Source organism: Abyssogena phaseoliformis symbiont OG214 (genome assembly GCF_016592595.1).
Classification (GTDB): domain Bacteria; phylum Pseudomonadota; class Gammaproteobacteria; order PS1; family Pseudothioglobaceae; genus Ruthia.
This window is the reverse complement of the sequence record NZ_AP012977.1, coordinates 502,845-558,308: the sequence shown is the minus strand read 5'-3', so window position 1 is coordinate 558,308 and position 55,464 is coordinate 502,845. Positions and strand designations below refer to the sequence as shown.

General features: G+C 34.4%; 81 protein-coding genes and 1 pseudogene (1 of these 82 cut by a window edge). 24 read left to right on the top strand and 58 right to left on the bottom strand.

Translation table 11 applies throughout. The features are described 5' to 3' along the window. The 12 genes in view from pheT to CVPH_RS03630 are tightly spaced (at most 57 nt apart) and all read right to left on the bottom strand, a layout consistent with a single transcriptional unit that may run on beyond the window. Nucleotides 1-2,039, bottom strand: the 5' portion of a protein-coding gene (pheT, locus tag CVPH_RS03685) for a phenylalanine--tRNA ligase subunit beta (protein WP_201342165.1). Its footprint begins 325 nt before the window's first position; only the first 2,039 of its 2,364 coding nucleotides appear in the window; its start codon is at nucleotides 2,037-2,039; its stop codon lies beyond the left edge, outside the window. Continuing rightward, nucleotides 2,036-3,049 (bottom strand): phenylalanine--tRNA ligase subunit alpha, encoded by a 1,014-nt coding sequence (gene pheS, locus CVPH_RS03680; RefSeq protein WP_425353127.1) that lies wholly within the window; start codon nucleotides 3,047-3,049, stop codon nucleotides 2,036-2,038. The genes pheT and pheS overlap by 4 nt, the downstream gene beginning before the upstream one ends. A 7-nt stretch (nucleotides 3,050-3,056) precedes the next feature. After that, nucleotides 3,057-3,533: an outer membrane lipoprotein gene (locus CVPH_RS03675; protein WP_201342163.1), complete on the bottom strand. Its 477-nt coding sequence runs from the start codon at nucleotides 3,531-3,533 to the stop codon at nucleotides 3,057-3,059. Nucleotides 3,534-3,555: 22 nt separating this feature from the next. After that, nucleotides 3,556-3,915: a 50S ribosomal protein L20 gene (rplT, locus tag CVPH_RS03670; RefSeq protein ID WP_201342162.1), complete on the bottom strand. Its 360-nt coding sequence runs from the start codon at nucleotides 3,913-3,915 to the stop codon at nucleotides 3,556-3,558. Between the two features lie 17 nt (nucleotides 3,916-3,932). Further along, complete coding sequence (gene rpmI / locus CVPH_RS03665; RefSeq protein ID WP_201342420.1) at nucleotides 3,933-4,130, bottom strand: 50S ribosomal protein L35; 198 nt, start codon at nucleotides 4,128-4,130, stop codon at nucleotides 3,933-3,935. Nucleotides 4,131-4,187: 57 nt separating this feature from the next. After that, nucleotides 4,188-4,721 (bottom strand): translation initiation factor IF-3, encoded by a 534-nt coding sequence (gene infC / locus CVPH_RS03660; RefSeq protein ID WP_201342419.1) that lies wholly within the window; start codon nucleotides 4,719-4,721, stop codon nucleotides 4,188-4,190. Next, the gene (gene thrS, locus CVPH_RS03655; protein ID WP_201342161.1) at nucleotides 4,697-6,613 is read right to left on the bottom strand and encodes a threonine--tRNA ligase; all 1,917 of its coding nucleotides are present in this window, start codon (nucleotides 6,611-6,613) and stop codon (nucleotides 4,697-4,699) included. The genes infC and thrS overlap by 25 nt, the downstream gene beginning before the upstream one ends. A 54-nt stretch (nucleotides 6,614-6,667) precedes the next feature. Further along, on the bottom strand, nucleotides 6,668-8,359 hold the full coding sequence (recJ, locus tag CVPH_RS03650; protein WP_201342160.1) for a single-stranded-DNA-specific exonuclease RecJ: 1,692 nt from the start codon (nucleotides 8,357-8,359) through the stop codon (nucleotides 6,668-6,670). Next, nucleotides 8,349-8,900, bottom strand: coding sequence for an Lcl C-terminal domain-containing protein (locus CVPH_RS03645; protein WP_201342159.1), 552 nt, complete (start codon nucleotides 8,898-8,900; stop codon nucleotides 8,349-8,351). Before CVPH_RS03645 ends, recJ begins: the two co-directional genes overlap by 11 nt. Further along, a complete protein-coding gene (locus CVPH_RS03640; RefSeq protein ID WP_201342158.1) occupies nucleotides 8,893-9,879 on the bottom strand; it encodes an NAD(P)/FAD-dependent oxidoreductase in 987 nt (328 codons plus the stop codon). Before CVPH_RS03640 ends, CVPH_RS03645 begins: the two co-directional genes overlap by 8 nt. Continuing rightward, nucleotides 9,876-10,334 (bottom strand): signal peptidase II, encoded by a 459-nt coding sequence (gene lspA, locus CVPH_RS03635; RefSeq protein ID WP_201342157.1) that lies wholly within the window; start codon nucleotides 10,332-10,334, stop codon nucleotides 9,876-9,878. Before lspA ends, CVPH_RS03640 begins: the two co-directional genes overlap by 4 nt. Then, nucleotides 10,331-11,752, bottom strand: a complete 1,422-nt coding sequence (locus CVPH_RS03630; RefSeq protein ID WP_225879799.1) for an MFS transporter — start codon at nucleotides 11,750-11,752, stop codon at nucleotides 10,331-10,333. The genes lspA and CVPH_RS03630 overlap by 4 nt, the downstream gene beginning before the upstream one ends. Before the next feature lie 130 nt (nucleotides 11,753-11,882). Between CVPH_RS03630 and CVPH_RS03625 the strand changes: the two genes are divergently transcribed. Then, nucleotides 11,883-12,665, top strand: coding sequence for an enoyl-ACP reductase FabI (locus CVPH_RS03625; RefSeq protein ID WP_201342155.1), 783 nt, complete (start codon nucleotides 11,883-11,885; stop codon nucleotides 12,663-12,665). Nucleotides 12,666-12,789: 124 nt separating this feature from the next. Here the strand turns inward: CVPH_RS03625 and CVPH_RS03620 are convergent, their stop codons facing one another. The 6 genes from CVPH_RS03620 to CVPH_RS03595 all read right to left on the bottom strand — a co-directional run bounded on the left by CVPH_RS03620 (nucleotide 12,790) and on the right by CVPH_RS03595 (nucleotide 16,227). Beyond that, nucleotides 12,790-12,942 (bottom strand): hypothetical protein, encoded by a 153-nt coding sequence (locus CVPH_RS03620; RefSeq protein ID WP_201342154.1) that lies wholly within the window; start codon nucleotides 12,940-12,942, stop codon nucleotides 12,790-12,792. A gap of 11 nt (nucleotides 12,943-12,953) precedes the next feature. Next, entirely contained in the window at nucleotides 12,954-13,247 is a 294-nt protein-coding gene (locus CVPH_RS03615) for a hypothetical protein (RefSeq protein WP_201342153.1), read from the bottom strand. Continuing rightward, on the bottom strand, nucleotides 13,241-13,510 hold the full coding sequence (locus CVPH_RS03610; protein ID WP_201342152.1) for a DUF302 domain-containing protein: 270 nt from the start codon (nucleotides 13,508-13,510) through the stop codon (nucleotides 13,241-13,243). The genes CVPH_RS03615 and CVPH_RS03610 overlap by 7 nt, the downstream gene beginning before the upstream one ends. Before the next feature lie 31 nt (nucleotides 13,511-13,541). Next, entirely contained in the window at nucleotides 13,542-13,790 is a 249-nt protein-coding gene (locus CVPH_RS03605; protein WP_201342151.1) for a hypothetical protein, read from the bottom strand. Next, nucleotides 13,783-14,058, bottom strand: coding sequence for a cytochrome c (locus CVPH_RS03600; protein ID WP_201342150.1), 276 nt, complete (start codon nucleotides 14,056-14,058; stop codon nucleotides 13,783-13,785). The genes CVPH_RS03605 and CVPH_RS03600 overlap by 8 nt, the downstream gene beginning before the upstream one ends. A gap of 321 nt (nucleotides 14,059-14,379) precedes the next feature. Further along, on the bottom strand, nucleotides 14,380-16,227 hold the full coding sequence (locus CVPH_RS03595; RefSeq protein WP_201342149.1) for a SurA N-terminal domain-containing protein: 1,848 nt from the start codon (nucleotides 16,225-16,227) through the stop codon (nucleotides 14,380-14,382). A gap of 344 nt (nucleotides 16,228-16,571) precedes the next feature. Here CVPH_RS03595 and CVPH_RS10110 point away from each other — a divergent pair, with 344 nt between their 5' ends. Further along, entirely contained in the window at nucleotides 16,572-16,736 is a 165-nt protein-coding gene (locus tag CVPH_RS10110) for a hypothetical protein (protein WP_225879798.1), read from the top strand. 88 nt (nucleotides 16,737-16,824) lie between these two features. Here the strand turns inward: CVPH_RS10110 and CVPH_RS03590 are convergent, their stop codons facing one another. The 15 genes and pseudogenes from CVPH_RS03590 to CVPH_RS03535 all read right to left on the bottom strand — a co-directional run bounded on the left by CVPH_RS03590 (nucleotide 16,825) and on the right by CVPH_RS03535 (nucleotide 25,260). Beyond that, a complete protein-coding gene (locus tag CVPH_RS03590; RefSeq protein ID WP_201342148.1) occupies nucleotides 16,825-17,160 on the bottom strand; it encodes a hypothetical protein in 336 nt (111 codons plus the stop codon). Beyond that, on the bottom strand, nucleotides 17,120-17,374 hold the full coding sequence (locus tag CVPH_RS03585; RefSeq protein ID WP_201342147.1) for a hypothetical protein: 255 nt from the start codon (nucleotides 17,372-17,374) through the stop codon (nucleotides 17,120-17,122). Before CVPH_RS03585 ends, CVPH_RS03590 begins: the two co-directional genes overlap by 41 nt. 222 nt (nucleotides 17,375-17,596) lie before the next feature. Continuing rightward, the gene (locus CVPH_RS03580) at nucleotides 17,597-18,091 is read right to left on the bottom strand and encodes a DotI/IcmL family type IV secretion protein (protein ID WP_225879861.1); all 495 of its coding nucleotides are present in this window, start codon (nucleotides 18,089-18,091) and stop codon (nucleotides 17,597-17,599) included. Between the two features lie 487 nt (nucleotides 18,092-18,578). Beyond that, nucleotides 18,579-18,839: a hypothetical protein gene (locus CVPH_RS03575; RefSeq protein ID WP_225879797.1), complete on the bottom strand. Its 261-nt coding sequence runs from the start codon at nucleotides 18,837-18,839 to the stop codon at nucleotides 18,579-18,581. A gap of 1,064 nt (nucleotides 18,840-19,903) precedes the next feature. Continuing rightward, complete coding sequence (locus tag CVPH_RS03570) at nucleotides 19,904-20,278, bottom strand: hypothetical protein (RefSeq protein ID WP_201342144.1); 375 nt, start codon at nucleotides 20,276-20,278, stop codon at nucleotides 19,904-19,906. Then, nucleotides 20,271-20,822: a hypothetical protein gene (locus tag CVPH_RS03565; RefSeq protein WP_225879796.1), complete on the bottom strand. Its 552-nt coding sequence runs from the start codon at nucleotides 20,820-20,822 to the stop codon at nucleotides 20,271-20,273. Before CVPH_RS03565 ends, CVPH_RS03570 begins: the two co-directional genes overlap by 8 nt. Nucleotides 20,823-20,881: 59 nt before the next feature. Continuing rightward, nucleotides 20,882-21,058 (bottom strand): DNA cytosine methyltransferase, encoded by a 177-nt coding sequence (locus tag CVPH_RS10980; RefSeq protein WP_342590483.1) that lies wholly within the window; start codon nucleotides 21,056-21,058, stop codon nucleotides 20,882-20,884. 125 nt (nucleotides 21,059-21,183) lie between these two features. Continuing rightward, on the bottom strand, nucleotides 21,184-21,531 hold the full coding sequence (locus CVPH_RS10975) for a DNA cytosine methyltransferase (RefSeq protein WP_342590462.1): 348 nt from the start codon (nucleotides 21,529-21,531) through the stop codon (nucleotides 21,184-21,186). Then, nucleotides 21,528-21,728 (bottom strand): hypothetical protein, encoded by a 201-nt coding sequence (locus tag CVPH_RS10970; protein WP_342590461.1) that lies wholly within the window; start codon nucleotides 21,726-21,728, stop codon nucleotides 21,528-21,530. Before CVPH_RS10970 ends, CVPH_RS10975 begins: the two co-directional genes overlap by 4 nt. 290 nt (nucleotides 21,729-22,018) lie before the next feature. Further along, a complete protein-coding gene (locus tag CVPH_RS03555) occupies nucleotides 22,019-22,342 on the bottom strand; it encodes a hypothetical protein (RefSeq protein ID WP_201342142.1) in 324 nt (107 codons plus the stop codon). Between the two features lie 187 nt (nucleotides 22,343-22,529). Next, a pseudogene (locus tag CVPH_RS03550) lies at nucleotides 22,530-23,296 on the bottom strand (phage Gp37/Gp68 family protein). A 61-nt stretch (nucleotides 23,297-23,357) separates the two neighbouring features. Further along, a complete protein-coding gene (locus CVPH_RS10105) occupies nucleotides 23,358-23,528 on the bottom strand; it encodes a hypothetical protein (RefSeq protein ID WP_225879795.1) in 171 nt (56 codons plus the stop codon). Next, entirely contained in the window at nucleotides 23,518-23,805 is a 288-nt protein-coding gene (locus CVPH_RS03545; protein ID WP_201342141.1) for a hypothetical protein, read from the bottom strand. The genes CVPH_RS10105 and CVPH_RS03545 overlap by 11 nt, the downstream gene beginning before the upstream one ends. Before the next feature lie 663 nt (nucleotides 23,806-24,468). After that, nucleotides 24,469-24,612, bottom strand: coding sequence for a hypothetical protein (locus CVPH_RS03540; protein ID WP_201342140.1), 144 nt, complete (start codon nucleotides 24,610-24,612; stop codon nucleotides 24,469-24,471). An 87-nt stretch (nucleotides 24,613-24,699) separates the two neighbouring features. Further along, the gene (locus CVPH_RS03535; protein ID WP_201342139.1) at nucleotides 24,700-25,260 is read right to left on the bottom strand and encodes a P-loop NTPase family protein; all 561 of its coding nucleotides are present in this window, start codon (nucleotides 25,258-25,260) and stop codon (nucleotides 24,700-24,702) included. Nucleotides 25,261-25,489: 229 nt separating this feature from the next. Here CVPH_RS03535 and CVPH_RS03530 point away from each other — a divergent pair, with 229 nt between their 5' ends. Beyond that, a complete protein-coding gene (locus CVPH_RS03530) occupies nucleotides 25,490-25,867 on the top strand; it encodes a zeta toxin family protein (protein ID WP_201342138.1) in 378 nt (125 codons plus the stop codon). Between the two features lie 341 nt (nucleotides 25,868-26,208). On the opposite strand, the gene CVPH_RS03525 is transcribed toward CVPH_RS03530, so the two are convergent. The 5 genes from CVPH_RS03525 to CVPH_RS03505 form a co-directional block, all read right to left on the bottom strand. Continuing rightward, nucleotides 26,209-26,370: a hypothetical protein gene (locus tag CVPH_RS03525; RefSeq protein WP_201342137.1), complete on the bottom strand. Its 162-nt coding sequence runs from the start codon at nucleotides 26,368-26,370 to the stop codon at nucleotides 26,209-26,211. Nucleotides 26,371-26,744: 374 nt separating this feature from the next. Further along, nucleotides 26,745-26,945 carry a hypothetical protein gene (locus CVPH_RS10100; protein WP_225879794.1) on the bottom strand — a complete coding sequence of 67 codons (201 nt, stop codon included), beginning with the start codon at nucleotides 26,943-26,945 and terminating at the stop codon, nucleotides 26,745-26,747. Between the two features lie 385 nt (nucleotides 26,946-27,330). After that, nucleotides 27,331-27,627, bottom strand: coding sequence for a helix-turn-helix domain-containing protein (locus CVPH_RS03515; RefSeq protein ID WP_201342133.1), 297 nt, complete (start codon nucleotides 27,625-27,627; stop codon nucleotides 27,331-27,333). Further along, on the bottom strand, nucleotides 27,627-28,943 hold the full coding sequence (locus CVPH_RS03510) for a type II toxin-antitoxin system HipA family toxin (protein ID WP_201342131.1): 1,317 nt from the start codon (nucleotides 28,941-28,943) through the stop codon (nucleotides 27,627-27,629). Before CVPH_RS03510 ends, CVPH_RS03515 begins: the two co-directional genes overlap by 1 nt. Before the next feature lie 173 nt (nucleotides 28,944-29,116). Further along, entirely contained in the window at nucleotides 29,117-29,254 is a 138-nt protein-coding gene (locus CVPH_RS03505; protein ID WP_201342129.1) for a hypothetical protein, read from the bottom strand. 742 nt (nucleotides 29,255-29,996) lie between these two features. Here CVPH_RS03505 and CVPH_RS03500 point away from each other — a divergent pair. From CVPH_RS03500 to CVPH_RS03475, 6 genes are all read left to right on the top strand, one after another. Continuing rightward, entirely contained in the window at nucleotides 29,997-30,473 is a 477-nt protein-coding gene (locus CVPH_RS03500) for a DNA cytosine methyltransferase (protein ID WP_201342127.1), read from the top strand. A gap of 79 nt (nucleotides 30,474-30,552) precedes the next feature. Then, a complete protein-coding gene (locus CVPH_RS03495; RefSeq protein WP_201342125.1) occupies nucleotides 30,553-31,035 on the top strand; it encodes a hypothetical protein in 483 nt (160 codons plus the stop codon). Then, a complete protein-coding gene (locus CVPH_RS03490) occupies nucleotides 31,004-31,411 on the top strand; it encodes a hypothetical protein (RefSeq protein ID WP_201342123.1) in 408 nt (135 codons plus the stop codon). Before CVPH_RS03495 ends, CVPH_RS03490 begins: the two co-directional genes overlap by 32 nt. 3 nt (nucleotides 31,412-31,414) lie before the next feature. Next, entirely contained in the window at nucleotides 31,415-31,555 is a 141-nt protein-coding gene (locus CVPH_RS11200; RefSeq protein WP_201342418.1) for an ATP-binding protein, read from the top strand. Between the two features lie 108 nt (nucleotides 31,556-31,663). Further along, entirely contained in the window at nucleotides 31,664-32,275 is a 612-nt protein-coding gene (locus CVPH_RS03480) for a hypothetical protein (RefSeq protein WP_201342121.1), read from the top strand. Then, nucleotides 32,265-32,654 carry a hypothetical protein gene (locus tag CVPH_RS03475; protein WP_201342119.1) on the top strand — a complete coding sequence of 130 codons (390 nt, stop codon included), beginning with the start codon at nucleotides 32,265-32,267 and terminating at the stop codon, nucleotides 32,652-32,654. Before CVPH_RS03480 ends, CVPH_RS03475 begins: the two co-directional genes overlap by 11 nt. A 286-nt stretch (nucleotides 32,655-32,940) precedes the next feature. On the opposite strand, the gene CVPH_RS03470 is transcribed toward CVPH_RS03475, so the two are convergent. Both CVPH_RS03470 and CVPH_RS03465 read right to left on the bottom strand, forming a co-directional pair. Beyond that, nucleotides 32,941-33,222 carry a CopG family antitoxin gene (locus CVPH_RS03470; protein WP_201342417.1) on the bottom strand — a complete coding sequence of 94 codons (282 nt, stop codon included), beginning with the start codon at nucleotides 33,220-33,222 and terminating at the stop codon, nucleotides 32,941-32,943. Then, nucleotides 33,203-33,451 carry a toxin gene (locus CVPH_RS03465; RefSeq protein ID WP_225879793.1) on the bottom strand — a complete coding sequence of 83 codons (249 nt, stop codon included), beginning with the start codon at nucleotides 33,449-33,451 and terminating at the stop codon, nucleotides 33,203-33,205. The genes CVPH_RS03470 and CVPH_RS03465 overlap by 20 nt, the downstream gene beginning before the upstream one ends. A 178-nt stretch (nucleotides 33,452-33,629) precedes the next feature. Here CVPH_RS03465 and CVPH_RS03460 point away from each other — a divergent pair, with 178 nt between their 5' ends. Further along, nucleotides 33,630-33,977 (top strand): hypothetical protein, encoded by a 348-nt coding sequence (locus CVPH_RS03460; RefSeq protein ID WP_201342116.1) that lies wholly within the window; start codon nucleotides 33,630-33,632, stop codon nucleotides 33,975-33,977. A gap of 499 nt (nucleotides 33,978-34,476) precedes the next feature. After that, complete coding sequence (locus tag CVPH_RS03455; RefSeq protein ID WP_201342114.1) at nucleotides 34,477-35,415, top strand: DUF2726 domain-containing protein; 939 nt, start codon at nucleotides 34,477-34,479, stop codon at nucleotides 35,413-35,415. Nucleotides 35,416-35,705: 290 nt separating this feature from the next. Here the strand turns inward: CVPH_RS03455 and CVPH_RS03450 are convergent, their stop codons facing one another. The 10 genes from CVPH_RS03450 to CVPH_RS10720 all read right to left on the bottom strand — a co-directional run bounded on the left by CVPH_RS03450 (nucleotide 35,706) and on the right by CVPH_RS10720 (nucleotide 40,997). Then, entirely contained in the window at nucleotides 35,706-36,128 is a 423-nt protein-coding gene (locus CVPH_RS03450) for a hypothetical protein (RefSeq protein WP_225879792.1), read from the bottom strand. Between the two features lie 33 nt (nucleotides 36,129-36,161). Continuing rightward, nucleotides 36,162-36,770, bottom strand: coding sequence for a hypothetical protein (locus tag CVPH_RS03445; protein WP_201342110.1), 609 nt, complete (start codon nucleotides 36,768-36,770; stop codon nucleotides 36,162-36,164). Nucleotides 36,771-36,815: 45 nt separating this feature from the next. Beyond that, nucleotides 36,816-37,331, bottom strand: coding sequence for a hypothetical protein (locus CVPH_RS03440; protein WP_201342108.1), 516 nt, complete (start codon nucleotides 37,329-37,331; stop codon nucleotides 36,816-36,818). Between the two features lie 85 nt (nucleotides 37,332-37,416). Next, nucleotides 37,417-37,563 (bottom strand): hypothetical protein, encoded by a 147-nt coding sequence (locus CVPH_RS03435; RefSeq protein WP_201342107.1) that lies wholly within the window; start codon nucleotides 37,561-37,563, stop codon nucleotides 37,417-37,419. 77 nt (nucleotides 37,564-37,640) lie between these two features. Next, a complete protein-coding gene (locus tag CVPH_RS03430) occupies nucleotides 37,641-38,051 on the bottom strand; it encodes a hypothetical protein (RefSeq protein WP_201342105.1) in 411 nt (136 codons plus the stop codon). An 895-nt stretch (nucleotides 38,052-38,946) separates the two neighbouring features. Beyond that, nucleotides 38,947-39,285 (bottom strand): RepB family plasmid replication initiator protein, encoded by a 339-nt coding sequence (locus CVPH_RS11195; RefSeq protein WP_225879860.1) that lies wholly within the window; start codon nucleotides 39,283-39,285, stop codon nucleotides 38,947-38,949. Between the two features lie 290 nt (nucleotides 39,286-39,575). Beyond that, nucleotides 39,576-39,716, bottom strand: coding sequence for a hypothetical protein (locus tag CVPH_RS10090; protein WP_225879787.1), 141 nt, complete (start codon nucleotides 39,714-39,716; stop codon nucleotides 39,576-39,578). Nucleotides 39,717-39,830: 114 nt separating this feature from the next. Continuing rightward, on the bottom strand, nucleotides 39,831-40,082 hold the full coding sequence (locus tag CVPH_RS03425; protein ID WP_201342103.1) for a hypothetical protein: 252 nt from the start codon (nucleotides 40,080-40,082) through the stop codon (nucleotides 39,831-39,833). Between the two features lie 352 nt (nucleotides 40,083-40,434). Next, the gene (locus CVPH_RS03420; RefSeq protein ID WP_201342101.1) at nucleotides 40,435-40,872 is read right to left on the bottom strand and encodes a BRO-N domain-containing protein; all 438 of its coding nucleotides are present in this window, start codon (nucleotides 40,870-40,872) and stop codon (nucleotides 40,435-40,437) included. Continuing rightward, nucleotides 40,869-40,997: a hypothetical protein gene (locus CVPH_RS10720; protein ID WP_281064668.1), complete on the bottom strand. Its 129-nt coding sequence runs from the start codon at nucleotides 40,995-40,997 to the stop codon at nucleotides 40,869-40,871. The genes CVPH_RS03420 and CVPH_RS10720 overlap by 4 nt, the downstream gene beginning before the upstream one ends. A gap of 451 nt (nucleotides 40,998-41,448) precedes the next feature. Here CVPH_RS10720 and CVPH_RS03415 point away from each other — a divergent pair, with 451 nt between their 5' ends. Then, nucleotides 41,449-41,922, top strand: a complete 474-nt coding sequence (locus tag CVPH_RS03415; protein WP_201342099.1) for a hypothetical protein — start codon at nucleotides 41,449-41,451, stop codon at nucleotides 41,920-41,922. Between the two features lie 361 nt (nucleotides 41,923-42,283). Here the strand turns inward: CVPH_RS03415 and purD are convergent, their stop codons facing one another. From purD to CVPH_RS03370, 8 genes are all read right to left on the bottom strand, one after another. Continuing rightward, the gene (purD, locus tag CVPH_RS03410; protein ID WP_225879791.1) at nucleotides 42,284-43,675 is read right to left on the bottom strand and encodes a phosphoribosylamine--glycine ligase; all 1,392 of its coding nucleotides are present in this window, start codon (nucleotides 43,673-43,675) and stop codon (nucleotides 42,284-42,286) included. Nucleotides 43,676-43,769: 94 nt separating this feature from the next. Then, nucleotides 43,770-44,048, bottom strand: a complete 279-nt coding sequence (locus CVPH_RS03405; protein ID WP_225879790.1) for a helix-turn-helix domain-containing protein — start codon at nucleotides 44,046-44,048, stop codon at nucleotides 43,770-43,772. 10 nt (nucleotides 44,049-44,058) lie between these two features. Then, nucleotides 44,059-44,280: a hypothetical protein gene (locus CVPH_RS03400; RefSeq protein ID WP_201342093.1), complete on the bottom strand. Its 222-nt coding sequence runs from the start codon at nucleotides 44,278-44,280 to the stop codon at nucleotides 44,059-44,061. Nucleotides 44,281-44,351: 71 nt separating this feature from the next. Beyond that, nucleotides 44,352-44,954 (bottom strand): HipA domain-containing protein, encoded by a 603-nt coding sequence (locus tag CVPH_RS03395; RefSeq protein ID WP_201342091.1) that lies wholly within the window; start codon nucleotides 44,952-44,954, stop codon nucleotides 44,352-44,354. Nucleotides 44,955-45,501: 547 nt separating this feature from the next. Continuing rightward, entirely contained in the window at nucleotides 45,502-46,068 is a 567-nt protein-coding gene (locus CVPH_RS03385) for an ATP-binding protein (protein ID WP_201342089.1), read from the bottom strand. A gap of 19 nt (nucleotides 46,069-46,087) precedes the next feature. Further along, nucleotides 46,088-46,519, bottom strand: a complete 432-nt coding sequence (locus tag CVPH_RS03380; RefSeq protein WP_201342087.1) for a hypothetical protein — start codon at nucleotides 46,517-46,519, stop codon at nucleotides 46,088-46,090. Nucleotides 46,520-47,595: 1,076 nt separating this feature from the next. Then, complete coding sequence (locus tag CVPH_RS03375; RefSeq protein ID WP_201342085.1) at nucleotides 47,596-48,240, bottom strand: hypothetical protein; 645 nt, start codon at nucleotides 48,238-48,240, stop codon at nucleotides 47,596-47,598. 182 nt (nucleotides 48,241-48,422) lie between these two features. Further along, entirely contained in the window at nucleotides 48,423-48,977 is a 555-nt protein-coding gene (locus CVPH_RS03370) for a hypothetical protein (protein WP_201342083.1), read from the bottom strand. A gap of 627 nt (nucleotides 48,978-49,604) precedes the next feature. Between CVPH_RS03370 and CVPH_RS03365 the strand changes: the two genes are divergently transcribed. The 12 genes from CVPH_RS03365 (at nucleotide 49,605) to CVPH_RS03305 (ending at nucleotide 55,285) form a co-directional block, all read left to right on the top strand. Beyond that, the gene (locus tag CVPH_RS03365) at nucleotides 49,605-50,054 is read left to right on the top strand and encodes a hypothetical protein (protein ID WP_201342082.1); all 450 of its coding nucleotides are present in this window, start codon (nucleotides 49,605-49,607) and stop codon (nucleotides 50,052-50,054) included. Between the two features lie 510 nt (nucleotides 50,055-50,564). Further along, on the top strand, nucleotides 50,565-50,924 hold the full coding sequence (locus CVPH_RS11190) for a type IV secretory system conjugative DNA transfer family protein (RefSeq protein WP_201342414.1): 360 nt from the start codon (nucleotides 50,565-50,567) through the stop codon (nucleotides 50,922-50,924). Next, nucleotides 50,911-51,258 carry a hypothetical protein gene (locus CVPH_RS03350; RefSeq protein ID WP_201342080.1) on the top strand — a complete coding sequence of 116 codons (348 nt, stop codon included), beginning with the start codon at nucleotides 50,911-50,913 and terminating at the stop codon, nucleotides 51,256-51,258. Before CVPH_RS11190 ends, CVPH_RS03350 begins: the two co-directional genes overlap by 14 nt. A gap of 198 nt (nucleotides 51,259-51,456) precedes the next feature. Continuing rightward, nucleotides 51,457-51,633: a P-loop NTPase family protein gene (locus CVPH_RS03345; protein WP_201342078.1), complete on the top strand. Its 177-nt coding sequence runs from the start codon at nucleotides 51,457-51,459 to the stop codon at nucleotides 51,631-51,633. A gap of 151 nt (nucleotides 51,634-51,784) precedes the next feature. Beyond that, complete coding sequence (locus CVPH_RS03340) at nucleotides 51,785-51,988, top strand: hypothetical protein (RefSeq protein WP_225879789.1); 204 nt, start codon at nucleotides 51,785-51,787, stop codon at nucleotides 51,986-51,988. A gap of 272 nt (nucleotides 51,989-52,260) precedes the next feature. Further along, complete coding sequence (locus tag CVPH_RS03335; protein WP_342590482.1) at nucleotides 52,261-52,674, top strand: DotH/IcmK family type IV secretion protein; 414 nt, start codon at nucleotides 52,261-52,263, stop codon at nucleotides 52,672-52,674. 108 nt (nucleotides 52,675-52,782) lie between these two features. Next, entirely contained in the window at nucleotides 52,783-53,055 is a 273-nt protein-coding gene (locus CVPH_RS03330; protein WP_201342072.1) for a hypothetical protein, read from the top strand. Between the two features lie 162 nt (nucleotides 53,056-53,217). Further along, complete coding sequence (locus CVPH_RS03325) at nucleotides 53,218-53,709, top strand: hypothetical protein (protein ID WP_225879788.1); 492 nt, start codon at nucleotides 53,218-53,220, stop codon at nucleotides 53,707-53,709. A gap of 52 nt (nucleotides 53,710-53,761) precedes the next feature. Continuing rightward, nucleotides 53,762-54,037: a hypothetical protein gene (locus tag CVPH_RS03320; RefSeq protein WP_201342068.1), complete on the top strand. Its 276-nt coding sequence runs from the start codon at nucleotides 53,762-53,764 to the stop codon at nucleotides 54,035-54,037. A gap of 36 nt (nucleotides 54,038-54,073) precedes the next feature. Next, nucleotides 54,074-54,373, top strand: a complete 300-nt coding sequence (locus CVPH_RS03315; protein WP_201342066.1) for a TraB/TrbI/VirB10 family type IV secretion system protein — start codon at nucleotides 54,074-54,076, stop codon at nucleotides 54,371-54,373. Nucleotide 54,374: 1 nt separating this feature from the next. Continuing rightward, nucleotides 54,375-54,875 (top strand): hypothetical protein, encoded by a 501-nt coding sequence (locus CVPH_RS03310; RefSeq protein WP_201342064.1) that lies wholly within the window; start codon nucleotides 54,375-54,377, stop codon nucleotides 54,873-54,875. Nucleotides 54,876-54,904: 29 nt separating this feature from the next. Next, on the top strand, nucleotides 54,905-55,285 hold the full coding sequence (locus CVPH_RS03305; protein WP_201342062.1) for a hypothetical protein: 381 nt from the start codon (nucleotides 54,905-54,907) through the stop codon (nucleotides 55,283-55,285). The last annotated feature ends 179 nt before the right edge of the window (nucleotides 55,286-55,464 follow it).

Here is a 55,464-nt window from a genome sequence, read left to right as displayed (position 1 = left end):
GCCAAGTCAATTTCAAACAAATAACATTTAGGCAATGATAATTGTTTTTGCACCATTGGTGATAGTGCACCTATCCAACCTACTTGCTCACCATTTAATATAATTTTGGCTGTTTGCCCTTTTTGTAAAGCTGTATGTTGTGCTGCTTCAAAGGAAAATTCAGCATTTGTTAATGCCAGTAATGATTCCAAATCAGCCTTAATGTCAAAAAAATCTAAGGGCTGCAAATCAGCCGACCACTGTGCATCAAAGCGATTACCGGTCACAATAGCGGCTAGCTTATTAGATTGGTCATCTACCTTAATACCATCAAAACACAGGCCAATTTCAAAGAGCCTAGCATCTGTATGTCCGCGCCTTTGGTTAGATTTTACTGTTTGCAATAAGCCTGATATAAGCGAGGAGCGCATGATTGACATATCAGCTGAAATTGGGTTTGAAAGCCTGATTTTTTTTGCATCTGGGCTGATTAAATTTTGATACTTTTCAGAAATAAAACTATAAGTAATAACCTCTTGATAACCACGATTAACCAAACTTTGCATAATATCATACTGGTCAATATCAGCCTCAGAAGTGGTGCTAATATTGGACTCTAAAGATAATTTCTGTACGGGTAATTTGTCATAACCATACAACCTTGCCAATTCTTCAATCAAATCAACAGGAATGCGAATGTCAAATCTAGCACTTGGTGGAATAATGGTCCATGAATTATTGGTTTGTTGTGATATTTCAAACCCAAGATTAATAAATTTTTGCTCAATCCATTTGGCATCTAACTCAAAGCCTAAAATCTTTTGAATTTTTTCTTGACTAATGGTAATTGGCTTTAATTCTGGCAATGTACTCTTGTCAATACAAGCATTAACTTTACTTGCCTGACCACCACAAATATCAACAATAAGTTGTGTGGCACGATCCATTGCCAACTCAGTCATATTAAAATCCACACCACGCTCAAAACGCAAGGATGACTCGGTATGCAAGCCATAACTTCTGGCCTTTCCTGCAATGGATACTGGCTCAAAAAAAGCACTTTCTAATAAAATATTGCTAGAATTATTTTGAGTAGAACTGGCCATACCGCCCATAACACCAGCAATAGCAAGCACTGAGTTACTATCAGCAATGACCAAGGTATCTGCTTTTAACTTTAGCATGGTTTCGTTCAACAGCTCAAGTTGTTCACCAGATTTTGCCATTCTAACTTTAACATCACCTGTTAACTTTGACAAATCAAACGCATGCATTGGCTGACCCAATTCTAATAAAACAAAATTGGTAATATCGACCACAGGAGAATGAAGTTGTTGACCAGAGCGTACTAGCTTATCAGCCATCCACTTAGGTGTTTTAACGGTATTGTCAATACCTGTAATGGTTCTTGTTAAATACTTTGGACAAGCTTGCGTATCGCTAACACTAGCACTAATGGCACAATCGCCTTGAGCAAATACTTCAAATTCTAGCAAATCAAAAGCCAAATTATAATTAGCACTGACTTCACGGGCAATACCTAAAACTGAAAAGCAATCACCACGATTAGGTGTGATGTCTAATTCAATAACATGATCATCAAGATTTAAATACACTCTAATATCCTGCCCAATGGGCGCATCATCTTCAAGCTCAGCAATGCCTTGTGATGAATCAATCATGCCTAATTCAGATTCTGAGCAAATCATACCAAATGACTCAACGCCTCGCAGTTTGGCTTTTTTAATCTTTAAACCACCTGGCAACTGAGCACCAACCGTAGCAACAATCACTTTCAAGCCTGAGCAGATGTTTTTAGCGCCACAAATAATTTGTAAGTTTTCAGCCTCACCCACATCAACTTGGCACAAATTTAGCTTGTCAGCATTAGGATGTTGATTACAAGAAATAACATAACCTATAACAACACCTTTAAAAACTGGTGCAATAGGCACAATACCATCAACCTCAAACCCTATCATGGTTAATTGTTCTGCTAGTATTTCATCAGTTACATTAGGATTGACCCACTCACGCAACCAACTTGATAAAATATTCATCTAAACTGCCTCAAAAAACGACTGTCATTTTCAAAGAAAAGGCGCAAATCATTCACACCATAACGCAACATTGCCAAACGCTCAATCCCTATACCAAATGCCAACCCAGTATAAACCTCTGAGTCAATATTGACTGATGACAACACATTAGGATGAACAATGCCACAACCTAACACCTCAAGCCAGCCTGTTTTTTTACAAACTCGGCAGCCTTTACCACTACAAATAACGCATTCAATATCAGCTTCTGCAGATGGCTCAGTGAATGGAAAATACGAAGGACGAAAGCGTACTTTCAACGCTTCTTTTTCAAAATAAGCATGCAAAAAATCAATCAACAAGCCTTTAAGTTGTGCAAAATTTGCATGTTTATCAACAATCAAGCCTTCAGCTTGATGAAACATCGGGGTGTGTGTAATATCTGAATCGCAACGATAAACTCGCCCAGGTACAATGATACGCACTGGTGGTTTTTGTTTTTCCAACGTGCGAATTTGCACAGGGGATGTGTGCGTTCTTAGTACCGTATTTTTATCAAAATAAAACGTATCATGCATCGCACGCGCTGGATGATGCTCAGGGATGTTAAGCGCGGTAAAATTATGAAAATCGTCTTCTATTTCAGGGCCTAGTGCCACTTCAAAACCATTTTTTACAAATAGGGATTGAATGCGATTAAGCGTTATTGTGATTGGGTGCAACCCGCCCATTTCAGCATGTCGCCCCGGCAAAGATACATCAATTTTTTCTGCCAATAGGCGCTTTTCTAATTCAATAAGTTCTAAGTGATTTTTTTTATCAGTTAGTAGTGCTTGTATGCTAACTTTAGCCTGATTAATGGCTTCGCCCATTTTAGGGCGTTTCTCTTTTGAGAGCTTGCCTAGGCCTTTTAATAAAGCAGTTAGTTCGCCTTTTTTACCTAAAAAACTGACTCTTAAATCTTCAAGCTCTTGTAAGTTTTGTGTTTTTGCAATAGAGGTCTTAGCCCTATCAAGAATAGCGCCTATCACAATCAAACTATTGACGCGTCAGACGCACTGTTTGTCCGCCATGAATAACATAAACCTGATCGCCCACTCTTAACCCTTGTTGAGACTTTTGCACAAAAGCTTTGATTTGTCCATTACTTAACTTAAGTAAAAATTCAAACCCAGTTTCAGCAGTTGCATTTTCTTCAATAGCCCGACCCGCCATAGCGCCAAGCAAACCACCCACAATAGCGGCAGGTATTTTATCTCTTTCACCACCCACCACACTTGCCGCAACAACAGCGCCTAAAGCTGTACCAACACCAGCGCCTAAAGCTTTAGAGCCTGATAATTTAATAGGTTTAATAGAAATAATGCGCCCCTTTAGCACGCTAGATAATTGACCAGTTTCGGTAGAAGAATACGTATTTTCACCCCTTTCATCTTGAGTAAATCGATTCATTGATGATTGACAAGATGATAGAAATATAGCGAATAACGCTAAAAAAACAATTTTATTCTTCATATCTAGCTCCTATTATTATTTATTATGCAACTAAAGCCTGTTTTGCCTGATCTGCAATTTTTGCAAATGCCGCTTTATCAAAAATAGCAATGTCTGATAAAACTTTACGATCAATTTCAATGCCTGCTTTGCTCATGCCATCAATCATTCTTGAATAGCTTAAACCGTTATTACGTGCCTCAGCATTAATACGCACAATCCAAAGCCGGCGAAATTGACGGCGTCTTTGACGGCGATCACGATACGCGTACTGTCCTGCTTTAATAACCGCTTGTTTAGCAACGCGATATACTTTAGATCTTGCGCCATAATAACCCTTAGCTTTCTTTAAAATTTTCTTATGTTTAGCGTGCGCTTGCACACCTCTTGATACTCTTGCCATTTTCTTATACTCCTAAATTAACTATACGGTAACATTTTACGAACCATCGGTACATCGGCTTTCTCAACCGTGTCTGGTGCGCGCAAACTGCGTTTTCTAGAAGAACTCTTCTTAGTCAGAATATGACGTAGATGAGAGTGTTTACATTTATAACCACCACTGGCAGTTTTTTTGAAGCGCTTTGCAGCCCCTCTATTGGTTTTTAACTTTGGCATCATTTACTCCTTTTATTGCCCTATCAGGCTTTTTTTATATTTTCAGACTTTTAAGTCTTACTTTTTCTTTGATTTAGGTGCCAGCATCATGCCTAGCTGACGACCCTCTAATTTTGCCTTTTGTTCTACATTGGCAAATTCTTCTGTGTCCTTTTCAATTCTGTCTAGCATTTCCATGCCCAGCTCCTTGTGTTGCATTTCGCGACCGCGGAACCAAATACTAACTTTAACCTTGTCACCATTGTCTAAAAATTTCACCAAATTCTTAAATTTAATTTGGTAATCACCCTCTTCAGTGCCTGGACGATACTTAATGGTTTTAACTGTGTTTCTTTTTTGTTTCTTTTTGGCTTCTTTCTTTTGTTGCTTTAATTCATAAAGAAACTTGCCAAAATCCATAATCTTGCAAACAGGTGGCTGAGCATTGGGAGAAATCTCTACTAAATCTAGCCCAGCCTGCGTTGCTTTTTGCTTTGCAATATCGGTATCAACAATACCAAGTTGCTCGCCTTTAGCGTCAATCAATCGAACTTCTGCTACTCTAATGGTGTCATTAATTCTAGTTTTTACTTTATTTGTTTTTTTAATAATGTCTCCTGGTTTACCTTTTTTACAAACGCCTCAATACTCATTGCACCTAAATCTTCACCGCCACGTTGGCGCACTGAAATTTGACCCTTCTCCATTTCACGATCACCCACGATTAAAATATAAGGATAGCGTTGTAATGAATGCTCGCGTATTTTAAAGCCTATCTTCTCATTTCGCAAGTCCGAAATGACTCTAAGCCCTTGTTTTTTTAACTTTTTAGTCATATCAACAACAACATCTGCTTGTTTTTCAGAAATATTAATAATAACTGCCTGAATAGGTGCCAACCAACAAGGGTATGCACCCTCGTAATGTTCAATCAAAATACCCACAAATCGTTCTAACGAACCTACAATTGCACGGTGCAGCATGACGGGGGTTTGCTTTATACTATCTTCATCAATAAATTGCGCACCTAATCGCTCTGGCATAGAAAAATCAACCTGCAATGTACCACACTGCCACTGCCGATCTAGGCAATCTTTTAATACAAATTCAATTTTAGGCCCGTAGAATGCGCCTTCACCCTCCTGTAACTCCCATTTAATGCCCTTAGTGTCAAGCGCCTCTTCTAACGCTGCCTCGGCCTTATCCCATACCTCGTCTGAACCCACACGGTTTTCTGGACGGGTTGAAAGTTTGATATCAACGCTATCAAAGCCAAAATGCCTATACACAGCAAAAGTCAAATCAATAAAGGTTGAAACTTCATCTTGGATTTGTTCAGGCGTACAAAAAATATGACCATCATCTTGTACAAAATTACGCACACGCATAATACCGTGCAACGTACCTGAAGGCTCATTGCGATGGCACGAGCCGAACTCTGCCAAGCGTAGTGGTAAATCACGATAAGATTTTAAGCCTTGGTTATAAATTTGGATATGTGCAGGGCAATTCATGGGTTTTACAGCATAATCACGATTTTCAGAACTAGTGGTAAACATAACATCGCCAAATTTATCCCAATGGCCTGATTTTTCCCAAAGGCTTTTATCAATTAACTGTGGTGTATGCACTTCTTGATAGCTATTGTCTTTGAAAATACCACGCATATATTGCTCAACCAATTGGTACAATATCCAGCCTTTAGCATGCCAAAATACCATACCTGGTGCTTCTTCTTGCATGTGAAACAAGTCTTGAATTTTGCCAATTTTACGATGGTCGCGCTTTGAAGCTTCTTCCAATCTGTGCAAATGTGTTTCTAAATCTTGCTTGGTCGCCCAAGCCGTGCCATACACACGTTGTAACATTTCATTATTAGAGTCACCACGCCAGTAAGCACCTGCCAATTTTATTAGTTTAAAGGCTTTTAACTTAGCAGTCGAAGGCACATGTGGTCCACGGCAAAGGTCAATAAAATCTCCCTGCTTATATAAAGACAGCGTTTGATCAGCAGGAATTGATTCAATAATTTCAGCCTTATAGTACTCACCCTTATCTTGAAAAGATTGTACCGCTTCATCACGACCCATCTCAAATCTTTCAATCTTAAGATTTTGCTTAACCAGTTTGTGCATATTTTTTTCAATTTTGGCTAAATCACCCTCTGAAAAACCATCTGAATATGCAAAATCATAATAAAAACCATTATCAATCACAGGGCCAATTGTCACTTGTGCCTTTGGATAAAGCATTTGCGTGGCTTGTGCCAATAAGTGCGCTGTAGAATGGCGAATAACCTCAAGCCCTTTGTCATCACTCGCTGTAATAATCGTAAGATTAGCATCCGCCTTAATTAAAAATGATGTATCAACCAACGCACCATCAACCTCGCCAGCCAATGCCGCTTTAGCCAAGCCCGAGCCAATAGACTTTGCCACTTGCGCAACGCTAAGCGCTTGCTCAAATGTTTTTTGGGTTCCGTCTGGCAGGGTGATAATCGGCATTACAAGAATTTAAAAATAAAAAGGCCATATTTTACCTTGATAATACGCTTATTTTTAAGCGTTTATTCGCTCAACCATTAGTTGCAATGAAGTACTACCTCGCCAACTATTAATGGACAGTTTGTAAGCTACTAAAACTTGCATGGATACCAATGGTGGTTGAAAAAATACAATAGCATCAAATACTTGGGTGTTACCTTTGAGTTTTAAACGACATTTTAGGTGTTTTTCTCCAACTACTTTTTGCTCAACCAACTCAAACTCACCATAAAAAATTGGTTCATCAAACCCCTGACCCCAAGGTCCAGCATCAACTAATAATTGTGCATTGTCTAAAGACAATTCAAACGCCTCTAATTCGCCATCGGTTAACAGTTCAACTTTGGGGATTTGATTGTCAAAATGAGTTTGAATGGCATTTGCAAAAGCTTGCTTAAAACCAGCAAAATTTTCAGGCTTAATACTTAATCCTGCTGCCATAGCATGACCACCAAATTTTAAAATTAAATCAGGGTTTTGTCTGTCTACTAAATCTAATAAATCTTTGATATGTACACTGGGAATGGAGCGAATAGAGCCTTTTAAGTCATTACCCGACTGGGCAAATACCGCAACTGGACAATGATAATCCTCTTTAAGTTTGCCAGCGACAATGCCGACAATACCTTCATGCCAAGATGCATCAAACAGGCTGATGGCAAATTTATCCTCTGTTACTTCTTGCGCATCCACAATAGCTTGCGCCTTATCTTGCATACGAGTTTGCTCTTGTTTGCGCTTTTGATTAAAGACTTCTAGCTCTTGGGCGTAACGTCTAGCATCATTCATATCTTCAGTTAGCAAGCATTTAATGCCACGAGAAATATCACTTAAACGCCCTGCTGCATTTAGGCGTGGCGCGACTGAAAAACCTAAATCACTGGCACGTAGGGTTGCACTGGGTCGATTTGAGATTTCCAGTAATGCCAAAATACCTGGGGCACATTTTTTTTGTTGAATGCGTTTAATGCCTTGATCAACTAAGATTCTATTATTTTGGTCAAGTTTTACTACATCAGCTACTGTACCAAGTGCAACTAAATCCAGCACATTTCGTAAATCTGGCAGGGTGATTTTATGATTGGTAAAATAATCACACTTGACCAAATGAGTTTTAAAAGCTGAAAACAAGTAAAAACACACACCAACGCCTGCTAAATTTTTGCTTAAAAATTCACAACCTTTAAGATTAGGGTTGATAATGGCATCTGCTTCAGGCAGAGTTTTGCTAGGCAAATGATGATCAGTGATAATCACCTGAATATTTGATGATTTTGCCAGTTTTACTCCGTCAAAACTTGAAATGCCATTATCAACCGTAATAATCAAATCGGGTTGTTTTTCTTGAATGGCTAATTTTACAATTTCCTCACTCAAACCATAGCCGTGCTCAAAACGATTAGGCACTAAGAAATCAACAAATTTTGCCCCCATCATGCGCAATGACTTAACTGCTACAACAGATGCAGTCGCCCCATCACAATCAAAATCGCCAACAATTAAAATACGTTTTTGATTAACTAAGGCTTGTTCAAGTAAAGTAAGTGCAACATCTAGTTGGAGAAAATTAGGTTTTAAAAGATGAACAAGACTCAAAGATAAATGCGACTCATTAATACCACGAGCGGCATAAATTTTCTTTAAAAAAGTAGGTATATCATCTGAATATGCATCAAATAAATCTTGGTCTATTGTTCTAGTAAGCATCACTCACTGCTCGAATATGGGCACAAAAGGACTTGTCAGAACTTTTGCTACCACCATAGAAAAATGGCACATCGATTGCAATATCAATATCTTGCTCATCTGCACTCCAATAAGATTTGCGTCTAGTGTTTGGAAAAAAGTTTGGGTTGATGAGCAAGTCATTATCGCCATAAATCAATAAAGTTCTGAGTTCTGACTCGCTGGGTAAGCGCCAAGTGCTTTGCTTGCATAACTTAGCTGTATTTAACGCATTAATAAACGCTTGAGTATTGCAGTTTTTACCCCAATGGCAATGATGGCTATAGTCGCCATTATCAACCCCTGATTTACCGTTAAACCAAGTATAGGTGTTGTTCGTATCTTGCAATCCCTTATCGCTTAATTTAACTTCCCATACTAACTTAGATTGCTGATCAAGCATACACCGATGATTTTTAACCTCGCTTTCAAGGATATTTCCTTGTGCCGAAACTTTAATTAATTGTGCATTGGCAATTAAAGCACAAGCAAAGAATGATAAGAAAACGATTATTTTATGCATTGATAATCAGTTGTTTAATTTTATCTGCACTGGCAGGCGCCATATTTAAGCCGTTGCGAAAATGCCCAGTATTTATTAATAAATGTTCAAATTGTTCATGCTTACCCAGTATAACTTTGCCAGAAAGGCTTGCTGGTCTAAAACCAGACCAGTGATGTTCAATTGTCGCATTAAGTAAAACTGGAAATCTTTGATAAGCAAATTCGTGGAGTGATTTTTGTACGCCAATATCAGTACGACCATCAAAACCAACATTTTCCATGGTAGAGCCAACCAATATTCGCCCATCTGCCCTTGGAATAATGTACCTGCCTTGATCTAACACAATGTTCTCTACCACACCCTTGATTGATTTTAAAACAATCATCTGACCTTTCATTGGAAAAATATCATCAGCAAGTTTTAGCCATTTTGAACTCCATGCGCCAGAACAAACAACAACATCTTGTGCAAAACAATCTTTATCTTTAGTTTTTACACCAATCACTTGGTTGTCTTTTATCAATAAATCATTTGCCTGAACATGCTCAATAACATTCACGCCTTTATTCAAAATATCAACCTTCAGGGCTTGTAATAATCTTGGATTGCGGACCTGAGCAATGTTGGCAAACAAGGCGCCATTAACATGAGGCTGATAACTAACCTGATATTTATCCATCCATTGTATCGCTAATAACGAGTCATATTCATCCATCATTAACAAGCCAGATTGAATATATTGCGGGTCAATGCCTGTATCTTCAAAAATTTGCAGACATAAATCTGCATAAACTGCTTGTGAGGCAAAACTTAATTCATTGGTCAAATCATCATAATGCCAAGGGTACAATGGGCTAATAATACCACCACCCGCCCAAGATGACTCTTTGCCACACTCACGCTGGTCTAACAAGGTAACACTAGCACCTGCCATTGCTAGCATTCTCGCACTCATCATGCCAATAACACCACCACCAATCACCAAACAATCACTCATTTTTTCCAATCCACTATGATTAATAATATCACACCAATACTGATAAAAATATCAGCAAAATTAAAAATTGGATAATTAAATCCAGCGTAATGAAAATCAATAAAATCAACAACAAACCCGTTAGCAATTCGGTCAATCATATTACCAAGTGCGCCTGATAAAATAAGTGCTAAACTGATGAGCTTGAACTTGTGTTTCAAGGATGTTCTTAGCATCCAAACACTGATAACAATACTGGCAATAGCAGAAACACTTGATAAAAAATAACGCTGCCAACCGCCACTATCAGCCAAAAAACTAAACGCCGCACCGTAGTTATGAGCAAAAGTAAGCGACAAAAATTCATTAATGGCAATTGAGTCGCCAATGCCTAAATATTCATAAGCCAACAATTTTGTTAATTGGTCAAGGACAACCAATAACACAACTAATAAAAAATAATATTTTGTTTTCACGATTTATTTGGGTTAAATTTTAATATAACAGTAATGGGCATCACAAACCCTACACCAATAATAATCCAAAGCAGACTACCAAGTTCAGTGTAATTTTGCGCACTAGTCACAACACCATCTGTCATAACCTCTCGACTGACAACAAAAATTTTGTTTAAATATTTAGTAAGTAAACCAGCAGCAGAAAGCGCAATGTTCATTAAACTTGCCATTAAGGCAAACCAAGTGCCTTTTTTGCCTTCTGGCGCATGAATAGCCACTAATGTTAGCATTAACACTTGAGAGATATAATTAAAAGGTGAGGAAATAGCCGTGTCAACCAATGCCACAGTGCGCGCATCAACACCTAGCCAAATGTGCACATTGTAATACATCGCTATAATAGGCATTGATAACAAAGTGCCTATAATGGTTAAAAAGATTAATACTTCAGCAATGCTCCTTTTAATGATAAATTTAGCAGAAAACCACATACCAGCAAGCGCAATAACACCACCAATAGCAGACAACTTGGCAAAAAAAGACTCATCAAAACCAAGTACATCAATTTGCCACCAGCTAAGACTAGCACCCACTGATGGCATAGTTCGATAAACAAAAATAACAATCATTGCCATTTTAATGTGCCTAATAGTGCGAGCATCCAAATCAGTAATTAATCCTCGAAGGAAATACAGCACTACGCCAAGAGAAACAATAAAAACAATTTCTTGTGAATAAGGCACGTCGTTATATCCCATCAGTACAATAAAGACAGCGAATGTCAAACCGCCAAACAATATTTGCTTGTTAATAGGTGATACAACTACTATATTTAACTTAACCAAACTGACGCCTAAGATTGACAATAAAGGCACAAACAACGCAATCATAAACACCGCTTCACGATTATCTTTAAAAACACTAGCCAGTTCACCGCCAATCCAGCCTGTTAAAAAGATAGCCAAACCTAATGAAAGTCTTGATAAAACCTGAATGGTGGCAAGTTCTTGGTTAATTTTATTCTTACTTTTAGATTTATCAACAACCTCTGTTGTCATAGTATCAGCAACCACATCTTGTATCACAAACCCTACCACAGCGATGACACTGGCAATAATATAAATAAACTTTTTAGAAAAATCCTGCACAATGGCATAATCACCAACGACAGCAATCATTAATACAGAACTTAATGTAATTAAAGTAGCGCCAATATAAACATAAGATTTTCGATTAGAGCCAAAAATTTGAATACTATCAACCATTTGCCCAAAAATCATCTTAACAGTCCAAGGAGCGGTTAACCATACAGCAAGCTCGGCCAAGTCAGAAGCTGACATGTCTAACACCTCTTTCACCCAAAAATTCTCAGCAATGGCAGTAAAAACGCTACTGCCATAGGAAAAATAAATCAGCAATAGGGGAATGTAGCGCATTCTAAGCGATCGAATAGGGGTCAAGAAAATATCTAACATCTATAAAATAATAATAGCAAGAAACAGTTAATTATTATAGGTGCTGTGTAGGTTATAATTTATTTTTTATTAATAACAAAATTGGAGATTTATGGGCTTCTTAACTGGAAAAAAAGCACTCATTGTTGGTGTGGCGTCAAATCGCTCTATTGCTTGGGGAATTGCTGAGGCTATGGCCAAACAAGGCTGTGAAATTGCACTCACCTACCAAAATGAAAAACTCAAAAAACGAGTTGATAAATGCGCCGTAGTTTGCCACTCAAATATTGTCATTGAATGTGACGTTGCTAGTGATGAGGGTATTGAAAAAACCTTTAAAGAATTAAAAAACCATTGGGATAATTTTGATATTATCGTTCATTCAGTTGCCTTTGCACCACGTGAAGCACTAGATGGTAACTATATTCAAGCAACCACTCGTGAAAATTTTACCACGGCGCATGATATTAGCTCATACAGCTTTACTGCACTTGCAAAAGCCGCTTATTCCATGCTTAATGACAATGGCGCTTTATTAACAGTTAGTTATTTAGGCAGTATTCGTGCCATTCCAAATTACAACATAATGGGTGTAGCTAAAGCCTCACTTGAAGCTAATGTTCGTTATATGGCAGCAGCCTTAGGACCTGAAAGAGGTATTCGCGTTAATGCAGTCTCAGCAGGGCCAATTAAAACTTTAGCAGCATCTGGTATTAAAGATTTTGGCAAACTGCTTGATTATGCCGCAGACAGTTCTGCACTTAAGCGCAACATAACCACTGAAGAAGTGGGTAATGCTGCTGCATTCTTGTGTTCTGATTTAGCCTCAGGCATCACTGGCGAAATAACCTATATTGATTCTGGTTATAACTTTTATGACAAGGGGCCAAATTAATAAATAAAGGCAATTACCAATCAAACAAGCCCTGACTCTAAAAAAGAATGCAGGGTTTTTTATTGCCTGCTGAATATCTCTAAAAATCTATAGCGACTGACAAAGAGGTTTTTAAAAAAATATTCTATTGTTGATACTGGCTTTTAACTTGTTTTAAGATACTTTTTATATCTTCTTGCCAGCGAAAAATAGTCATACGTTCTTCATTTGTTTGAACCAATGGCAAGAGTGCAATTGGCGGTATGACAATCATTAAAGTATATGCGCCTTCTTCCATTACTGTAATTTTTAATGGAAAAACGGCACAATTTCAGGGTATTTTTTGCTCATTTTTTTCATTTCATCATACTTACCAAAAAATAAAATACGATATTTATCGGATTTATAATGGCGCTCATTAAACGCAAAATCACAACGTTGCAAATAAGCTGGCTTATAATGGTAGGCTGTAATGGTTTTATCAAGTGCTGACCAAGTATATGAAAATTTCGCATTAACACGCTCAATTAAAAGCTCTTCATGTCCTGCAAATACTGAGCCAGCTAACAATACTATGTGCAATATTAAAGTTCTAATTACCATAACGCTTCCTCAACCATTTCTTGCATTTTTTCTATTAGATCACCAGCTGACTGGCTCATTTGTTCATTATTAAAACGTGTCACTGTGTGCTTATAGTTTTCAAGCACTACGCTTACTTTGCCTTGCCCATCCTCTATAACTGTTGCTCTACATGGTAGCATAACGCCCAATCTAGGATCTAGTTTCAAAAATGCTTGCATATTCCTAAAATTACAAAAGCGAACCACAACTTGCTTTTTATCGCCAATTTCAAACTCTCCCAAACCTTGAAGTAACGCCCTATTTGGATAAACCCTAAAAATTATAAGCCGCGGCCGACTCTCGCAATCTATTCACTATTTCTTCTAATTTATATGGACTTGTAAAAATAAACGACACTGGTTCATCTATTTGTTTAATCGTATGCTTATGCTCAAATGGCTTTTCATAAGAGCGAATAAAGCTAACCAAATCATCTACCGTTTGCTCAGTAAAATTAAACACTTTAGTAAAAGATATCATCTCAGTATCTTTAATACCGCTAACAATGATATGTTTAATCATTTGATCTTCTACTGAATATAAAAAACCTTGATTGGCGAGTGCTGGTGGTGAAACTTCTCTGTCCTTTTTCCAAAAAAAAATTTACAGTACCCTGTTCGCCCTTTAAATCAACCCCATGGCACCTTTGACAATATTGCTCATAAGTATACTGTCCAGCTTCAATATTACCTTTAATGGGTGTTGTGTCGTATTTTAGTGCTTTGATTCCAGCACGCAAAAATCTAATTAATTTAGCCACCTGAGCATCAGATAAGTTAAATACAGGCATAATCCGACCTGGTCTACCACTCCTTGATGGTTCGTTGTAAATATCTATCAGAATGATTGGCAATGGTTGAGCTGTATAATGGCAAGCCTAGAGAACCTTGACGAGAAAAACCGTAGCAATTTTCACAAAATTCGCTATAAATCTCCTTACCCCTGCCAAACTTAATACAGGTAATAATATCAATATCAATATCAATATCAATATCAATATCAATATCAATATCAATATCAACGTTAATTTTATTTTCATAAATTGAACTTTAAATTATGTTTAAATAAGTTAAAAATAAACAATTTATTTAAAGTAAGAATCGATTCTAGCTTATAAATTTCTACTAAAAAATTTAATTTTTGCTCGAGATTTAAGCGTTTCAAGGATATTTGTAAATATCTCATCTGATTCAAAACTTAATAAAGACCTTTCAAGAGTAGCATTAATCGTCTTTATATCTGTCGTTTTAACACCTGATAATTTGATTACAACTGCATTACTTCCATCCAAGTCTTGAGCGCTATAGCTAGAATTGCCATTAGTTGGCTTAGCCAATGCAAACACTTTGTTGATAATAGCCATCTCAGCTTTGTTGGAATCTCGTTTCACCCAATCAACATGGTGCCATTTAAGTTTGTTCTTATTCATTAGTTTTTTGAGTGTGTCTTTATCATTGTGCGTCAATAAATCAACAATATTCTTGACAAGATTATCAACAAAAGTTTTAGCTAACAGTGTCATTAAATGTGCATTAATTTCATCTTTAACTTCAGTAAAGGGTTTTTGTCTTTGTGCTAATTTTTCTCGTACACGAATGACCATTAATTTATCTTTTGATAATTCTAAAATTTCTGAGTTTTCACCCTTGTTAAGAACTACGTCACTAAATGCAGTAGTAACAATTTTTTGGTTTAATTGAGTACTACCCCTGTCAAAAAAATCACTCACCTGAAGTTTTAAATCCATTTGATCAACAATTTCCTCTAAACTTGCCTCGTAAGCCAAGTTGGCCAATTGTTCAGTCAAACTGTAAAACACTTTTTGTGCTTGTGCTTGAGTGTATAAATCAAGCAATTCTGATTTAACTGCATCAAACGGTTTAAGTATTTTAGCTTTAATATTGTTAAGTTTAATAATATGATAGCCAAACTCAGATTTAACCAAATCGCTAACTTCGCCAAGTTTCATTGCAAATACTTTTTTCTCAAATTCTGGCACCATAACACCGCGAGTAAAAAAACCTAAATCTCCTGCGTCAGATTTAGAGCCTGTATCTTGAGAGTATTGTCCAGCAAGTTTAGCAAAATCACTACCACTGTTTAATAGGGTAATAACCTTTTGCGCAGTTAATTCATCTTCAAGCAAAATATGTTGTGCTTGCCTTTCTTCTTCTGTAGTAAAGCGCTCTTGCTCATCTTCATAAAAATTAAATAATTCATCGTCACTTACTTTAATATTTTTTGAAATTTCATTTAATGACAACTCAACAAATTCTATTTTTACTTGCTCTGGTGCAAAAAATAACGCCTTTTTATTATTATAAAAATCTTTGACACTTTGTACGTCAACCTTAACTTCTTTAACATAATCATCAGCTTGAACAGTAATATAGCTAAATTGTCGCTGTTGATTGTTCAATTTTTGTAATCTTACGAGTTGTGATGGCGTTACAAAAGCAGAATCTAATAAATTGTATTTGATTTGAGTTTGGGTTAATTCTTGTAACCTTATTGCCTCATATTTTTCTGTTGTATAGCCATTTAGCCTTAATAATTGCTTATATTTTTCTAATGAAAATCGCCCTTCTTCTTTGAATAAATTATTAGCTTGAATAATAGTATTAAGTTCACTGGCAGTTGTTTCATACGACAATTCACTGGATAATTGCTCAAGTAAGCGCCTATCAATCATTTGATTAAGAATGGATTGCTTGAGCATGGCATCAAATTCTGTGTCGTATTTTTTGTCTAGTTCTTGTTGCAGACGTCTTTTTTGCGGGTTAAATTCTGCAAGAAATTCTGCTTTTGAGATGTCAGTACCATCAACAGAAGCAACCTTAATATTTGAAGCACCAGTAAAGTATTCATTGATGCCGAATAAAGCAAAAGGAATGGTAATCAAACCAACGATTAAATAAGCGACCCAGCCCTTGGTTTTGTTTCTAATTGAACCTAGCATAATGATGTGTATTAACGGCTAATTAATTAATGATCTAAAAAACCATTTATTTAATAAAAAACAGGAATTATAAACGAAAACCTTTGTATTCTTACATGGATTTTGTTATGTTTTTAACATTCGAATGTTGGACAAATCGGAAGCCATAACAAAGAAAAGTTATGGCAAAGAAAAGTTATGGCGGAGCGGACGGGGCGCATCTAACATAGTATATAAACCATTGATATAAAGACTTTTCCCCTCCCTTAAAAGGGTAAATATTCCTACTATACTCCTAATTGTTTATGTAAGCCACCTGCCCCCAATAAATTAGACACTAAAATATAACTATTTAGGAGCCTATCATGGCCATTAATAAAACGATTTGTAAAAACTGGCGTATTAATGCAAAAAGCGTTAATCACTTATTAAACATTCCAGACAAATCAAAATTGCCAAATCTAAAAAAATCACCCTATATGGGCTATAAAAATATACTAAAGGCGGGATGCTGTAGCAGTGTTGATTAAATCACGCCTCTCAACTTTATAATTTTAGTTTTTAAATCAGTCTTAAGCGTATCACACTCATCATAAGGAGATAAACAAGAATCTTTTATTACCCGTCTATTGCTAATGCATTTATATCGACCCAGGTAAGCTTACTGGCATCTGTTAAATACATGCCTGTAGTTTTATCTACGACATAAATTAAGGTTTTAATATTAATAGTGCCAGTAAGCTCCAACATGGCTAGATCTCTAACTCCATCAAGTTTTAGCATTTGCTCTTGAGTTGGAAACAGCACAACTGAAGGGTCGCTTTCTGGTAGATCTTCACCAAAAATCTGCTCAAAATCTTTTGAATGTAAAACAGTCCACCTGCCAGAAGGGTCTAGCGTTATATAAAAATCGTCAGTATGTCCAATAATATGAACCTCTTGAATAAATTGCATACAATTGGCTTACTGACAAGCGTTTATCCTTATCAATAAAAATGTTTTTGTTACTAAACCACTTATCTAAATTAGCTTGATTTTTATGCTCATCAAGCAATTCATAATAGAACGTATTATCGGCAAAGTTCTCACAGTTTAGTATTATGCCGTAATCCACAAATTTTTTAAATTGTATATCAAACATTGGGAATTGGTCAATTAACTCACTCATAAACACCCTCTCTAAAAAAAATTACTTTAAGTAGAGGGTTTTAATCAGCGAAGCACTCATTCTAAAATGCTTTCTTTTTGTACCTAGATAGAATCTACTCGTTGTGTTATTAGTTTGTTCTTTTTGTGTCTGTATATTTTTCATAACTATGTCCATTTTTTTATGTTTATCTCAATTTTTGTAATACACTCTTATTGTCGAGAGACCATCTTAAAGTTGTTTCTAAATGTTTTGAGATTCAGTAATAAAACTAAACACTTCAACTCCTCCGATTTTCTTTCTATTGTCAGTTCTTTGAATGACAATCGTTGCTATTACTTTTTGAGTAAAGCTAGAATTAGAGGAGCTCTCATAATGAATTATAATTGGCATTTCAAACTTCCACTTCACCCTGCCATTGTGTTTTAGTTTTTTAATAAGAACCGGCAATTCGATAAGCGCATGGGCATACATTTTCTCTTTCTTGATAAAGTTTAAAACTTCCTCAAATTCCACAATAAAATTGTCAAATGATGCCTCATAAAACATCGATTCTACACTTTCTATCTTTTGCCTAAAATTAATATAATTAATTGAATACAAGGTCATCGCAAAATCTCTACTGAATTGCCTTGCCACTTCATCTGTTACCAGAGGCTTGTCAAGTGCAACAAGTTTAGTCACAACCCCTGCTGGGCTTACAGTGAAATATCCATAAAACTCTTTTTGCGTTTTAATAGTTTTAAAGATATTACTCTCTGACTTTGTTAAAGTAATGTCGAGAGCCTCTAGTCCTTTAACATATTGTTTTCGATAACTTAGGGTAACCCCTTTCGCTGAAATTTACTTTGGCGTTTCTTTCGGTTCAAGTGTTAAAGCCTTTGTCTTTATAATTGGTTTTTTAACTGGACCAATCCGTTGTTACGATTATTATCAACTAGTATTTGTATATAGGCATCTTGTAGAAATCTTAAGGTTGTTAGCTCACTAATAAGTAATTTGCTCTCAATTCCTTTTGATGACAATCTATGGACAAAATTAAGCCTGCTAGTAATCAGTTCTTTTAATTGTTTAAGATTGTCTTGTGGTTTATCATCTACACTTTTCGCATTAACATTAAGTGTTAATGCGAAAAGTGTAGATGTAATTATTAGTAACGTCTTAATTTTGTTGGCCTTAGTCATATCGCTCCTTTTAAAAAAAATCTATAATTAAAAAACCGTGGTTACATACTTGGCTTGCTCTTGCCAATGGGTTTATCTCCACCCTTGTCATCGTCAGATGGCGCAGCCTTATCAAGGCTAGCACCATCTTCTTGACTGGCTTTAATTTCCATAACCTCAACATTACCAAAGACATAGTTGTCATGGTAAGTTGTCCCAGAATCTGAAACGTGCTCAGTTTTCTTAACATAATAGCCTTTGTCAGTCTTAAATGCAACTTTGGCAAACTCATCTTCACCTGCTTCTGCTACGGCAGTTTTCAAAGCGGTTGCAAAAACTGGCACTTCGTAACCCTTATAACAAGCCAATTACAATCAATCAAAATAATGACTTGACAGAATACGAAAAATAAGAAAACATGCTACTCGCAGTTAAAAAATTTATCCTTGTAAGTGTTGAGGTTATAAACGATATAGCTTTGAAAAAGAAATTTAAAATTACAACTAACAACGAAAGTTACGACCTTACGATTGATGGATTATTGAATAATGACTTGGACTTTCCTATAATTTTGTAGTCTTGTTGTAGATAAGTGGAATAGGCATACTCATATTAAATGCCCAATCTTAATTGGACCTACACCTGATATCGACAAAGCCAGCATTCAAATTTTTCCCTATACAAGCAGCATCAATACAACATCAAATATATTGTTCATCTCATTTATGCTTGTATTTTGGGATATATTCAAAGCGGAGATACTGATAAAAAAGCAGTAACATTATTGCATTTGCCCTTAACAAAGAAGAGGTGCAGTGGGCAAATATTATCTGATAGCAATTAGGTGTCTAATATAAGGCTTTGTATTTTGAAATGGCAACTCTAAACGAGCCATCTTGGTTATCACTTCCAATTCAAAGAATTTATAACTTTAGATAGAACATTGTTGCTACTTAACTTAAAAATCCTTGACATGACTGGCTTAAAAGTGGGCAGGTCTAAAACTAATCCTTAGTGTTTTTCTCTTCTCGCATCTTTACAAAATTAATTGTTGGTAACATTTGAGGGCCGCACCCAGACAGAAGTAAAAATTGAAAAACAAATGATCTAAGGCATGGATAAGCAATTACCGGCGCGTTGATAGTAGGAAAACTTGATTCTTTAAATATTTTATCTATATCTTCAGATGTTGAAAATTCAGACACTTGTTCCAAAGATAATATTAAGTTGTCACTTACTGGCAATGAGGCTTTAAATAAAATAGCAAATGTTTTTAAATCATCGCTTTGATATGCGGCTCCGAAGCCAAGATCAAATTCTAATATCTTTTCACTATTATCTTTAAAGCTTAGACTTCTTATGTGGGAGCCGAGTAATTAAATATCCATTATGCTGCTACAGAATAAGGCGTTTGATTTGTGGCATTCTCATAAATGTTACCACCTTTGTTACTGCAAGATACCGATCCAGTATCGATACTCTTCCCTATAACTTCAATCTTAATAGATTCAACTATAACATTATTAATATTGATCCATATATCTTGATGTGAAGATACGTCTGATGTTTGAATAGAGATAGTAGCACCTGATAAGATTTTAGGGTACTGAAAACCAGTCTTAGACTCTATAGAGATTCCTAATGCGTCTTCAACAGATATATCATTTGAATAGTATCCACGTTTTTCTCTTATTTTAGTAAAAGCCTCCTGTATTTGTTCGGGCGTTTGCTCATCTATAAATTGTTTTAAAATTTTATTCATAATCAACCTCTTTTCCTTTATCAAAATTATAACAGTTTTCAAAAACACATAGTTGCTGTCCAGTTGGCCCAATATCAATAGATTCTTTTGAATTTTGAGTAAAAGGAATGCTTATTAAGTCTAGCTCTCTTTTGTCTTCTAATTTTATTACTTTATAAGAAAACGCTCCTAGAATTCTGCTTTCTATATCTCTCATGTAAGTAATTACATCTCCTAAATTCACCTTTCCCGATTTCTTTTTACAGATTTGAGTGTAAAAAATTTTAAATTCAATCTTATCATCAACATTTCCAACCAAGTCTAATAAATATTCTTTTTCAAAAGTTAAGCCAAACCTCATAATACAATAATTTTCACCTTTATTTTTATAGTGAGTTTTACCCCATTTTTTTGCAAAATAATCAGAGTCGGTCCAAAAGTAAAACCCTTGTGTTAACCATTGGTTATTAGGCTTGCTTAAAAATGGAACCAAATAGTCCGTTCCATTTTTTCTACACGTATGGAAGCTGGTAATTGCAATTGGCATTGAGAATGAATAGTGCATATTTTTTTTATTCTACAACCATTCTAGTGTTAAAGTTTAAAAAATATTTTTCAATGTTCTTATTTTTTAAAATACCTTTTAATCTCACTGGCAACCCACCGCCCTATTGGTACAGCAACACCGTTGCCAATCATTCGATATGCATCTGTATCAGGTATGTTAAATTCAAACCAACCTGGAACGCCTTGTAATCTAGCATATTCTCTGACTGTGTAAGGTCTAACACCAACAAGAATGAGATTTATCGACCACTAGTCTAGTAGATCTATCCCTAGCATAATGTGCTAAACAAGTAGGAGCAATACCGCCTTTACTAGGATCGCTAATAATTGGCTTATCTCGATATTTGCCAGATAAGCAACTATGTACTGCCTTTGGCATCCTTTTCAAGAATCTCTTTTAGAGTTGTTGCTTTAGCTTTTTTTGACGGCCTAAAATTAAATTGTTTTCGTGACGCTATCACAATAAGTCTGCCTCTATTTTGAGGAAGCCAATTACTCGCATTCACTGGACAAAAAACTTCGATATAATAATCTGGAAGCCTTGTCATCGTTTTCATAACAACTTTAAATTTTTTCATTCCTGGCACATTTTCAATCACGTACATTTCAGGCTGTCTAAGCGCATGCAAAAATAGTTCGTCACCAGTGCGAGTGCCATGTATATCTGCGATTGCACTGTATTTAGTGCATGGATAAGTAAAAATCATTGCATCGTAACCCTCATCGTTAAGTGCGAGCTTTGACTAATATCTGCTTGAACAACATGATCACCTAAAGTCTGATACTGCACCTTACAACATCTTAGATCAATCTCAAATGATTTCCCAATTTGAAGCCCACCTTCCAATAGTCCAATATCAAAAAGCCCTGCGCCAGAAAAATATGAATTAACCATTATATTCATTTTCTACTCCATTTATTTAAAATAAAACTATCATTGAATCATGTATGTCGCACTTGTTGTCCAGTGGTCACCATGATTTTGGTTGCGATTTTTCATTCCTGTACCCATAACAATTTTTGCTTCTTGCCACGCATATTAAAAGCTTCAGCTGTTTGATTGAAATCTGCCCACTTATATATTAAATCTTGGTTTTCACAAGCGATAATTTATGAGCTTTGGTTTTTGCTTATACCTCCTGCTAGCTACACTCGAATATAGTGGATCAATAAAATAAGTTTGATTGGTATAATCTAACGATTGCTCGTAAGCAATGTCGTAACCCCTAGTAATACCCTCCATTTTCTAATCTTTGGCAGTTGTTTGATAATCCGCTCCTTGACATACTCGTTCCACACCATACAATTTTGACTGTTGTGATATTTAGCAAACCAAGATGTGGTGCTTTTTGCCGGATGTGTTTGTGCTTTACGCATCCAAAAACCGATAAGATTTTTAGCGCCATCTGGCAAATGATAAAATTGCTCATCAACTAACAAAGGCGTGCCAACCATATTGGCCACCCTGCCCTTAAAGGCTGGCAAGTCATCAATATCGTCTTCACTGGCGTTAATCAAATAATCCCAAATAACTTACAACACAAGGGTTAGAGTCACTCAGTATTGCACGCTCAGGCTCATGAAACACACTAATAAGTAGCCGAGCCTGCAAATGGCTCAATCACCACATTGTCTGTTTTAGGCGCAGGATAAAGGCCTTGCTGACATAGGCGGTATTTAGAGCCGTAGTAACTAAAGAATGGTTTCATGGCATATCCTTATATTCAACACCATCAATCAAATAGCCATTAGTTTTTTACTACGCTTAACCCTATCCTCGCCATATACATCCCACTGCTTAAAGAAAAATGGCGCCTCCTGATCTTTACATTGACGTTTGATATTAAGCACCCACTCTTTTTTCATAGTCCGTGCATTTGAACCACTTTTACCCCCAACAATTACCCAGTCAATATCTGTTAAATCAATTTCGCCCAAATCCTCAAGCAAGGGTTCAATCGATAAAAATAACTTAGGTCTAAAGTTAGAAGTTGAATAAAAAACACTTCTTAAGTGCTCAATTCTAGGCAGTCCATCTTTTTTATTTTCAACACTAGCGCCCAATAAAACGTTTTTCATTTCACCAAATAAATTATCAAAATACCCACCATTTCTTGACCAGAACCACTATCTAAAATTATCTGTATTTTTGGTTAATATCTGATACGTATGTTGTGGCGTATTTTTAATAACAGTAAATATTTTGTCAATAAATTCATCAGGCACATTAGGATGAAACAAATCACTCATTGAATTAACAAAATAAGTCGTTGGTTTTTTGCGTTTAAGTGGAATACCTAGTCTATCTTTATGGCATACAACTTCATTAAAAGGCTTTTCGTATCCTTTAGAACTCATTGCACTCAACCTTTTGTGCATTGTTTTTGCATAACAGTTCTTGCAACCTGCTGATACTTTACTTCAACCCACAACTGGATTCCATGTTTTTTCTGTCCATTCTATTTTTGACATTTAACAGCCTCTTGTCTAGCTCTATCCTTGTATTTAAATTGTTGAACGGTTAGTTGGTTCATTATTTGTTCTCCTTTAATTTGTCTACTGTATCAACGCAACTGATTTTGTTAATTGATTCCACTGTGCAGTTACTTTGAATCTTGGTTAAAAGGGGTGCTGCCAGACCAAGCGCAACTACAATGGCTAAGATAAGAATAATTCCGATCATGTCTTGTTTTTTAATTTCCATTATTTAATCTCCTATAGTTAGCTTGAATCCATTCATCTGACGCCACTTCTTTGTTACTAGTTAAATCAGTATTTTCATTATTTGAATATTCGTACTCTAAAGCGTGAATATAACTTTCAACCTCATACTCTAAAAAATCAATAGAGCTCAACTCTTTAGTTGTTGCGTTATTTTTTGCAAAATCAATTAAGGTTGATAAATTAATAGTATTTACAACATCTCGTCTAATTTCTGAATTAGGATAGGTTTGTAAGTTGGATTCTTTTAATTGACTCACCTTTTCTCCTTATTCCATTTTCTAACGATGTAATCAAAAGCCTTAAGGTGAGCCTTCATACATGTTTCTTTTGTTTTATGAGAATCATCATGTAAAAAGTCGCAGTAATGCGTACCTCCACCAGCTTCTACATGTGATGAGTGTGAATTCTATTCCGCACTCACAAGTTATCCAGTAACTAGGCATATGGGTGTTATTAATAATAGAATTACCCTCTCCGCAAAAGCAACAATTCTGTAAGCCAACTTCACCACCTTTAACACCACCAAATGGTAATGATGCTGATCAATCACCATCATTACCAAATAAATTAATATACTTTTTATATTTTTCCATCTTTATCTCCTTAAATTATTTGACTGATTTAAAGTTGCCTTTATGCCGAACATCTCATGCTTGATATATTCGCTTTCAACTTGAAAAATCCACATTTTTTGGTGTTCAACTGAGCAATTTCCTTTATACCAACGTTTTATGCTCATTGTCACTCCCTCGTTTAATAAATAACTGGCAAAGTGCAGTGGCGAACCTTAATTCGATATCTTTTATACTTTCTAGATTGCGTCTTTACTCTCGTTCAAAATACCTGATTTTTAAAGTATGTTCCTAGGAACAACAGTCTTATTACGATCATGCCCTACATTCTTTTTTAAGTTTTTAAATTCACTTGGGGGTGAGTGTTACCGTCACTTTTTCGGTAAGTTTTTCAGAGTCTGATTTTGACGGTCTCCCTGGTTTTTTGAAAATAGGATTTTCTATTTTTACACCACCGCTTTTTCGTTGATTCAAAAAGTCTTTTTTATTCATATTACTCTCCTTTTTTATAGACCTAATGTTGTATATATTTTATTAAATTGAGCCAAAACAACCTTATAGCTGTATGCCGCTAATGAATTAGATCTTGTTAATTGTTGGATGCTTTGTTTTTTCAAAAATATTATCAAATGCTTTCAATGCCTTTAAAGGTAAGTAATGATTTACACTGCCAGGTAATGCACTTTCAATATATGAGCGTATTTCAATAAACTCTTTACTTTGATCCCAGTTATCTAAAAAAACATCTTCTCTTTGTTTTTGCCGTTTGGTTGTCACAACTAAAATATCTATCTCTGAGTTTATATTTTTTATCTCTTGGATTGTATTACTCCCAGATAACATACTTTTTAATTCACAAGATATCGGGACTATGACAACATCACTCATTGAAATTGCGCTTTTAATACTTTGTGAATTTTTATTAATAGAGCCGGCTAAATCAAACACAACATTCATTTCATCAAAATCAGGAAAGTCCTCATTCATATCAATTTCGACAAATTCATCATCGGAAAGAATATATTCATATATTGAGGTGTGTTCATTGGTGGCGATCATAAAGCCTTTATCTATTGCAATGTTGGCTGAGATAGGCATCTTTCCCACGCCGCCTTCAGAATTGTGAACTGTAATTTTCATATTTTCTCTTCCTTGTAATAAAGTTCTTAAATATAAGACAACCTCTAAACTAATTTAATTATTGACTGTCTTATTTATCTTTAAAATAATTATATACTATATATTATATAATTATAGTATATTTAATAAATATATTAAGTTTAATATGTCCATTAAACTTCCTAAATGTAAAGCGGGTTTTTAAGTAACTAAAGCTTATCAGAATTAGTATTTGGTATAACTAATGGTTATGACCGACCAACAACTACTCACAAATATTCAGTCTGACATCAAAGAAACTGTTGGCAAAACAGAAGCAGAATTAGAGCTTGCAAGCGTTAACTACATAGAAGAAAACGCAGACATGCTTAACAATATATTTATCAAATATAAAAACCCTAAGAAGGAAATAATTTTTATAGCTGGGGGTTCTGGAGCAGGCAAAAGTAAAACCGCTCAAAATTTAGCTAAAAAATACTCTTTAGATATTATAGACACCAATTCAATTAGGTCTATTTGTCCTAAATACAGCGGAGCAAATGCCTCTATTTTCCAAAAAGCCGCCTCTAAAGGAGTTGGCATGCTGTTTAACATCTGCATAAAAAATAGCGTTTGTCTATCGCCGTAAACAAACTACCAAGAAGCACACGATTGACAGATCCAATATAGAAGGTAGGGTTGTGCCTGATGATGTGTTTAACAGGTAATATAATGAGTCTATAGAAACAACGCTATATACACTAAAAAAGTATAATAATTTAAGTGTATCTTTTTACGACCTTGAATCAAACAATATTTTTCGTGGCAAAGATGCTATTAATAAACTTGAAAATCTTAAGAAATCCATAGATATTGAATCAAAATTAAAAAACAAGCGCTCACTAAAAATATGACTAGTTGTTATAAAACTTAATAGAGTCATTAAACAGTGGTAGCGGTGTTATCTTAGCCTGAATTTAGATTTTAATTTTATTGATGAGCAATAGGTTTTTTCAACAATTTAGCTTGTTTCTGTTCATATTGATTTACTTGTTTAGAAAAATATCGATAAATATCCTTAATACTTGTACTTCCTTTTATAATAGACAAGCCGGGATCACTAGCATCAATCGGCACACTCCCAATCAACACTTCTTTGATTGGATTTTACCCCCTCTAAAGGGGAGTCTATTTTCTCAATATTATCAAAAAATATCTTTAATCCTGTAATTATAATTTTGTAAAAGATACATTAAATCATAAAGGTCTCGTGATTAACTCTATCTCTTAAGACAACGCACTTTAATTCAAAAATTTCATTAATTCCAAATATTTTAAAGCTTGTCCCCTATGTCTTTCTTTTGCATATTTTTAAAATACTCTTTGTCTTGCCTTTTCACCCTTATTAAAAGTAAAAAAACTGACCTTAACGCCATTAGTACTGTAATCTTGCACATAATCTAATAAATTAAAACCATTGATTCTAGCTTGAGACATTTGGCTTTGTGGTATTAAAAGGTCTACTGCTAATCCCTGTTCTGAAAGTTTTGACAGTAAATTGTTAATATTTTTAACGGGCAAAGTATCTGTAAAAAAGAAAAATCAAGGCCCCCACTAAGTCTATACCCTATTTGAATTGAAAGCGCAGTTCCTCCAATTAAAGCAGCTTCTTTTAAATTTTCATCATCAAACAATAGCTCAAACAGGCTTCTTGTTTTACCAAGCATCCTTTTTTTTATTTATCATTACTCAGCCCTTGAATTGCATTGTTTAGCATTCTATTTAAAATTTTATGGATGCGCTATCCCAAGAAACACTATTAAAAACTTTTATTACCGAATTGGCTCCGTAATATATGATTATCATAACTATATCCTGGTAAACAGTGTGCTCAAGCACGCTAAGAATTAAAGCTTTATCGCTTATTTTTGGATTACTCCAATCATAAGGAAAAGACAGGTTTATTTTTGTTAGGCGCCCATATTGTTAAAACTTTTTTAGAATTATAACAAATTTATAGTATAAGTAGATGTTGGTTTAGATGGTACTGATTCAAACAACGCTGTGCTAAGTTTAGGAAGTTTAATAAACTTCATATATTTATTAAACTTTTTACAATTTATATTTTTCAGCTTTCCAAACTTCCATTGGGGAGGTATCGGGTTGCTTGTACAGGTCGATTAACAAGCTAAGCTTTCCTAATGAAGTTAGAATTCTCATTAGATTAATTGTAGAAATTGGCTTACCACTCTCTACTCTTTTGATGACAGTCAAACTAACATTACAATGTTCTGACAATCTTCTTTGGATTATCTTTTGTTGTTTCCTAATAAATTTTATTTGTTCACCAAAAGTCTTGAGCGCATCTTCAATCGCTATAAACTTTCCACCAATAAGTGTTGTATTCATTAGCAGAAAGTTGGTTTTTTAGTGCCATGCTGCTCAGGAGGCTCTGGCTCTGGCTCTGAATCAATATAAACCTCATTCAAATGCTTTATTATTTTATCCTTGTGCGGACCGATAACTCCAGCCTTATCAGCATAAAAAGTAAAATTATCTGCAACATTCTGGACGTCTTTTATAATACTTTCCATGTCTTGATCTCTTAATGATAAAACGATCCCCTCTGTCACCATATCCTCTTTCGTAATACCTGTTCCTTTGTTATTTATTAACAAATTATGCTCTTTAGTCCAGGCGTTGGGGTTGGTATTATTGTAAGCATGTGTTATGTCATACGCTGGTGCTAACAGCCACTCCCCACTCTCTTTAATTAAAAAGGAAAAATTCTTAGTATGGTCATCTCTGTTAGCTAAAACAACATTAAAAACCATTCTTCTAAACATTTCTTTTTTTGCTTGGTATCCTAAATTAAAAAAGTTTGCTAGATTAAAGTAACTAGCATAATTTGATGATCTAGGTCGGTTAAAGTCTGAGCCTATAATGCTACACAGGGTTTGTGTGTGTATTTTTTTATTACCCACCCTATCAAATCGTTTAGTCATGAAGTGCTCATCATCGCCACTTGGTAGTAAAAAAGATTTAGTCATCTCTATCCCTGAGTCTACAGCCATTAAATAGTAGGCATATTCAACATTTCCATAGCCCTTAGGATCATCGCCGGAAACACTGTCAAATTTAATTAGATAATGCTCAAATCCATCTGGAACATCTTTCTGTCCAGGTTTAAACAGTTTGTTTTTTTTATCATAGCCAATTAATGCTTTAGCTCTAGCGCCACCAACACCAGAAGATGTTTCAATTAAAATATCCTCCACTTCAGACAGCTCCCCATGTATTTTCTTTTTTACAGCGTCGACTAAAACCTTCAGATTCAAAATATCATCTAAAGCACTATTATCCAATACTGAAAAAGCCGGCTCAAATTCTAAAGCGCCAATTGACTTTTTCCCTAGGAAAGCCAGTCTTTCCAAAATTGTAATACTGTCAATACTTCTACCTTGTTTGGCAAAATAAGCACTTATGATTGTGCTGCCAAACTTATCAGGCAATGCATCAGATATAAAATGAGGAAGCCCATTAAAACAGTCATTACCTCTATTATTAAATTTATGTATCCCTGGTGTTTTCGGCAGCATAAAGGGCGATAGCTCAATAGCGTTGTTTAGAAAGTCTGAGTCATACTCAAAAGACAACATAGATCCGTTTTGAGAAAGATATCCAACTGTTTGATTAAAGATATTAACTTTTATTGAAGTTTTCATTTTTTTAGCTTAAATATGAAATATATATGCAATTATATCGATATATTAGTTTAAATATAACCTTTTTTAAATATTAAGAGAATATGGTTGTATTAAATTTAAGCAGGCACATCATGGCTGTACACACAACATCGAAAGTGGGGCAATTTTAAGGGATTTTACAGCTTGTCTGATTAATCAATACTATTAAGTAAATCCTTAGTCTCGCTTTTAGCGACTAAACCTTCTTTAATAGTAAGTTGGGCCGCTTTGCCGTATAAAATATCCTCAAGTTCTATTAATTCTTGATACCTTTTAGATGATAACACCACAGCTATATCCTTATTTTTTTTAGATATAGTGGTAGGCTGCTCTCAGCACTGGTAATAATAGCGCTAAAACTTTGTCTTGCCTCGGTCGATGTCATGGTTTTCATTAGAGTCCTCATAAGTATAAATATTAAGATATGCATAATATTACATAACATGAGTGCGGACCAAACATCTAAATATGATTTACCAGTCTTAAATTCAAATATAGCTGGGTAGATAGCCTCTCTTTTTTATGTGCGTTCTCTATAGATCGCTCATAATTTATCGCTTCCTGCTGCTCTCGTCCCAAATCAATACGCATCAGCTATTGATAGAGATCTAGTCGTTTTTAAATTCTGAAAAAATTAATTTACAGAATTTCCTATTGGCTGTATCTAATTTAGAATACAATTCTATGAATTTAATTGCTGATAATCAGCAAGTAATTACTAGTCGAGTCGATGAAAGATTAAAACAGAATGGAGTAAATGTTAGAACTTGCGCTAATGGGTTTAATCACTACTTTAAGGACGCAATTAATAACAAAAAAACAAGGCCAATCAACAAAGAATCCGAAAAGCCCAATTCAAATTACCTAATCAGCATGTATCTGAATTATGCGACTATTTAAATGCTTCAGTGGAAATAGATGCAAGCACATCATTTGAGTCATTACTATTAAAAATAGTAATAGAACAGCAGCCTGACTTAAAAAATACCATTAATCAGCTTTTAAAAAAACTACTCAAACAGGAGGTGTAATATGAAATTTATTGATTTATTTGCAGGTTTAGGAGGCTTTCATAAGGCTCTCTCAGAAATTGGCATAGAGTGTGTTTTTGCATCAGAAATAGACAAAAACCTTCAATCCATATATTACAAAAATCATGGAATCAAACCAAAAGGGGATGTTCGTTTAATCAATGAAAATGAAATCCCTAATCATGATGTATTGTGTGCAGGGTTTCCTTGTCAGCCTTTCTCTATTGCAGGAAAAAGAAAGGGTGCAAAATACCCATCTTCTGTAAAATTAATCGATGATGTGATTAAAATTGCTAAAAAACATCAGCCTGATTACGTATTTTTAGAAAACGTTCCCAATATTATCACTATTGATAATGGCAAATTTTGGTCTTATATTCAATCTTCATTCAATAACATTGGTTATGAAGTGAATCATAAAATTTATTCTCCAGTTGATTTTAATATTCTCCAAAACAAAAAAGAGTGTTTGTTATAGCTCAAAAGAACTCAATCCAAAAGCCAATCAATTGGCCTAACAATAGAAAGCAAAAAACAGGATGTGTTACATTTGTGATATGAGCAGTCACTCTGTTGTTGCTAGTGAATTTGGATCTACCTATCCTTTAAATAATCTACATAAACTAACTTTAAAAGAAGTTAAGCGATATAAAGGTTCTTGGGGGCAAAGTCTATCCGATTGTAAATCGTGGAATGAAGTTTTCGATTTGTTGCCTCATTATATTGATCGTCACAGCAAAAAACCATCCAATTGGTTGTTGAAATCTATTCTTCATACGCGCAAACCTCTCCTCTATCAGCAACACAATGATTTTTTTGATAGCAGAAAAAATCAATTTAAATCGTTTCCACAAAGTTGGCAAAAGTTAGATTGGCAAGACCATAGAGACTCTGAAAAAATTGATATTTGGCAACATATTATTCAATTTAGAGCGTCAGGAATAAGAATTATAAAGCCTAAAAAGATGCCATCTCTAATTGCAATGACCCCTACACAAATCCCTATTATTGGACCTAAAAAAACGTTACTTAAAAATTGAAGAGGCTACTTCCTTACAAGGGTTGAATGGTTTAAATTATTTTCCTGAAAACTCAACACGCGCATTTAAAGCACTTGGCAATGCAGTTAATAGTCATATTGTTAAAGAAATTGCGCTAAACAACTTCCACAGGTGGAATAAAGCCAATTTTAATAGAGAAGTAAAAGAATGGGAAAAAATACCTTTAACAATAGATGCTGCTCCAGAAATGATGCTTTATAAAGTTTTGCAAGGGCAATCGTATGACGAAGAAGTTGCAATGTCAGAATTTGTTGATAACTCAATTCAATCTTTTATAGGTAATAAAGATGCTATTATTGAAAAAAATCCAAATCAAAATTTTACTATTGATATAAAGATTGATACCAAAAACTAAACTATTGTTATTGAAGACAATGCTGGCGGAATTCATAGAGATAACTTGCAGCGAGCTATTACTATGGGCCGTAGTTCAAATGATCCACATCGAAACAATAGTCTTTCTGTTTATGGTATGGGGCTTAAATCTGCAGCCATATAGTTTTCCAGTCAATGGAAACTGGAAACCTCTTGTATTGATTCAAATGAAAAGCTTTCTTTTGTATTCGATTTAGATAATTTGCTTGCTAGCCATTCAAGTGAAATCAAAGTGGACACGCAAGAAGAAAACAAGTCTAAGCATTACACGAAAATTACTTTATTAAATCATTTTAGAAAAAGTGACCCTAAATTTTATCAAGATGTGGTTTTGCCTTTCTTATTAGAGACTTTCTTTAGGTTTAAAGATGTGAAAATTAATATTATTCACGATAATGTTGTTATTTTGGCAGATGAAAAAAATATGTTTACACCTGCTGCTCCTTTAAATACTAGAAAATTTAACAAACTTAGAGAGATTGAAGATATTGATTCTGAACTAATCACATGGGAAAAAAATATTGAGTTTGATATTGGTGACAGACCTGTTTATGGTTTTGTTAGAATTATGAATAAAGGGTCATATAGGCAGCCCGACATAAGACTTTTAAGGAATCAAAGAGTTATCCAGGGAACATCTTTAGAGCCCAACTTACCAAAAAGTATTACTGGCACAAAAAATAAATACGGTGCTCAAAGAATTTATGGAGAAATTCATCTTGATCAATTTTTAGTAAATTACCAAAAGACAAGGTTCAACGAAGACTTAAGTGGTGTTTATAGCAAAATTAAAGAAATTTTAACTGATGAAGATAATCGCTTCGGACTACAGAGTGAGACCTAAAAAATCCAAAGAAAAAGTTGTAGGAACAGAGTCAACAAAAGAAGCTGACAATGGTGATGACTCTTTTAAACCTCCTAAAGATAGTAACACTCATTCTGAAACAGCAAAGACACCTTCCAAAATAGACAAATCTACAGAATTGTCAAAAGCTCTAGGAAGGGTACAAAATGATAAATTACTCAAACTATACAACTCGTTGTGTATAGTTTCACTAAGAAAGCACCCTGTGTTAATGTATATTGGCGCATGGTCTTTTTTAGAATCTCTGTCCACTCTTATGGGGAAGTCCGATGGAATAGCTTTAGATAATTATTTAAGCAAAAAAAAGTTAACAGTTTTTACAAAGATAGGGGCAAAAAGAATGATATTAAAGGTGTAATTTCTGATATTCACAAAAAAAGAAACTCAATCAAGCATTCGGGCAATAGAACCATTGTCGATGTTGGACAATTACGTAATGATTTTGAAGTATTGGAAGAGTTTTTAATACACTGTTTGCATGAATTATAAGATTCTCCTTGTTTAGCCAAAAGCCTTGTCTATAGATAATTTATCACACCCTATAGTATCAAAAGCACCTGCATCATAAATATAGCACCAAAAGTGCCTCTTGCCACCAGCCCATTTGATAAAAGGTTTTGAGTTCGTCTTTGCTGATATAATCACTATCTAATATCTTTTTGCATCAATCTACCAGAAACATATTGATGCAAAACACTAGAGACCAATGTTTGATAAGGCAAGCCTAGTTCAACAGCATTAGTTTTTAATGCTTCTAAATCATTAGTTGAAAGTCGAATGTTAATTCTTTGATCTTTCTTTAAAGTATTTTTTGCTATTAAACGGTGTTTAGCGATCTCATTATCTAGATTATCAACAGATTCCCATTGACCAGACTCTAAAGACTTTTGCAGTTCTTGCTCTTCCTTATCTAGTTTCATTTTTATCTCCAAGGTATTTTTTTATAAACTGTCTATTGGGCATGATGGTTTTAAAAAACCACTCATTATTATTGATCACACACGGCACTGTATAAACATAATTATTTACATCAATAATCAATATTTTTTGATTGACATATTTCTTATCGTTTAGATGTTGAATAATATCAATTAAATCTCCACTCTCAATATGCATTACAATTTTCTCAAAACTAATGTCTCGAGTTTTTTTCAAAAGTAAATTCTTTTCTTTATTCCAACTGTAGGTAATCATATTTTTACATGTTAGTACAATGCATGCCTTTTGTCAACATAGCCAGCGAGAAGGGGGCACTATAGTAGCATTTGAATTTGAATGGGCATAATATAAAAACAGGTGTAAAATTAAAAATGCGGGCAACAGAAAAGTAAAAATGAATAGGCCAGGCCAAACCAAAGTGAATGATATGCTGATTGAAATGATCACATCTAAGGTCAAAGAGATTGAAGAGAAATTCGATCAGGGTAAAGGTTTGGCACAAGATGATAGTAATACTTCACTACTAAAATCTCAATACAATCATATTAATCATCTAGATTTGAAATTAGACGAAGTTACCGCTAGTTTTAAGAGTGAATTTAATGATTTAAAGAATGAATTTGCATTACTAAAAAAAGACATTGAGGTTGTTATTCAAAAGGCACTTAATAAAAACATGGTGTTATTAATTATAGTTATGGGTGCTTTTTTAACACTATCTAAAATTATTGATAAATTTTAACCAAAAAAGGAGTGACTTATGGTAATGACTTATGCTCAAGCCTAAGCACAATGTACTTAGGCACATCTCGCTGCCTCACAAAGAATTGCCGCTAATGCGGTAGAAAGCCACAACAACCGTATCGCTCACACTCAAGCGGCCGCTTTAAAACAGCAATATGAATCTAAACTTGTTAGACTTCAAAGTGATTATCGCTAGCAGACTAAGAATGTTGAAGCCATGGAAGGTACAGCTGGTACACTTACTGGAGAAATGCAAGTGTTGCTATTGATATTATCATGGAGTCAACTGGACAATCATTTGAACAGGTTAAGCAAATGATTATTGAACACCGTAATATGGATTCTTATTGTGCTAAGGCTAAAGCTTGGTATAAAACCAATCCTTAGTTTGAAGGTGGACTGATCAGTGATTCTCGTCAGACTGTTAGTCAATAGATTTTTTTTAACTTTAAATTATTAGAGCCGCCTTTAGCGGCTTTTTTTATTACTTGTAAAATATGGAAAAATATTACGACATAATAGCCAATTTGGCTATACACATATATCAAAGTGTTATTAAAGCTGCTCAAATGATTCAGCCATTGATTCCGCAAGATGATAAATACACTATTCTTATTGTTTTTATATTGTTGCTAGCGCTCTCTACCTATGTTGTATTGCGTATACTGCATAAATTAATTGCTCGTGAGACATTAGCTTGTGTGTTTTTTAGTGTTATTGGAATTTATATTTTTTCCTTAGAAAAATTTCATCCCCGTATAAAATACGAGGTGTTCATGTTTAACCTTGTTGTAGTTTTAATAATACTAGCAGTAACAATTATATTTTTAATCTCAACTAGAAAAAGAAAAAAGAGTGCTATAACAACAGAAATAGTAAAAAAAGAAGCGGCTTATAAAAAAAATACCAGTATATTTACACTTAATGAGCAAAGATTTTATCAACAACTTAAATCTGTTATTGATATTTTGAATGAGAAGTACCAAACCAAGCTTGCTGTGTTTACAAAAGTTAGGGTGTTAGATATCATAAAAACTAAGCACACAAAGAAGTTACAAAATATGCATATTGACTACATCCTATGCGACGCTGCTAATAATTACGAATACATTACAGCAATAGAGCTAGACGACAACTCTCATAACACAGACTCTCAAAGAAAAAATGATGCGCATAAAGACAAAAGTTTTAGATATATAGGACTACCTTTAATCAGATTTCGTTCAATTAGTCATGACCGAACTTATAGTAAGCAAGACATTTTTCAAGATATATTTTCTAAAATAGAATATAGGTTCGACTCTAAACATCCGCATCCTTTAATTTTAAGAAGAGGCAGTCAAAAATGGTTTTTTGGCTGTATTAAATACTCCAGTTCTAGTGAACACGCATGTAAGTACACTCTCAGTATTCCATACAATTTAACTAAATTTTAAAACTATTAATACTGGTCTCCACCATCTTTTTTATTACCCCTTTTCTCGCCACTATGCCCAATCCAACGAACTACACGATCAGCCAGCTCAAAGCTTAAATTAAAACAACGGGCGAATAATACTTAACACCGAGCTGCCCAGCCGCTAATGCTAGAAAAATGATTGCCATGAACCTAGGTAAGATAAGGGGTTGCCAGCTCTCCAGCAAAATTAACCAAAAATACCTGATAAAAGCATACCACTAATAAACCCTACAACCATAAGAGATGGGCGCACTACAAGCGCAAGCATTAGCATATACCCCTGTTTTGCGTGTTGACCTGCTTACGCGCGCCATGCCCTTCTGGCATTTCGTGTGCTCCCACCCAAAATATAGAGCCGATAAAAGCCTCAAATAAAAACATTAAGTAACCAACAACCGCACCTACCCAAGTAATCAAAGGGATTAGTGGCAAATAATAAGCAAACAAAATACCGATGGCAAATGTAAATATAATAATTGATTGGAAAAATGATATGATCATATCAACATCTGGAATAAGTAGACTAGCAACTCCACCAACGCTAGTACCAAGAACTGTCGCGTTAAGTGCGGCTTTCGATGAGATACTAGCAACTGCCAAGTATGCAGCTGTGCTATTTACGATTAATGAATGCCCTGTGTTTTGTAATTCCGACAAAGGATCTTGTGACGATATCATTGCCCTAGTCATAATGTTACCACCTTTTTTATCATACTCATTCCCCTAGGCAAAAGTATTAATAACACTGTCTACAACCTCGTTTAATAAGTTTTTATCATTACTCTTGCTACCGACCCCCTCCCCTCTATCTAAATCTGTAACAACTTCAAGCCAATTTTGTTTTTCAAAACGCTCTTTTTCAATAACACTAAGAATATTCTTGTTGAAAAATTCAGTTGATAAATATATATATTTAAGTGCATTAGCAGGATAACCGTTAGCAAGAAATAAATAATCCTCCCAAGGTGATGAGCAACTAACACCCCAGTCTAGGACCTCCAGTATTGAACAATCACTATTTATCTCTTTGTCTAAATCCTGAACTTTTTTAACCAGCTTCACCTTTGACTGTAACAGTAGATTTTGTGTTTCTTCATTGATTGATTTAATGCCCCAATAAAAACCGCCCGCATAAAACCAGTCTGATTTTTTTGCGGCTTCAATAAATTTTATATTTTTTGTAAGTAGTTCAACTAAAGCCTTAACAATTGTTTCTTGGTATTTTTTATAAGCTAATACCAAGCCTTTAACTGAAAAGTGCTCTAAAAACTGTTTTTTAGTAACCCCTTGATCACTAAAAAATGATTGTGCATTAATGGCGGCAATCTCCAACCCAGATTCATTGTAAAACTGGTTAAAAGCTCCAGAAACAGCATTCTACCAATTTAAATAATCTTGTTCTGTATAGTTGTTAGAGCTTGCAACAGAACCAGATCCATCAGATTCAAGAGCTATGATTACCGTTTGGCTTAATTCACCGCATAAGTCTTTATACTCGCTAGTTCCCCATTGGTGTCTGATAACATGTTTTATATTAGAGGCGTTTTTGTATTCTAAAACATCTGTTTGCTTGTAAGAATGGTGCTTCTCAATAATAACATCGCCCCAGCCACCTGTCTCTTCTTGTAATAATCCTTTTGCATCTAACGATTTAACAAACTCGTAACAAACCATCGTGTTAAACAAATCTTTTAACGGTAATGTTGGTTTGACTTTTAAAAGTGAGCCGCCCATAATGTTGCTTTTATGTTGATTAGCCTTCTTATCTTTCTCAAAGACACTTTGTGTTTGTGGCGCTCTAAGCAAATGATCAACTGATGATTGCCACACAGCATCGCTAGCCTGCATACCCCAAAGAGGCAACAGAAAGAACAATAATTTGAATTGTTGCATACCCTCCTGCCATAGGCATTAAAAATAGCACTGACAATGCTGTTCTGAATGGTAACCAAACGCCTGAATATTAATTTGCAGTAGATTACCCTCTTGAGGCAACATCGACAGATGAAGAAACAACTGTCCATGCAACTAAAACACTAACCAATAACAATGCAACCAGCGTTAAAACCTCTGAGAGAGAGGCTAGAATGCCTGATGAATGTTGATTAGAATCATAACTATCCAAAAGGTTGCAAAAGAAGTGTTTGTAAAAGCGAATAATATCAATGCAGTAATAATTGGGATGAATATATTTTTCATTTGCTACTCTTGGCCTGTTGTTTTTGATAACTGAGTGGATAGATTCCAAAACCTCTTATGTAAAATATCTGTCTTATTAAATTCAGCGTGCTTTAATAAATAAGCGTCTTTCAGCCTTCCAGCAATCAGAAGAAATAATAAACAGCAAGACAGTCCGATATTGACATAAACAACAATAGAATTCACTTGAAATAATAAAGTTGGGACTAGTAACACCATGATTAATGCAAGCATTAAAAAGATGACTAAGCCTTGTGCTTTTTTGATTGCGATTATTCTCAACTCTTGATCCATCTCTTCAATGGACTTTTTAATAAGTGTTTCCTCTTGTTTGTCTAGTTTGGTTTTTCTATGGAAAACGATGTTATAAAGTCTGTTAGTCGGGGTTTTAAAAAACCCTATATTTTCAAACACTTTAAGCTTAGAAAGACTTCTGTTAATCTTTAAACTGTCAAAAATAAAATGAAGCGGTAGTTTTATAATTTTTTTTGTAACTTGCCAAGGTTTAAAATTATCTACTGGAATATCCTCTTTGAATTTACTTCATACCTTTCTATCACCATCTTCGGTAAACAGATCTGATAGGCTTTTGTGATTGTTATTTTTCATAACAATTTATTATATGATATATTCTATATAACTTTATTTTATTTATCGATTAACTCTTTAAAACACTATTTTAGAAAGGTATTCATATTTTTAGTGCCCTCTTTATTTTTTTGTTGCGACATTTGGCATTGTTTAATTAATGAACCAAGCAACGTATCACTAATCGGATTATTGTTTACTAGTTGATCTCTAGTATAATTTATTTCACCTTTTGTTAAGCTGAATTGAAGTAGTGCTCGATTGTTGTTTTCTACTGTAACTTGCTTTGATGAATAAGGACCAACATCACCGAGAATTTGAAAAATATAGCCGCCAGGATTGTTTTTATTACATTCTTCTGGAAGATTTTTTTTATGGGTACTGTCAATTACATCTATTAGTGTTTGATTATAGTGTGTATTTACCCATTTTTTAATTTGAGCTTTACAAACACCCCACCCCAGTTAACTAATTGTTGCCTAACACCTATTTTATTGGTAGCCACATTGTCTAAATCTAACACCTGTTTTATTTGTTTTTTGTAAACTATAGTAAATTCTATATGTGTTGTTTTTGAGCAATTTTTATTAGTTTGTATGTAATAAAAATATCTGTATTAACATCATTGTTAACAGCCTCTACACATGATTTGATAATTCTTTTTATGAAACTTCTAGTCACTTTAAATTGGTTTTTTGTATTAAAGTAGCCCCGTAAATATTCAATAAAATCTGTACGTTTTTTTGGTTAGTTTTATGGTCTGAACGCATAAATCATACATTTTTATCTGATAGTTTGATTTGAGAGTTGATATTTTTTGGAAATAATATTCGCTAAATTTATTATTAGAATTAACTAGATCAATAACGTCGATATTGTGAGTAATGACAAATTCATTATCTACATAGGCAGCTTTTGTAGCGTACGCACCTAACATTTCCCAGTCACCGTTATCAGCATCTTTAACCAGTCCAACCTGACTGCTTAATAAAATATCCGCGTATTTTTTTAAATTCTGTTTATAATTTTTTAAAAGCTTTAGTAGCTTTAAAGGTAAAATTTTTACTGTAAAAACAATGACTTATAACTTTAGATGCGACATCATTGCTACTTGCATTGTTAAGGCTTTCGTAGCAAGGTTTTAAGACTGTTTTAACCAGGCTAACTATTACGCTTTTGGAGTTTTCCAATTTTAACCCTACTATGTAAGGCTTTATAGTGGTTTTAACAGATATAAACAAAGCGCTGATACAAGCTTCGCCAGCCGTTAAATTAGTAAAAATGTTAAAGTTATATTGTTTCATATTAAGTTTAAGAAGTTTATTATGTTTAACAATCTTCATATGTTTATTATATTTTCACAACCCTATCTAAATCATATTCCAAACACTGAATCAAACTCAACATTTGTTCGTCAGGTCGTCTATGAATTGCTCTAACCTCATCAAGTAGATGTTGATATTCTTCCACATCTACAAAGCTTCTTTGCAAGTGTGTTCTATCCTGGTGGTTTCCAAGGGTAGTAACGAACCTAGATCATCTAACCTGGTTTGAAACTTTCTATAACTATTAATAGGTTTGTTCTTTTTACACATGGCTTTCCTCCTACTCTTCGTCTGTTATTTTTTTTAATCGTCTTTTTAAGTTGATCAGACTTTCACTGATTTTATTTGACAAAACTCTAGAAACTTGATAGGCGCGCTCTAATGTTTCAAGTTTTAATTCAAAGCCTGACTGAGTATAATTAATAAGTTCAATATTCTTACTTTGGTCAAGTAAAGCTTGAATGCTGTAGATTGATGCGTTAATTGCCCTCTCTTGTTGAAAGTAGAGTTGAAAATCTAAAACGTTTGGCAAGTTTTGACTGTCATCAATAAAACTAGTGGCTTTATTATGTACTTCAAGTTTTGATTAAAGCTCACTGATCTGTTGCTGTTTGACAACAGCATTGTTAGTATTGGACTGGGTAACCAGGATAAAAACATCTCCTCCTAAAAACTCATCTTACTTGTCATATAGAATAGACTCAAGACTGTTCAGTTCATCGGCAGTTAGATTTTTATAACCATCCTTAAAGAATCAAAGTAAGTTGTAATAAAAGCATAGGTGCGGGGAGATAGGCGCTACGAATTTGATAAATGCAGCTCTCTGATTGATCTTGAGGATTGCGAGAAAAATAATGTTCAGTATAGCCATTAACCAGCTCTCTCTAACTATAATCTCGCACTCGTGGTCTGCTTTGTGCATTGATCCTGCGAATAACAGGGGTAGGTAAAGTGTAGCTACCTGTTTTACGAAGTTGAGGCAGAACTTGCCCAGTTACCCATGCTCTGAATTTAACAGCTTGCTTTTTGCGTGAGGAAAATATAAGTTCGTACAAGCCTTGTTCGTTGGTTGTTATTAGTGTTTGATTACGTCCCAAGCGATCTTTGAGGATGGTGCGGTTTGAAACCACGCCATCTAAGCCGGCCTCATTTAATCGCTCTTGAATTTGTTTTACCGCTGTTCTTGAGTCTTTAATCTCCAAAACCTCACAAACATCCTTTACCGTAAAATAAGGCTGTTGTGGATCATCGGCAATAACCCTGATTTTGATATCTCTAAAATTAAAGATAGATAGATTACGATTGTTAATGTTGTCGTTCACAACACACCTCCTAATAATAATGCTACGGCAGTGACTGCTGCGCCACATAAAGTGTAGCAAGTGGCTTGATAGTTTTGGTAAACTTGCGCAGAGACACCTGCGGCTTTGGGTTGATTTTTAGACATAATGGCCTCCAGTTTTGTTATAAAACCGTCACCATTGGTACTAATCAAGAGGGTGGCGGGCTGTACAAGATTAGTACTACGGATTACTGGAAACCGCCAACTCAAGGGTTGTCCTATACAACCCACCATAAACTGTTGTATAAAAAAACGCTCGAATCAACGTTTTATTACTCCAGTAGATTCTCAGGATACTAATCCCGACTAATGATTTTGCATTAGCAGTTGTGAGTGTACGCTTAAACATTTTATTTATCAAATCCTTAATGTTTTTTTAAACATAAATTAAGTAGCTTAAAAAGCTTTTATAAAAATAATATATCAACAATATTATTCTAATGTTATTGATATATTATAAACTAACTAAAGCTTAATCGGATATATAACAATTATATTATATGTGTGTCATAGCGTCATTTATAATAGACCTTAATAAAATTACTTTTGATAATAAATGAGTGTCGCAATAACAACAAACTTAAAGCCAAACACGAGCCTGAACTCGGTTTACACTGTAAAGCAATTAATAGAAAGTCTTGGTGGCGTTGACAAGGCAGGATCTGCCAAGTTAAAAAATGTTCTAAAAGAATTTGAAGAAAAGGGCAATATAGAGAATTTAATGTTTAAGATAAATATTTGCCATTCTCACAAAGCAGAAGAATTATCAAAACTCAACAACTACGCCAAAGCGATAGTGTGTGCAATAAATCTAGATAATGAAAACTGCAAGACTAGTAAGCAGAAAATACACGTAATTAAATCAGCACTGCTTTTTGAAAAATTAATCAAAGATCACGACTTTATAGATCAAAAAAATAAATTTAACAGTGGTGTGCTAAAAGATACCATTGGCGAATACACGGATAATAACAGCTTGGATCTCTATTTAAACAGAGCGAAGGAGCTGATTGATATTAATTTCCTATAATTTAGTGTGCCAGTTCTAAGTGCCTTAAAGGTGCTAAGATCTAAAAATTCTAGTAAAGCTTTGGTTGATTTGTCAAATGCGCATTAACAGCACTGATGTTTCAATATTTAAAGAGTTTGATACGACTGACGCTGCACTTACAATATGTAAGAGTGTATTTGCTTGACGATATTAAGTAACAGCAAAAATTAAATCAAATAAGTGGCAGTAGTCTTGGTATAGTAAAAAGAAGCCAGATGCGATAATTAGATTTTTAATGTGTATAGTTACGTTAAACTATACACATAACTATACGAAATACACAAACAACTGAGTAAAGGACTAGATATTACTCAAAAGTTATCTTGTACATGTTACAACTCTACATTTTCGATAAAGGCTTAGCTCGATTCTTAGGTTTATTTTTAAAATCATAGTTTAAAAGTTTATCCAGATTTTCTTTAGAACCAATATCACTCCTGTATTCAAGATCAGTATGAACAAACCTCTCAATAGCTTGATTAACTAAATCTCCAGCTTCTTCTATCTTATCTGCAATAGCGCCAATTGCAATAGCCCTTGATTTTTTAAGTGTTTGGTATTGATTGTCTGATGTTTTAATGGAGGATGCAAAGAATATATTAACCCCCAACTCATTAATAGCCTCTTTATCCATAGTAAAAACTGTTGCTTTGGCGCTTTCTTGTGGATATTCTTTTGCTACAAGATATTTAATAACAGATGCCTTTTTGATAAAACTAACCTTGTTTTCTGAAAGTGTTTTGTGCCACATATCTCTTATTAAGTCGGCAAAAGAACTTTCTAGAATAGTTAGAATATTCAACCCCTCTGGATCACCAAAGCGACCGTTAAACTCCATAAATTTAATACCTTCTTTGGTTTTGAAAAAACCACCATTAAGAACGCCACTAAAAGATAGCCCATCATTTCTCATTTCATCGATAATTTTTTGCATAATATCTTGACAATCCTGTAAATCTTTATTGTTCATAAAAGGTAATTTCTTTTCATTATTGGTAAAACAACCCATACCACCAGTACCAGCGCCTAAATCATTCTTAAATCTAAAAGGATAATCATAGCTTGCGGGTGACATTACCAAATTTTCACCATCAGTAATACCCATAACAGTAAACTCAATACCCTTTAGCTTCTCAACCAACAAGACTTTTTCATTAGGGCACTTGTCTAAAAGTTCAGAGGCGTAATTAACACAATCAGAATAGTCTTTTAAATGCTCTGGCATAACCTTAACACCCTTTCCACCGGTTAATCCTTGGGGCTTGACTACTATTTGCATTCCTTTTTCTTTAAACATTTGAATAGCAGAAGGCAAATCCTTTTTATTTTCAATTGATTGATAGTAAGGTGTAAACCCTGGACAAACCTTTTGCATCATATCAATAGAATAGATCTTATCCCACTCTATTTTTGTTGCTGCTTTTGTACCACCAACAGCTTTAATGTTGTAGTTCAGCATTTCATCAATCACGCCATTTGACAGTGGATCATCGGCACTAACAAAGGCATAATCTATATTATTTTCCTTTGCAAAGCTTGCCACGTCTTTTGCATTATTAACATTGCCAACAATATATTTTCCACCCGATTTTTCAACGCACTCAATGATGGCGGGATTTTTATGACTTACAAAAGCATGGAGTATTGTATCTTCAAACAATTTTAATGCAAAAGCACACTCTCGGCCACCAGAGCCTACAATTAAAAAACTATCTTTTTTCATTTTTTCCATAATTATTTATATAAATTTAATTTAAAAAGGCAACTATATATCACTACTCTTGTATTTTACTTTTGTTTATTAACTTTAAGTAAAGCATCTTCAATTAAGTAGTTGCCAGAGTTTGATCAAACTCTGGCGCAGCTAGTTTGTCTAAATCATTAGCCATACCTAATATATATAGCACCATTGCATAAGCAGCAAAAGATACTGTAGAGTCGCTATTTTCTACCCTTCTATATGTTTGCACAGATATTTGACATCTTTTAGCTGTATTCCCTATCGTCCACTTACGTTTTTTACGTGCTAGTTTAATATTTGTCCCAATTAAATCAACCTTACGTTTTAAGCTAAATGGTAATAGTTTATGTACTTTACTACGCATAGCTACATCCTTATTTTTTAGTTTTGTGATTTTCAATTCCCAGGCTTTCAAGCGCTACGTTAATTTCTTTTTGCGATATTTTATTTTGTAAAGCTATTTTTCCACAATTTTTATTAATGATTTGTTGTATTTCATTGACATCAGCTTTAGCTTGAACTTTGTCGACATAAAAAAACTCAGACAATCCAACAGCCAAATCTAAGTCAGGACTTTGATTACCATCAATGCTCAACTCGTGCTCTACTTTGTTTGTATTTGGGTTTAAGTCAAAAATCGGAGATAATCTCCATTTGTTTTTAATTCTTAAAAGCCGTGATTACGTAAGTAATCGTCTTTATTATGAATAATGACATTAAAGACCATTCTTTTCCACAACTCCTGGGCATCCTCTATTTCTCCTTCGGTGGCAATAAAATCTGCTATTTCCATATAAGATGAACCCTCAGTATTACCATCACAATAATTTAATGCACTCATGGCAGATAGATAATAAACTCTTTCATTATTAATCCTATCAAAACGATCGATCGATAAAATACTATGCTTAACGTTTTCTACTTTTAATAGTTTTGCTTTGGGTGTTTTTATGTTTACTAACTTAGAAAGATTTAAAAGTGTAGCCTCCACCCAAGCCTCAACATCATTTTCACTAGGGAATTTTGCTATTTTTAGTTGATTGTTATTCATTAATATAGCTTTTAGCCTTACACCGCCTAAAGAACCTTCAAGTTTGCCATGCAAAACCTGACTGATAATATTGTTACTTACCAAGTGGGCATCCTCTAGTAACTCACTTATATGAACAAATAGGGGGATTTCACTATTTTTAGCAACAAATTCATAGGTTTGTTCGTCAAAAAAACGAACAGCCCCATCGTCTGCAATAAGAAATATTGACTCAGACACTGTTGGCACTCTTTTAAGGTTGTGTTTTAACACCCTCTTTACCCCATCTGTCTGGAGAGCAGTCCTCTAAAAACCCAAAGAGCGCGCGATTCAAGGAGTACTGCCTATCACTTGTTTTGGAGAGGTTAGGGTCTATATTAAAAAAATCAACAAACTCCAAGAAAGATTTTGAATAAGAAAAAGAAAAAGATACTATTTCTTTGGCGCGAACTTCTTTAAACTCAATCAGCCCAATATTGGTATTGTTAATAAAAACTTAATATATTTTCGGATTCATTTTTAAAAAAAATAATGATATATGGCACATTATATCAAATAATATACTATATATGGCATATATTATTAGGTTAGCGCCGAAGTGTGACAATCTGCGAAACTCTAGCTATTGCTCATATCCATATTCTCAATCTTATTTATAATATCATCAATTACCAGAGAGGTGACTAAGGATATATCTTGGTCCTTTTCGCTAAGCTCTCTTTTCTTAGCTTCAAGCTCTTTGCTTAACTTGACCGTAGGATATAAGATTGATAATACTTCGATCGTCTTACCAACTCCCAAACTTTTTATGAAGTGTATCTCTGATTCTGGCCTCTGTATCGTCAGAGGTAAACATCCATAAATTTGGAGTTGGTAATGTTGAGATAACTTTTTGAATGAACTTTTCTTCCCCCATATTAAGCCATAACAGCATTTCGGCACCATTAGCGTTAGGACGCTTTAGGTTTTTAACCAAATTCATACTACTGTTACTTAGCCCAAAAGTCTTTTGTGTTTCTTGAACTGAGCTTTCTTTTTGACCAGCGCCAAGAATAAAGGCCGTTGAGGTTAAATCAAGAATAGTATCGGTAAAATCTTGTACTCTTTGCAATGCCAGCACGACAAACCATGAATATTTTAGACCCTCTCTAATATCTAATTCAATCTTCTCTAAAATTGATGCAAGTCCTTTCGTCCTATGAAGCTCATCATAAAACAAAACTTTTGGTATTCCGATTTCCGCTCTAACTTTACTCTCATAGTAGTTGATATAATGTTGTGGCAATACAGACTTTAAACTTTCCAAGTCTATTGTCCAATCTTTAACCATAAATGCTCTTGCAAGTAAATACATAATGCCAGTTTGCCTTGGATCACTGGAAGGCGCAAATATTATTTAGATTGGTGTAGGATACCCTAGATTGTGATGAAATGGCACTTTGGCTTGTTAAAATTGGATAGCCGCCTGATGCTTCGGATAACTTTCTTGCTGTAAATTTAATAATATCTTCACCCGAGGATGTTGTTAGGGTGTACATTTCTTTTACATCTTCCGAATACGTTTCGGCAATAATATCTGCTAGTATTGGTACTGCCAAGGTTTGCGCCTTTTCAGAAAGGCCGATGTATCCATTATTAAATAGTATATCAACAACTTCCCACCAGCTTGTATGTCGGTCTATTGTGTCATTAAACTTATCCAGAGTGCTGTCGATATCATAGTTTGTATTTCTGCTGTATTTCTTTGGAGACTGGTCGTCTTTTGTTGTTTTATACTCTTTATCGATACACATGCGAATCAACACACATTAATGACAGCAACAACACAAGCGACTGTAATTGGCTGCCTTATGGAACTCTTAACCCTAAGATGGTGTCAAAAGGATTGATTTTATTATCGTTTGAGCTCATTTCTAGTTTAGAACAGCTAACATCGTCTTGCATTTCCGAGCTAACTGAATTTTTCAAAAAAGGAATAATGCCGCTTGGTGATTTGGCAATATCCAAGAAAGAGATTTTTGGCAACACCCATGTTCAGCTGAATCGTAAATAACACTCCTAACTATTTGCCCCATGACTACTGATTTTAAAGTGCCTAGCGGTCCGTAGAGTACAGTAGCTCCAGTTTTCCTAATAGTTTTTGTTGAATATGGGTACAACTGTCCATTTTCGAGTCTAAGGAGTATATTACCACTTGAATATGGTATTTTTGTAATTTCTCTGGCTAATGCACAGGCTTTTGGTGCAAAACTTTCCTTTATTGGTCCAGTCGCACTGCAAATAGTTAGTAGCGCACCCAACCCCCTGGCAATGTTGATATTGCTCCGCCCCACCCTTGAATGTGGCTCTCTAATGAAATTTTATCGTTGAGTATTTTTTCACTACTATCACTAATAATGGCAATGTTGCATTACAACGCAAAAAGCTTGCTTATCTCGTGCGCATTTTTCAAAACATTAGACATGCACTTGTTTTCTTTGCTACCCACTGATAAAAACTGGGCGGTTCTTTGCTTTAGCGATTCATGAATTTTCTGAAACCGTCGCTTGATATATCAAAACTGATATTAACTGATATCTTATTTTTGATAATAAAATTAGCAAGATTATTAAAATTCGTTTTTTTGCTTGGGAAATTTAACACCTCTAATCTATCCCAAAAATAATGACCAGTCTTATAATAAGTATCCATTTTCGTTTTTAACACACTGCACTTTTGGTATGGTTTTGGTTGCCAAAGGTGGTGGCATAAAAAGACTAGCATCATTAATAAACAGAGCTTTATTCTCAATGTCATTAAGAAAGGTTGTTGAATGAGTGTCGCTATACGTTCTTGGAGCCCAGTTGCTTATTTTGTGATTTGAAAACGAAGATCGAATGGTTTACAATGCTTTTAATGCCGGAATTATTTCAGCAGAAGTATGCTGACCAATAGATTCTAAAAATGCCTCACAATTAGTAGTATGTTTTTGCAGGTATATCGGACTAATCAGGTGTAATTGCTCATTTATACCTTGCTCACCATAATACTCTGAGCCATTCGTTGGCTTTTTGTTGTAATTTTTATACTGCCCTTTTGGTATCGAGTTTTGATGTGTGTAAATTATGATAAATATTTTTTGATTGTTTATGTGTTTTTTTAGTTTTTTATCAAGAGCGTCAATGGACTGGCCTAGACCTAAATCAAGAGTCCTATTATTTTCTTTCATTTTTTCAATATTTTTACTTAACACTTCTGGAGAATTGTTATTAATTGAAAAGCATATTTTTATATCAACACCACTAGTGATATGGTTTTCCATTGCATCGGCAAAACTATTGATTAGTTGATTACCCAACTCATCATCAATAATTCCCTTAATGCTTATCACGCTTGATAACGACAACCCTTTGTGTAATAAAGTGTACTCATTAACAATGTTATTGATATCACATAAATCTGTTTTATTGTTTCCAGATAAAGAGCCTTGAATTTTATTAAAAATATAATGCGCTTTATATATAAATGATTCTATTTTGCTACTCATAATTTATAAACTCTCTTGTAATTTTTTAATAATATTTGGCTTAGTGTTTTTAATTACTTTTTGAATATCTTGCTCTGAAGCAATAATCATACTACCACTGCCAGAATTCTTTCTACTATTAGGTGTTTTAGGCGGTAGCTATTGACCCGTGCCCCAAAATTGCAGCTAAAGATATCGAGTCTTCACCCATTTGCTTTCCTGTTCGATACAAACTGATGTCTTGCAGAGTAAAGCGTTATGTATTTTGATGACAAGGCTAGTGCTTTTTTGTTTGCAGAAAGTAGAACGTTGGTGGTTGATTTTGCTACTTTCTCAAAACTACCGAACTGCCCAATTAAATCTTGTAATTTATTATGAAAAGCCAAAATAGTCATGATATCTGCTTGGCTAAGTCGATTCATAATAAGCGTTCTAGTCTTTCCATGAATTCTGCCACTATTACCTGAAAATTTAGCATTTTGCACAACCATTCTTAACACCTCTGACTCGTTTTCTGAATAATAAAAATCAGACATATTACCTTTGATCGTCATCTTTTCCCATTCAGACGGCCTTAACCCAGTAACAATAGTTGCATCAATCCATTCTTTCGCAAAATCTGCCATAGACTCAGGATTATTCTTCTTTATCGCATCGAATGCCAAAAAGACACTTTTTTTGGATTTTTCTGGAATGCTCTTAAATTTATTATTTGAGGTATGATTATTGAAACGATCCTGTTCTTTGTTGACTCTCACTCTCGTCGCTTTAACTTTTGACTTGCATAGATGCTCCAAATTGTTTGATAACTCATTTTTTAATAATTGAATCGCCTTGCTTGTATTTTTATCTCATTCTGCCGCAGTAAATAAATACTAGCATTTTTATAAAGTCGCCAAGTTAGTGGCGACCACTTGGCTTTTTGTGCTACCAGCCAATTAGTAAACACAACTAGGCTTTGTTTGCTATCTTGTTTAGTTTCTTTTAAAAACCTTTTTGATAGCTGTTCATATTTTTTTAGATATGTGTTACCTTCAGTTTTTAGCATGTTTTTTTATTTGAAACCTATTTTTTTGTTTGTTAGCACTTTTTCTTGAGGCCAATTCTAATTTATCATTTATTCATTATTCATTATTTGTTATCAGGGGGCACGCTCAATATATATGTAAAAATTTCTATATTTACATTGCCCCCCCCGTTACCCCTTAAGGAGTAACGGTAACTTCTACTGTTACTCCTTAAGTATCAGTGATGATGCTTATTTATGTCAGGAATAACGCTTTTTGATAACAGTTTTATTAGCTATCTTTTATTTTTATGTAAATTATAATTGTTACATAATTATTCCATTGAGCATCATTTTTTTACCAACCTGTAAAATCTAAATGACAAATTATTTATTACCGCTTTTGATTTTTTCTGCCATGCTGACTTCCGGCTGTGTATCAAATGAAATACATAGTAATGATAACGCCCGCATACAAATTCCAAAAAAAAATCTAAATCAACATATTGAAAAAATCAAAAGAATGATTGATGCTCAATCATTAGAAACATCAGCCAACTCTTTACAGGCAATAACAGCCTTCAATTATCACCCTAAAGTCTTTGAAACCTGTATCACAAATAAGGTTGACTATTATTATTCTAAAAAAGAGATTCATCGTAATGTAACAGTCAAAGACTGTTTATTTGCAAGCAGAATAGAAACAATTGCAAACTATTCAATTTATAACACCAATTACGCTGCCGATGGTTTTAGTATCAACAAAAAGCAACAATTAGCAAAGCTGTTGAATCCATCGCAACAAATATTGGTTTTGATTTTTCTCTAATCAATCAAAACTCATCGAATTATTCTTTATACCGATTTAAGTCCAAACCTCATGAAACCCCAATGAGACTTTTGGTAAGAATAGATGAGGAGTATCCAAATATAAATATTAAGGTTAAAGATAAAGATAAAGATAAGTCTATTATTCTATCTTTTTTAATCCAAGAATCATTTTTTGAGTCGCTATTCAAGACTAGAAAAAAGCACAATTACTTGGCGTAAAAATTACTATAGTTGAATCTAAAAAGGCAATAAGAGGTATTTTCTCCGATCGAGAGATCAAACCCAGAAGCTTGATAAGCTTTACCCTATACAAAAGCTTATTTTTAAACAAAAAAATTTACCGCCAGTAATCGATTATTTACAAAATTCGCTACTAAGGAAAGGTGACAACATACTTAGAAGCACTAGATTTGTCTTTAAAAAAGTAAAAGCCGCTAAAGTGGTGACAAGCAACTATTCTTAGCGCAACTACTTCTACTACTTTCTAACCAGCCAAGGTGATACAACGATAAACCTTGACAACTATATTAACTCTGCAAGCACACCTTTAAATAAGGAAGAACTGTTTCATTGGCACAACAATATAGAAAGCGGATATCAAAAAGGGCTTAGTTTTATAGAGAACGGCTTAAAAAGTTATTTTGCAGAGTTGGACAGGGATTTTAAAGGCTTTCTGTTGTTTTATATTTTACAAGATCAGGGGTTGATACAGCCGATCAAAATTACCTCGAATAAAAAGGAATACATTGTTAAAGAAAACGAACTTAGAATTGGAGACGAGCTATTTTTATTGTCCGAACCTAATTTTGATATTGAGAAATATCTAAATAGACTAAAGAAAATGGAGGGTGGAAATGAAATTTATTGATAGCCACCATTCTTACTATGATAAAGAAATACTGGACAACATACTTATTTCTGCCTCAGATAAAGGTGCGTCTGATATTATTTTCAAGTCAGGGCATCATATTAGCTTTTCGTATCATGATGAAGTTGTTATTGACAATGTCAGTAAGCCTATTGTTGATACAGAATTAAGTGCTTATCTGAATGATATTTATATCTCATCTGCCACAGCGCCATTGTCTCAAGCTAAAGCTCTTGATTTTTCTTACTCTGTTAAAGTGGATAAGTCTAAATCTATCCGTTTCCGAGTAAACACAACTACTGTACTACTCAATGGCAACAACATAAGGTTTTGAATTAATCCTAAGAATTTTATCAGAAATACCGTCAAGCTTAGAAGATTTAAAGGTTGAGAGTGAGTTTTCAAATTCTTTGGTATCAAATAAACATAAAGCAGGTATTGTTTTTTGTTCTAGGGGCCAACTGGCTCTGTAAAATCCGCACTACTATCTGCTGTTTTAAGGCATAAATTACAAAATGAAAAAGAGCGCTTCTTGTCTTATGAGACGCCAATTGAATATTTATATGATAGCATTCCAAAAGCACTCGGCACTATTAGTCAAAGCGAGATTCCAACACACCTACCAAACTTTGTTAAGGCAACTAGAAATGCATTAGGACGAAAATCTAGGATTATATTAATCAGAGAATCAAGGGATTTGATGGTGTAATTGATCTAAGCAGCAACGGACATCTAGTTTATTCAACAGCACACACAAACGACACTTGCTCATTCATCAAAGTGTTATCGTCTAAATTTAACAACTTTCCAGAAAGTAAAAAAAAGCGGTACTATCATTGTTATCACATAAAAATTGTGTTGTGCACCAAAACTTAGTGCCAGCTACTAATGGCAGACTTGTTGATGTTAGAGAATTATTGCCGCTTGATAAGCAAGAATACAAAGACTTTGGTTTTAGTAAATCTTCACATGCGCAAGCGTTATTTGACGATGGAAAAATTACTAAAAATATTTTATTTTCAATTAAGTATCAGTATCAAGACAACGGAGAACGTGATTCATGATTACCCATTGGTCAGCAACAAGCAATCCAATATCAATTTTTGGTATTCCAGGATCAATGATCTTGTTAATGCTGTTTCCACTGTTATTTATCGGTTTTTAAAATATGATATTTTTCTCAGTATGGACTCTAACTTTAGTGACGTTCTCATTTTATTTAAAAAACAAAGGCTAGGGATTGTCTTTTGTTTACCGTAGAACCATTTCTAATATTAGATTTTTAAAACAGTCCTTTATTAACAACTACTAAAAATAAAAAATTATGTAAACACTTATCGCTATTTTTACACTTGTTATTTCAATTTCAATCTTTGCTGGAGAGCGTCAAGACGTTGTTAAAGAAGTCACAAAAACCTCTTTAACAGTCGAAGAGATTAGAGATCTTAAGATGTTTATTAAAAACAAGCAACAGGCTATCAATCTTGATGAAACCTTGCCACTTGACCTAAGCTCTACTATTGTTTATGCCTCCACCCGCCCTGGTGCAAAGTCAGTTGTAATTAATATGCAAAAAGGTTTTGATGTATCACTTGAACTTGTTGATCAGAATAACAAACCATGGAGTATATCTTTAATTTCTAAGGGTAGCGATAATATCGTATCAACAATACAAGCTAAGCCAGAAAACAAAAACAACATGGGAAATATTGTTTTATTCTCGCCAAAAATAATTGGCAGCCCCAATTAAATATGATCGATACGTGATTATTGTAACCGAAGAAAATCTGGCCTCAAAAAAGAAAGGATAGATAAAAAAGAGGCGTTTGATAGTAATTTTATTAATGAAGATAAAGAGTTGCTATCAGTATTATCTAGAATTGCACCAAATAAATATGAACAAGTTGTCGGTATTAAGCATCAAGACTATCACATCAATGTTTTAGATGTTTATCAATCTATAAATTCTGGATTTATCTTTATAAGATCTGACGCTAATTTACTAGCGCCAGAACCAATAAGCATTGTTACGAAAGGTAGGTTTAATGCATACAAAATACCAAAAGCACCATTATTACTAATGGTGAATGACAATGGACAAGATGTAGAAGTCCCTATTAATTTTTATTAACTAATGCAAATTTAATGATGAATGACAAGATTGAAGCAACAGGTAAGCAGCGCAGACCTGACGAAAATAATATTACCGGGGATACTGGAGTAAACGGTAAAACTGGCAATTTATCTAAATTTAAAAAAATATAACCAGAAACAAAAAACACTTTTTATTTTATTGTCATTCTTTGTGGTTGTTATTATTTTTGGCAACTATATTGTAAATACGATCTCTGGCAAACAAACGCCTGATAGTGTTAATACTGGTATATCAAAAATAGATAACAACATACCACCTGGTGTTGTGCTCCACGGCAACCTTATTGAAGAAGAAAAATTGACAGACCTTATTTTCGATAATGTTAAAAAGGATGAAAGGGACTCGGTTGTATTTGCCAAAAATACTGGCAATAATTTTATCGCCAAAGTGATAAGAAAAGATAAACTAATAACGACAATCTCTCCACCAAAAATGAACAAACAGATAGAGGAAAATAACGAGCTCCCTACTTTGTTTGTTAAAAATCCAATAGCTACCAAACCCGCCAAAAAAGATCTCCGCTTTATCAAACACAACGAACAGCGCCAACACAAGTTGATAATTCTGTTTTACAAAGTAAGCTTGAAGAATATCAAAATCTACTTAAAAGGTTGTCGAGCCCAGTGGTGATACTGCTGGCTATTATGATTTTACTGAGGCAAAAAACACTCCTGACTCCATAGTGAACAATAGAAGTGTCAATGAATTAGCGGGAGATATTGACACCAGTAAAGAAAAAAATACTAAAAAAGATATTTATGTTGGGGATGTTTTCTATGCAAGACTGGCCTTCAACCTTAATACAGATTTTCAAACAACCGTAATTGCACATATTGTTTCTGATAATAAATTATCTGACGCAACTTTAATAGGAGCCATGGAGCACAACGCCATGTTTGACAAAATGGTGCTAACTTTTAATAATATCGATATTGATGGCATCACTAAACCATTTTAAGCTATTGCCATTGATATAGATTCCGACTTAGCAGGTGTGGCAGATAATGTTGATAACCATTACTTCCAGAGACTTGTCATACCAGTCTTGTTGGGCGGCATGGGAAAGGCCGCAGACTTGTATATCAATCAAGGGATTAACAGAACAACCCCTAGCACTAATGATGATATCGTTAGTCAAACTTATGAAGGTGGCGATAAACAAGTGATTGCAGGATTGCTCAAAGGTGGTGTTAATGTCTTAAAAACTGTTTTTTCAAAAGGAGAAAACCCCCCCATTACAGTTTTTAAAAGTAAAAAAAGTTTACTGAAAATAATAGCATTGTCGTCAATCTAATATGGAATATCTACTCAGTTTTTTAGGCAATCTACCATCAATACTTGAGCTGGTATTTGTCCTGGCTAATTTGCTAGGAATTTTCTTTACTGTTCGTGAAATATTTAGTCTTACAACGAATAGAGATCCACGGAATAGGGGTGACTTTATAAGAATGACTATGATAGGTGTACTACTGACTGTTTTTGCTAATATCATAGATCTTGCATCAATAACTTTTGTAAACGAAGTTGTATCTCCCAAAGGGGAAATGGGTAGATACGTACAAAAAGCTCAAAACAGTCATTGGAAAGAAGCGATTATTTCTAGTGTATTTGCAATATTAATCTTAATCGGTACATGGAGCGTATTTAAAGTGCTCGTAAAGCTATCATCTAGCAGTTCTCAGCGTCAAGAAAAAGACCTTAAACTCATTATGTCAATAATCTTTTCAGCATTACTAATTAATCTTAAATGGGTTTTAGCTGTCATAAAGGCTACATTTTCATTTAAATTTTTATAACAATTTTATAACCAAGAAGGGGATCGAGTATGAAAACTCAAAATCAACAAATAGTAAAAAGAAAAATACAAACAGCCGTTGGAATGCTTGTGTTTACTTTAACATCAACAAGTAAGGCTGCCGTTAAAAATGCCGGAGGAATAGCTGAAAACCTTGTGTCGCAGGCTTCATCAATTAAAACACTTCTTTTATCTGCTGCCGGAATTGCCGGTCTGACCCTTGCAATAGGTGGAATTATCACCTTAACCAAAGACAGCAGACAAAAACAACCTGGTGACAACAAGAAAGGCATAGTAATGATAATCGGTGGTATTTCGCTTATTGGCATTGCAATAGTTGTTCTTGTTGCCCAACAGTCTATTCTTGGGCAAACAGATGCAGCTACTTTTTCAAATTCTGGTGGGTTCTAAAAGAAAATGTCTAGTCAACTACTTAATATTAATTTTGGTATTATTTTCTTTATTGATAGAAATAGAGGTTTTTTACTTAAATGAAAACCTTGTTAAGTTTAACTCAACAGCCGAAATTCCTGCTGGAAACACTCTGTTTTGGACTAATTATAGTGGCTATGATTTAAGTAAAAATGGAC

Excerpts from the sequence above, each read along its gene's own strand:
- CVPH_RS03675 (WP_201342163.1), bottom strand. The coding sequence starts at position 3,533 with ATGAAGAATAAAATTGTTTTTTTAGCGTTATTCGCTATATTTCTATCA.
- CVPH_RS03440 (WP_201342108.1), bottom strand. The coding sequence starts at position 37,331 with ATGCAACAATTCAAATTATTGTTCTTTCTGTTGCCTCTTTGGGGTATG.
- CVPH_RS03530 (WP_201342138.1), top strand. The coding sequence starts at position 25,490 with ATGACCGACCAACAACTACTCACAAATATTCAGTCTGACATCAAAGAA.
- CVPH_RS03510 (WP_201342131.1), bottom strand. The coding sequence starts at position 28,943 with ATGAAAACTTCAATAAAAGTTAATATCTTTAATCAAACAGTTGGATAT.
- CVPH_RS03310 (WP_201342064.1), top strand. The coding sequence starts at position 54,375 with ATGGAATATCTACTCAGTTTTTTAGGCAATCTACCATCAATACTTGAG.
- CVPH_RS10720 (WP_281064668.1), bottom strand. The coding sequence starts at position 40,997 with ATGTCTAAAAATCAACCCAAAGCCGCAGGTGTCTCTGCGCAAGTTTAC.
- CVPH_RS03405 (WP_225879790.1), bottom strand. The coding sequence starts at position 44,048 with ATGCGTAGTAAAGTACATAAACTATTACCATTTAGCTTAAAACGTAAG.
- CVPH_RS03495 (WP_201342125.1), top strand. The coding sequence starts at position 30,553 with ATGAGCAGTCACTCTGTTGTTGCTAGTGAATTTGGATCTACCTATCCT.
- CVPH_RS03350 (WP_201342080.1), top strand. The coding sequence starts at position 50,911 with ATGAAATTTATTGATAGCCACCATTCTTACTATGATAAAGAAATACTG.
- CVPH_RS03460 (WP_201342116.1), top strand. The coding sequence starts at position 33,630 with ATGAATAGGCCAGGCCAAACCAAAGTGAATGATATGCTGATTGAAATG.
- CVPH_RS03365 (WP_201342082.1), top strand. The coding sequence starts at position 49,605 with ATGACAAATTATTTATTACCGCTTTTGATTTTTTCTGCCATGCTGACT.
- CVPH_RS03585 (WP_201342147.1), bottom strand. The coding sequence starts at position 17,374 with ATGAGTGAGTTAATTGACCAATTCCCAATGTTTGATATACAATTTAAA.
- CVPH_RS10970 (WP_342590461.1), bottom strand. The coding sequence starts at position 21,728 with ATGAATATAATGGTTAATTCATATTTTTCTGGCGCAGGGCTTTTTGAT.
- purD (WP_225879791.1), bottom strand. The coding sequence starts at position 43,675 with ATGGAAAAAATGAAAAAAGATAGTTTTTTAATTGTAGGCTCTGGTGGC.
- rplT (WP_201342162.1), bottom strand. The coding sequence starts at position 3,915 with ATGGCAAGAGTATCAAGAGGTGTGCAAGCGCACGCTAAACATAAGAAA.
- CVPH_RS03540 (WP_201342140.1), bottom strand. The coding sequence starts at position 24,612 with ATGAATAAAAAAGACTTTTTGAATCAACGAAAAAGCGGTGGTGTAAAA.
- CVPH_RS03625 (WP_201342155.1), top strand. The coding sequence starts at position 11,883 with ATGGGCTTCTTAACTGGAAAAAAAGCACTCATTGTTGGTGTGGCGTCA.
- CVPH_RS10975 (WP_342590462.1), bottom strand. The coding sequence starts at position 21,531 with ATGATTTTTACTTATCCATGCACTAAATACAGTGCAATCGCAGATATA.
- thrS (WP_201342161.1), bottom strand. The coding sequence starts at position 6,613 with ATGCCGATTATCACCCTGCCAGACGGAACCCAAAAAACATTTGAGCAA.
- CVPH_RS03450 (WP_225879792.1), bottom strand. The coding sequence starts at position 36,128 with ATGACTAGGGCAATGATATCGTCACAAGATCCTTTGTCGGAATTACAA.
- CVPH_RS03570 (WP_201342144.1), bottom strand. The coding sequence starts at position 20,278 with ATGAATAAAATTTTAAAACAATTTATAGATGAGCAAACGCCCGAACAA.
- CVPH_RS03385 (WP_201342089.1), bottom strand. The coding sequence starts at position 46,068 with ATGTATTTACTTGCAAGAGCATTTATGGTTAAAGATTGGACAATAGAC.
- CVPH_RS03595 (WP_201342149.1), bottom strand. The coding sequence starts at position 16,227 with ATGCTAGGTTCAATTAGAAACAAAACCAAGGGCTGGGTCGCTTATTTA.
- recJ (WP_201342160.1), bottom strand. The coding sequence starts at position 8,359 with ATGCTTACTAGAACAATAGACCAAGATTTATTTGATGCATATTCAGAT.
- CVPH_RS03590 (WP_201342148.1), bottom strand. The coding sequence starts at position 17,160 with ATGCAATTTATTCAAGAGGTTCATATTATTGGACATACTGACGATTTT.
- CVPH_RS10110 (WP_225879798.1), top strand. The coding sequence starts at position 16,572 with ATGGCCATTAATAAAACGATTTGTAAAAACTGGCGTATTAATGCAAAA.
- CVPH_RS03305 (WP_201342062.1), top strand. The coding sequence starts at position 54,905 with ATGAAAACTCAAAATCAACAAATAGTAAAAAGAAAAATACAAACAGCC.
- CVPH_RS03500 (WP_201342127.1), top strand. The coding sequence starts at position 29,997 with ATGAAATTTATTGATTTATTTGCAGGTTTAGGAGGCTTTCATAAGGCT.
- rpmI (WP_201342420.1), bottom strand. The coding sequence starts at position 4,130 with ATGCCAAAGTTAAAAACCAATAGAGGGGCTGCAAAGCGCTTCAAAAAA.
- CVPH_RS03455 (WP_201342114.1), top strand. The coding sequence starts at position 34,477 with ATGGAAAAATATTACGACATAATAGCCAATTTGGCTATACACATATAT.
- CVPH_RS03640 (WP_201342158.1), bottom strand. The coding sequence starts at position 9,879 with ATGAGTGATTGTTTGGTGATTGGTGGTGGTGTTATTGGCATGATGAGT.
- CVPH_RS03600 (WP_201342150.1), bottom strand. The coding sequence starts at position 14,058 with ATGCCTGTATTTAACTTATCTGATGCTCAGGTGGCTAAATTAATTAGA.
- CVPH_RS03630 (WP_225879799.1), bottom strand. The coding sequence starts at position 11,752 with ATGCGCTACATTCCCCTATTGCTGATTTATTTTTCCTATGGCAGTAGC.
- CVPH_RS03565 (WP_225879796.1), bottom strand. The coding sequence starts at position 20,822 with ATGCACTATTCATTCTCAATGCCAATTGCAATTACCAGCTTCCATACG.
- CVPH_RS10105 (WP_225879795.1), bottom strand. The coding sequence starts at position 23,528 with ATGGAAATTAAAAAACAAGACATGATCGGAATTATTCTTATCTTAGCC.
- CVPH_RS03645 (WP_201342159.1), bottom strand. The coding sequence starts at position 8,900 with ATGCATAAAATAATCGTTTTCTTATCATTCTTTGCTTGTGCTTTAATT.
- CVPH_RS10100 (WP_225879794.1), bottom strand. The coding sequence starts at position 26,945 with ATGCTTGGTAAAACAAGAAGCCTGTTTGAGCTATTGTTTGATGATGAA.
- CVPH_RS03620 (WP_201342154.1), bottom strand. The coding sequence starts at position 12,942 with ATGGAAGAAGGCGCATATACTTTAATGATTGTCATACCGCCAATTGCA.
- CVPH_RS03605 (WP_201342151.1), bottom strand. The coding sequence starts at position 13,790 with ATGATTAAACATATCATTGTTAGCGGTATTAAAGATACTGAGATGATA.
- CVPH_RS03375 (WP_201342085.1), bottom strand. The coding sequence starts at position 48,240 with ATGAGTAGCAAAATAGAATCATTTATATATAAAGCGCATTATATTTTT.
- CVPH_RS03535 (WP_201342139.1), bottom strand. The coding sequence starts at position 25,260 with ATGAAAATTACAGTTCACAATTCTGAAGGCGGCGTGGGAAAGATGCCT.
- CVPH_RS03415 (WP_201342099.1), top strand. The coding sequence starts at position 41,449 with ATGAGTGTCGCAATAACAACAAACTTAAAGCCAAACACGAGCCTGAAC.
- CVPH_RS03615 (WP_201342153.1), bottom strand. The coding sequence starts at position 13,247 with ATGGTAATTAGAACTTTAATATTGCACATAGTATTGTTAGCTGGCTCA.
- CVPH_RS03515 (WP_201342133.1), bottom strand. The coding sequence starts at position 27,627 with ATGAATACAACACTTATTGGTGGAAAGTTTATAGCGATTGAAGATGCG.